Raw genomic sequence first — 57,671 nt, 5'->3', positions numbered from 1 at the left:
GGCCCCCGGTCCGGTGTCACCCCATCTGGTCGACGCGCTGTCGGCGCAGCGGCTCGGTGCCCTGCTCGCGGCCGGACGTCGCACAGAGGCACGCGCCCTGGCGGATGTGGTGGCGAGACGCGGCACTGTGAAGGCGACGCGACAGGCTGCGCAGCTCCGGCTCGTCGTCGCGCAGGCGACGGCCGACGACGGCGCCGCTGCCGAGCGGGCGTTGTCCGAAGCCGCCGAGTACGCGGCCACGGTCGACACCCCCGGGCTCGAGGGTGCGTGCCGGATCGCGCTCGGCGACCTCGCCGAGAAGCAGGGCCGGCTGGACGTCGCCCTGGCTGCGACGCGGGCCGGGCTCGAGGCGGAGCATCGCGACGCGGAGCGCGGGCGACGGTTCCGCGAGCTGGTCGCCGCCGTCGCGGATCGGTTGGTCGGCGACGACGCTCCAGTTCGAGGCGGCCACCGGGGCTCCACGCCTGGTGGTAGCGGCCCACGTGTTGACGGTCGGAGCGACGCCCGTGGCACCGGTGTACCCGGACGTTCCCGTGGCACGGAGACGGGTGCCGGCGGGTTCTCCGACTTTCCCGGGGCTGCAGGCGGAACGCGGAACGGCACGTCTCCTGCGCACCCGGCTGTGGGGGGCAGGGGACCGACGAGCGCGATCGACGCCCTGCTGGGCGGACTCGACGCGGGGATCCTGCCGGCGTCGTGGAGCAGCTCGATCGCCGATCCGTTGGCCGAAGCGCGACCCGCGGGGCGACGTCGCGAGACCTCGGCCGGCGAGGGCGGCGGCCGTAGGCACCGCGCAGCGAACGGTTCCGCCGACGGGTTCGAGGTGACGGCCGGGCGGCGGCGGAAGACCGACGACGCCGAACCGACCGTGGGCGCCGGGCGGGTCGACGGTGCGGACCGCGGCGCGATCAGCGACCTCGGAGCGCGGGGCGTTGTGCGGAATGGCGATCGTGGCGCCAGGCGGCGCGACGACGCCGGCCCGGCCGCGGATCTCGAGGCCCGTCGCGGCGGACAGCGTGCGGAGACCGCTGGCGGTGCAGCTCCGGCCTCCGATCGCACCCGAGGTGCAGAGGGCGGGCACGCAGGCTCGGGTCGGGATGATCTCGACGAGGGCGTGGCCGCGACCGTCGGCCGCAGGCGCGGCCACCGGAACGACTCCGCTGACCCGGTCCGGGGCGCCCGGCACGAGGAAGCACTCCCGGAGCCCGGTCGTCGGCGGAGCGGGGGCGATTCCGCCGCGGCCGGTCCTGGCGCCGATGGTTCTGGCCTCGCGGATGTGTTGGCGGGTTCTGGACGGCGCCGTAGCGACGACGTCGCCCGCGCGGGCCGGGGCGGTCCGGCGGAAGGCCTGTTCCCGGCCTCCGGTCGCGCGAGCCGCGGCGGCGAGGACCTCCTCCGGACTGCCGGCGCCGGGCGCAGGGGTGAGCAGGAGACCCTTTCCGGCCGTCGGGCCGGGCGGCGCGGTGAGGCCGACGCGCCCACGAGCCCGGACGAGCGCTCGCCCGATGGCGACACGGCGTCGACCGCACAGCGCAGCTCGAAGGACGACGGGCGGGAGTCGGTACCTCGCGACGATGCGGCGTCGGTCACCAACGGCCGGGGCGTGGAATCGGCGCCGGGACGCGGCCCTGGCGACAGCGGTGGGAACGGGCTGCTCGGAGGCGGCTCGGTCGACTCGCCGAGCACCATGACCGACGCCGAGGGTGAGTCCGAGCGCGCGTACGAACCACGCACGAAGCTTCGGCAGCGGACGATGGCGACCGCGGTCCCGATCGACGACGCGGACCAGCGGCGGACCGCCTCCTACGGGGCGCTGCTGGGGGACGCGTTGATCTCCGAGCTGCGGGCCTCGGGTCAGTGGAGCGATGACGGGCGATCCCGTTCCTGGCCCCGGCTGCGGCCCGGTGACGATTTGCCCGGCGTTGTCGGCGGTCGCAGTGGCGGCAGTGGCGGGTCGGTCGAGGGGACCGGGCGCAGCGTGCTGGACGAGGGCCTTGACCGGACGACCACGGGCGCCCGCCAGGAAGGCGACGAATCAGATCCGCCGGGCGAGGCGGGTGACGAGTCGGGCGGCTCGGTCGGGCCCGGCGGCCGGCTCGGCGAGGAGTTCTCGATCAGGGGCACGGAGGAGTTGAGTGACCCCGTCTCCGCGGGTCGCAGCGGGGCCCGGCGTCGCGTCCACGAGGGGGCTCGGGAGGCGAGCGCGGAGACCGGGCCGCAGGGTGCAGAGCTCTCGGCCGGTTCTCGTGCGCGCATCGAGGACGGGGTGCGGGGTGAGGTCCGGGGGGCGCGGGCGGCGGAAGGCGAGCGGCCCCGGTCGCGTCGCTCGGCCGACCGGCTCTCCGCCGACGGGCAGCGTGCCGCACGTCTGGTGGCGGACCTGCTGGCTACTGCCGAGGGTGGAGGCCGCGCCGCGCGGCGCCGGGCGCGAGAGGCTGCCGAGGCACAGTCCGACCGCACGGCGTCGACGGCGCCGGCACGGACCGGCGAGCCGGCTGATGAGCAGCCGAGCGCAGCCGAGGCGGGGCTCGGTGCGCTGAGCGGTGCAAGCGAGCTGGGCCGGGGTGGTGGACGCCGGGCTCGCGCTGGGAAGCGCGCCGGCGAGTTGGGCTCCGTCGGCGAGTTGGGTCGCGTCGGCGAGCGGGGTCGCGTCGATGAGTTGGGTCGCGTCGATGAGTTGGGTCGCGTCGATGAGTTGGGCCGTGCCGACGACCGCGTCCGCACGTCCGAGCCGGGCCGTGGAGCTGAGCCGGGCCGCGGAGCTGAGCCGGGCCGGGTCGATGAGCCGGGCCGCGCAACCGAGCCGAGCCATGGAGCCGAGCCGGCCCGGCGAGCTGGGTCGAGCGACGGTGCCGAGTCGGGTCGTGGACGCGATCAGGGTCGCGCTGGTGAATCGAGCCTCGCGAGCGACGAGAACGGAGCCGGGCGGACCCGCGGCGGTGAGCTGAGGCGCACTCGAGCGTCCGGACCTCAGGACGCTGAGGACACGGGCACGCCGGGATACGGCGGGCAGCCGGCACTCGACGGGACGGCGGCGCGGGCGGGTGAGCCGCCCTCGGCGGGGGTCGAGCCGTCGGCCGCGGCGCAGGCGGCGGACGACTGGCTGCGCTCGGCGATCGCGGAGCTGGACCGCGTGTGGGGCAAGCCGGACGCGCTGTCCGGGGCCCTGCCGGCCGACCGGAGCGGGTCCACCGGGAGCGGGAGCGGGCCCACCGAGAGTGATGCGGTCGGCACGTCCGTGGTGCTCGACCTCGTGGACGGGGACCGGCGGATCGGGTCCCCGGAGGCCGAGCGTGTGCTGCGGGGGCTCACCGACCGTATGCGCGTGCACCTGCCGAGCCGGAGCCGTGTTCGGAGCGGGGACCCCAGCACCCTGCGCGTCGATCTGCCGGGGCGCGACCGGAGCGAGACCGCGGCATGGCTGCACCCGGTGATGCGGGACCTGGCCGCCAGCGTCGACGGCGGCGCGGAGCTCCGGGGCGCGCGGTTGCGGGGCACCGTGCACGGGACGGACGGCGTCACCGGGGTCCAGCTCATCCAGGACCTCGAACCGTCGCCGCCGGCCGGCCGGTCGAACGGGCGCACGAGTGCCGCCGCGTTCCGGATGGAGGACCTGGCGGTCCGCCCCGGGAGCGGTGGTCGTCGGCACCGGCGAGCGGCCGGATCCGCCGGCGTCGAGGGCGCACGCACGGCGGACGACGAGGGCGACCCGGCCCGCTCGACGACCGCGGCACCTGCCGCCGCCTCGACGACACCGGCACCTGCCGACGGCGCCGGATCGGCCGGAGCTCCGGCACGGGACGGTCGTCGGGCCGGCCCGGAGGGTGCCCCGACCGACCGCACCGCTGACAGCGATTCCACGGCGACCGGCCCGGCGAGGAACGCCGACGCTCCGACCGGGTCCGGCGACGGCACCGAGCCGGACGGTGCGGCGGCGAAGGGGACGTCCAATGAGTCCCTGGGGCTCGGGGACCTCCTCGCCGGCGCGATGGCGGCGTACCGCGGCCTCTGACGACCTCCACACCGAGCCGGCCCCGCCGGCGACCGGCCGGACTGCCGGCAACGGCGGCCGGCCGGGGTGGAGTGAACGAGCTCCATCCCCGCCACCCACCGCCACCAGCTGCTTCCCCTGGGTGACCGGATCGCGCTCGGGTCGCCGCCGCGATCAGCCGATCGGGGGCTAGTGTGGGCGCCGCCCCGAGCAACTTTCGCAAGACCCGGAGTCGCCGAGAATGAGCCGGACCCGTGAGCACACCACCGCCGCGGAGCCGGCCGATGCCGGGCTGGACGGCCTGACCGCCCTCTACGCCCGGCACGCGCCCGCGGACGGGGCGACCGCCCACGGCGACAGCCCGGAGCTGCCCCCGCTCGGCGAGGTCGCGGCCGAGCAGCTGTCCCTGGCCGCCCGCCGCCTGGTCGGCGAGCCGCTGGTCCGGGTGGACGGGACGGCCGTCCGGATCGTCACCGACGACATGCCCTACCTCGTGGGCTCGACCCTGGTCGCGGTGTCGCGCGCCGGGACGGAGATGCGGCGGCTGCTGCACCCGATCGTCGTCGTGCGGCGGGACGTGGCGGGGCAGCTGTTGGAGGTCCTGCCCGACGCCGACCCCGCCGACCCACCACGCGGCACGTTCGCCGAGTCCTGGATCCGGCTCGACCTCACCACCGCCGTCGATCCCGCCGCCCTCACCGAGGAGCTGCGCGCCGCGCTGCACGACGTCCGCGAGACCGTCGAGGACGGCGACCGGATGGAACGCCGGATCCGCACCCTCGCCGACGAGCTGCTCGCCGAGGAGCTGGTGCCCCGCGGTGTCCGCACCGACCGCGGCTCCGAGCGCCACGAGACCGCCCAGTTCCTCCGCTGGCTCGCCGACGGCCACTTCACCTTCCTCGGCTACCGCCACTACCGGATCGACGGCGGGCGGCTGCGCCCCGAGCTCGCGTCGGGCCTGGGTGTCCTGCGCCGGGACACGCTCGACAACGGTGCGTTCGTCCCGGACGGCGGCGGGCCGGACCGGGCCGAGGAGCTGCTGATCCTCACCCGCGCCGGCGTGCGCAGCCGGGTGCTGCGCCCCGCGCACCCGTACTACGTGGGCCTGCGCACCTTCGACCAGTACGGCGCGCCCACCGGCGAGCACCGCTTCCTCGGCATGCTCACGGTCCCGGGGATGTACGAGAGCGTGCTGGACATCCCGGTGATCGCGCGGCGGGTGCGCCGGGCGATCCGGCGGGCGGGCTTCCCGCAGGAGTCGTACTCGGGACAGCAGATGCTCGAGGTGATCTCCGGGCTGCCGCGCGAGGAGCTGTTCAGCGCGACCACGGAGTACCTGCACGACGTCGGGGTCGGCGTCCTCGGGCTGGCCGGCCGCCGCGCGGTGCGGGTGTTCCTGCGCCGGGACCCGCACCACCGGTTCGTCTCGTGCCTGGTCTACGTGCCGCGCGACCGGTACACCACGACGAGCCGGCTGGCGATGGCCGAGGTCCTGCGCGACCGGCTGCACGGCAGCGCCGTCGACTACACCGCGCGCGTCACCGAGGCGCCCTACGCGCTCGTGCACTTCATGGTGCAGACCGACCCCGCGCAGGCGCCGGTCGACCCGGACGCGCAGGAGCTCACCGACGCCCTCACCGAGGCCGTCCGGACCTGGGACGACCGGCTCGTCGACCGGCTCGGCGCCGCCGCGGTCACCGTGCCCGGCCTGCTCGCCGGCATCCCGGACTCCTACAAGGCCGGCACCAGGCCCGAGCGCGCGGTGGAGGACCTGAAGCGGATCCTCGCGCTGCCCGAGGGCGGGTTCGACGTCCGGCTGCACCACGAGAACGGCGAGCGCCGGCTGGCGATCTACCTCGACTCGCCGGTGTCGCTGACCCGGATCCTGCCGGTGCTGCAGCACCTGGGCGTGGAGGTCGTCGACGAGCACCCGTCGGAGTTCGTCCGGCCCGACGGTCGTCGCTGCTGGCTCTACGACTTCGGGCTGCGCCTCGACCCCGCCGACTTCGCCGACACCGACCTCGCCGGTCGGGACGAGGCGGCGCTGGACCGGGACTTCTGCGCCGCCTTCCGCGCGACCTGGGGCGGCGACGCCGAGGCGGACCGGTTCTCGGCGCTGGTGCTGCACGCCGGCCTGCACTGGCGCGAGGCGGCGCTGCTGCGCGCCTACGCGCGCTACTCCCGGCAGGTCGGCAGCACCTTCGGGGTGCAGTACATGGCGGACACGCTGTTGGCCCAGCCCGCCGTCGCACGCGGGCTGGTGAAGCTGTTCCGGGCCCGGTTCGACCCGGCCGAGGAGAACCGGTCGAAGGTCACCGAGGAGGCGCTGACCGAGGTCACCACGCTGATCGACCAGGTCACCGGGTTGGACGCGGACCGGATCCTGCGCGGCTTCCTGGCGACGATGGTCGCGACGCTGCGCACGAACTGGTTCCGCGACCGCGCGTTCACCTCCTTCAAGATCGACCCGGCGGCGGTGCCGGACATGCCGGCGCCGCGGCCGCGCTTCGAGATCTTCGTGTACTCGCCGCGGATGGAGGGCGTGCACCTGCGGTTCGGGCCGGTCGCCCGTGGCGGGCTGCGCTGGTCCGACCGGCCGCAGGACTTCCGCACCGAGATCCTCGGCCTGGTCAAGGCCCAGATGGTGAAGAACGCCGTGATCGTGCCGGTCGGGGCGAAGGGCGGGTTCGTGGTCCGCGCCCTGCGCCCGGACCCGGCCGAGGTCGAGGCCTGCTACCGGATCTTCATCTCCGGGCTGCTCGACGTCACCGACAACCTGGTGCGGGGCGAGACCGTCCCGCCGCCGGACGTGGTGCGCCACGACGGCGACGACTCCTACCTGGTCGTCGCTGCGGACAAGGGCACCGCCCGGTTCTCCGACGTGGCCAACGAGGTCGCCGCGAGCTACGACTTCTGGCTCGGCGACGCGTTCGCCTCCGGCGGCTCGGTCGGCTACGACCACAAGGCCATGGGCATCACCGCCCGCGGCGCCTGGGAGAGCGTCAAGCGGCACTTCTCCGAGCTCGGCGTCGACACCCAGACCCAGGACTTCACCGTGGTCGGCGTCGGGGACATGTCCGGCGACGTGTTCGGCAACGGGATGCTCCTGTCCGAGCACATCCGGCTGGTCGCGGCCTTCGACCACCGGCACGTGTTCGTCGACCCGACGCCCGACGTGGCCCGCGGGTTCGCCGAGCGGAGCCGGCTGTTCGCGCTGCCCCGCAGCTCGTGGGACGACTACGACCGCACCACCATCAGCCCCGGCGGCGGGGTCTGGCCGCGCACGGCCAAGGCGGTGCCGGTCGGCCCGGAGATGCGGGAGGCGCTGGGCCTGGCCGAGCACGTGGTGAAGCTGAGCCCGCCCGAGCTGATCCGGGCGATCCTGCTCGCCCCGGCGGACCTGCTCTGGAACGGCGGCATCGGCACCTACGTCAAGGCCTCCACCGAGGCGCACGCCGACGCCGGCGACAAGGCCAACGACACCATCCGCGTCGACGGCCGGGAGCTGCGGGTCAAGGTCGTCGGCGAGGGCGGCAACCTCGGGCTGACCCAGCGCGGCCGGATCGAGTACGCCCGCCACGGCGGGCGGGTGAACACCGACGCGATCGACAACTCGGCCGGCGTCGACTGCTCGGACCACGAGGTCAACATCAAGATCCTGCTCGACCGGCTGGTCACCGTCGGCGAGCTGGACCGTCCGGGGCGCAACGCCCTGCTCGCCGAGATGACCGACGAGGTCGCCTCCCTGGTCCTGGCCGACAACACCGACCAGAACGCGGTCCTGGGCGTCGCCCGGTCGCACTCCGGCGAGATGGCCAACGTGCACTCCCGGGTCATTGCGGACCTGGAGGAACGCACCGGGTTGGACCGGGCCCTGGAGGTGCTGCCCACGCCGGCGGGGTTCAAAGCCCTCGAACGGTCCGGCGACGGCCTGACCGGGCCGGAGCTGTCGACGCTGCTCGCGCACGTCAAGCTCGACCTCACCCGCCGGCTGCTCGACAGCGACCTGCTGGAGGGGTCCGCGTTCGCGCCGCGGCTGCCGGAGTACTTCCCGCACCCGCTGCGCGAGCGGTTCCCCGACGCGATCCGCCGCCACCCGCTGCACCGCGAGATCCTCTGCACGCTGCTGGTCAACGAGATGGTCGACGGCGCGGGGACCACCTTCGCCTTCCGGATCGGCGAGGAGACCGCTGCCAGCCCGTCCGACGCCGTCCGCGCCTACGCCGTGGTGACCGGCGTGTACGCGCTGCGGACGCACTGGCGGCAGATCCGCGCCGCCGAGCTGCCCGTCGAGGTCGCCGACCGACTGATCCTGGAGTCCCGCCGGCTGCTGGACAGGGCCTCGCGCTGGTTCCTCGCCAACCGCCCCCAGCCCCTGGCCGTCGGGGCCGAGGCCGCCCGCTTCGCCGGGCAGGTACGCACGTTGTGGCGCCGGCTCCCGGACTTCCTCGTGGGCCGGGAGAAGGAGGCCGTGGAGAACCGGACCGCCGAGCTGCTCGACGAGGGCGTGCCGGACAAGCTGGCCCGGCGCGCGGCGACGGCGGTGCACGGCTTCGGGCTGCTCGACGTCGTCGAGCTGATCGAGCTGTCCGAGCGCGACGGCGAGCCGCGGGACCCGGAGGAGGTCGCGCGCACGTACTTCGCGCTCAGCGACCATCTCGGCGTCGACGTGGCGCTGACCTCGGTCAGTGCGCTGCCACGCGGCGACCGCTGGCACCAGCTCGCCCGGCTCGCGCTGCGGGACGACCTCTACGGGTCGTTGCGCGCGATCACCCTCGACGCGTTGCGCGAGGCAGCGCCGGGCACGCCCGTGCCGGAGACCATCGCGCAGTGGGAGCGGGCCAATGCGTCGCGGCTGGTCCGCGCGCGGGCGGCGCTGCAGGAGATCGCGGGCGCCGGGCAGCTCGACCTGGCCACGCTCTCCGTCGTCTCCCGGCAGCTGCGGGGTCTCGCACGGGTAGCGTGACGGGGCGACACCCTCAGCCGAGTAAGGCCCTCGTGGACGACCGCGACGCGGAGGTGGTCGCCCTGCCGTCGTTGCGCGAGTACCCGCCCGGGACGCCGCTGGAGATGCGGGCCGACCTCCACGGTTCCGTCGCGTCGGCCTGCCGGGAGCGATGAGTTCCGGCCGGCCGGCCGGTCCACCCCCTGTGACGACGTTCCTGCTGCTGCCCGGCGCGGGCGGCGAGGCCTGGTACTGGCACCGGGTCGTCCCTGAGCTGACGGCGCGCGGCCACGAGCCGGTCGCCGTCGACCTGCCCGCCGACGACGAGTCCGTGGGCTGGGCGGACTACACCGCCCTCGCCCTGGACGCCCTCGACGGCCGGCCCGACCCGGTCGTCGTCGCCCAGTCGATGGGTGCGTACACCGGCGCCCTCGTCTGCGCGGCGACGAAGGCCCGGCGGCTCGTGCTGGTGAACCCGATGATCCCGGTGCCGGGGGAGAGCGCCGGGCGCTGGTGGGAGGCCACGCGGCAGGCCGAGGCCCGGGCCGAGGCGGGGTTCGACGGATTCGACCTCGAGCGGGACTTCCTGCACGACATGCCCGACGACCTGCGCGCCGAGCTGAGGCGCGTCGGCCGGAACCAGTCGGAGCGCTCGTTCGCCGAGCCGTACCCGCTCGAGGCGTGGCCGGCGGTCCCGACGACGGTGCTGGCCGGCGCCGACGACCGCCTGTTCCCCCTGGCCTTCCAACGGCGGGTGGCCCGCGAGCGGCTCGGGCTCGACGTCGTCGCGGTGCCGGGCGGGCACCTCAACGCCCTCTCCCGCCCGGTCGAGGTGGCGGAGGCGCTGGTCGCGGCCGTCTGAGCGGGTGAGAGGGTGGGCGCGTGGCCCGCTACGTCGCCCAGGTCCCGCTGCGCTGGACCGACCAGGACTCCTACCGGCACCTGAACCACGCCCGGGCGGTCACGCTCCTCGAGGAGGCGCGCATCGACCTGATGTTCACCGCGGCCGCCGCGGAGGGCGTCGACACCTTCGCGGCCGGGCTGCTGGTGGCCGGGCTGGGCGTGGAGTACCGCCGGCAGATCCCGTACCGGGCGCACGACCTGCGGGTCGAGATGACCGTGCGGGACGTGCGGGCCGCGTCGTTCACGATCGACTACGTCATGCGCGCGGGCCCCGCCGAGTCCGATCCCGTCGCGATCGAGGCCGAGACCCGGATGGCGCTGTTCGACCTGGACGGGCAGCGGCCGCGCCGGCTCACCGTCGAGGAGAAGGCCTTCCTGCTGCGCTGGGCCCCCGAGGCGAGCGAGGCGGTGTCGTGAGCCTCCGGTTCGCCGATCCGTCCGAGCGCGCGGACCTCGGCGCGTTCACCGCCCGGCTGGTCCGCCTCGACGAGTCCGCGCCGGTGCGGCTGCGCTCCGCGCGCGGCCGGGTGACGGCCTGGGCCCCGACCCCGTTCGAGGCGCTCGCCACCCGCTCGGTCGCCGCGGAGATGGAGCCGGAGGACGTCACCCTCCAGGGGTCCGCCCTGCTCACGGCGCTGGCCGTGGACCGGTCGGAGGAGGTCGACCTCGGCGGGGCCGCCGGGTTCTGGACGGGCACGCTGCCGCCGGACGAGGGCTGGACGCGGCTCGAGGACGTCCCCGCGCGGGAGCTGGAGGCGCTGACCGAGCGCGGGCTGGCCCTGGCACGGGAGCACGGCGGTCCGATGGGGCCGCCGGCCTCGCTGCTCGACCAGACCGTGCTGACGGTCTCCGGCGACGTCCCGGGCACGGTCTCGGTGCCGATGCGGGCGCTGTTCGCCCTGTCCGGAATGGGGTTCCTCGGCGGCGCCGACACCGGTGCCGGCGAGGGGCCGGAGCCGATCGTGCGCGTCTCCGCGACGGGCTCGTGGATGCGGCTCGACGCCCGGTTCGGCGCCGTCGTGCGGCGGCGGATCACCACGCTGCCCCTGCTGACCTGACGGGCGTCTGCGCAGTTCAGAGGGGGTCGTGAGCGGGAACCGACGCCCTAGGGGCAGTGGGCGCTCCCGGGTCAGGCGAGCCAGGCGGCCGTGTCCGGGGGGAGCTCGCCGCAGTCCGTGAGCGGGGCGCTGGTGAGCAGGACGTCGCCGGGCGGGAGCGGGACGGCCCGGTCGCCGGCGTTGAGCGCGCAGACCAGGGTGGAGCCGGTGCGGCGGAAGGCGAGACAGCCCGCCGGGGCCCCGAACCACTCGACCTGGTCGCCGTGGAAGGCGGGGTGGCTGCGGCGCAGCTCGAGGGCGTGCCGGTACAGCGACAGCGTGGAGTCCGGGTCCTCGAGCTGGTCGGCGGCGGTGAGCGCCCCGTACTCCTCCGGCATCGGGAGCCACGGCGTGCCGGTGGTGAAGCCGTAGCCGGGGCCCTCGCCCTCCCACGGGAGCGGCACGCGGGCGCCGTCGCGGCCGGGGACGGTGTGCCCGGACAGCTCCCAGGTCGGGTCCTGCCGCGCATCGGCGGGGAGCTCGACGTCCGGGAGGCCGAGCTCGTCGCCGTGGTAGAGGTACGCCGTCCCGGGCAGGGCCAGCGCGACCAGCGCCATCGCCCGAGCCCGGGCGCGGCCGGCGGCGCCCTCGCCGTAGCGGGTGGCGGGGCGGACGAGATCGTGGTTCGACAGGGTCCACACCGCGGGCGCACCGGCCGAACCCGCGGCCGCGAGCGTGCGGTCGATCGCCTCGCGCACCGCGACGGCGTCGAAGGCCGCGTCCCGCAGTGCGGAGTGGAAGGCGAGGTGCAGCTCGTCCCGGCGGACGTAGCAGGCCCACCGGGCGTCGTCGCGCACCGCGCCGACCTCGCCGACGGCCACGCGGTCCGGGTAGTGGTCGAGCACGGCGCGGATCACCCGGTGCACGTCGTGCACCGGGTCCTGGTCGAAGCGCGGGTCGACGAGCTCGTCGGACACCGGGGTCCAGCCCGGCTGCCGCCGGTCGTCCGGCAGCCCGGCGGCCTTCGCCATGCCGTGCGCGACGTCGATCCGCAGCCCGTCGACGCCGCGGTCGCACCAGAACCGCAGCGTCTTCTCCAGGTCCGCCCAGACCTCGGGGTTCTCCCAGTCGAGGTCCGGCTGGCCGGGGGCGAACAGGTGCAGGTACCACTCGTCCGGCCGGCTCGTGCCGTCCTCGTCCGTCACGGTGAGCCGGGTCCACGCCGGCCCGCCGAACACGCTCTGCCAGTTGTTCGGCGGCTGCTCGCCGCGCTCGCCCCGGCCGGGGCGGAAGTGGTAGCGGGCCCGCTCGGGGCTCCCGGGCGCCGACGACACCGCGGCCCGGAACCACTCGTGCTGGTCCGAGGTGTGGTTGGGCACCACGTCGACGATCACGCGCAGGCCGTGCGCGTGCGCGTCGGTGATCAGCCCGTCGAGGTCGTCGAGGGTGCCGAGCAGCGGGTCGACCTCGCGCGGGTCGGTCACGTCGTAGCCGTGGTCGACGCCGGGCGAGGGGTTGACGGGGCTCAGCCAGAGGGCGTCGACCCCAAGGAGCTCGAGGTACCCGAGCCGGCTGCGGACGCCCGCGAGGTCGCCGACCCCGTCGCCGTCCGAGTCGGCGAAGCTGCGGACGTAGACCTGGTAGACGACGGCCTCCGCCCACCACTGCCCGTCGCGCCGCACGGGACACCATCATGCCAAACGGACGCGCCGGCCCCTAGCTAGAAGCCGGAGTTGACCATGCTCGCCGCGGCGTACTCCAGGTACTGCCAGAGCTGGGCGCGATGGGCCTCGCCGAGGTCGGACTCGTCGACGGCCACGCGCATGCAGCGCAGCCACGCGTCGCGCTCGATCGGCCCGATCGTGAACGGGAAGTGCCGCATCCGCAGGCGCGGGTGTCCGCGCTGCTCGGAGTAGGTGCGGGGGCCGCCCCAGTACTGCTCGAGGAACATCCGCAGGCGGTCCTCGGCCGGGCCGAGGTCCTCCTCCGGGTACAGCGGACGGAGGATCTCGTCCTCGGCGACCTGTTCGTAGAAGCGGTGGACGATCTGGTGGAAGACCTTGTCGCCCCCCACCTCCGCGTAGAAGTTCTGTGGTGCGGTCACGTGCCCAGTCTCCCCCCGAGGCCGAGCGGCACGGGCCGGGGGACGCCCTCGTCGTCGAACGCGTCCGTGATGGCGGCGTTGAGCGCGCGCTGCACGGCCCACTGCTTGCCCGGGTTGACCTTGACGGTGAGCCGCAGGGTGGCGCCCTCCGCGGTCACCTTCTCGACGCCGAGGACCTCCGGGTCCTCCAGCACGTCCTCGGCGATGTCCTCCTGCGCGACGCGCTCGGCGGCGACCCGCCCGGCCAGCTCGGAGACCTCCGCCATGTCCGCGGAGTGCGCGAGCGGCAGGTCGACCACGGCCACGGCGTAGCCCTGGCTCTTGTTGCCCACGCGCAGGATCTCGCCGTTGCGCACGTACCAGACGGTGCCCTGCACGTCCCGGATCGTGGTGATGCGCAGCCCGACCGCCTCGACCGTGCCGCTGGCCTCGCCGAGGTCGACGATGTCGCCCACGCCGTACTGGTCCTCGAGCAGCATGAACATGCCCGACAGGAAGTCCCGCACCAGGTTCTGTGCGCCGAAACCCACGGCGACGCCGACGATCCCGGCCGACGCCAGGATGGGCCCGAGCGCCACGCCGAACTCGGCGAGGATCATCACCGCGCCGATCAGCAGGATCACCGCGGAGGTGATCGAGCGCAGCACCGAGCCGATGGTCCGGGTGCGCTGGATGCGCCGCTGCGAGATCAGCGGGGTGGTGCGGATCCGCCTGGGCGCGCGGCCGAGCACCTTGGAGAGGCCGCCGTTCGACGCGCCCTCCACAACGCGCGTGATCGCGCGGTGCAGCAGGTGCCGCGCCACGAACGCGACCACGACGATCAGGACGATCTTGATCGTGCCGTTGACCACGACGTCGGCCGAGCTGGCCAGGAAGTCGTTGTTGGTCCACTCGTAGAACCGCGCGCACCAGGTCCCGGCCTGCGCGGCGCAGGCGGGCGGCTCGGCGAGGGGCAGGGCGTCGACGGCGTCCTGCAGAGGGGTCACGTCAGCTCCAGACCGGTGTGGAAGGCCAGGAAGGCCAGGGTGTCCACGGACAGCGCGACGGTGCGCGAGATCGAGCGCGCCCCGTGCCCGACGTCGGTCTCACGTCGGAGCAGGACGGGGCGCCCGAGCAGGTCACCGGTGGTGGCGTGCTGCAGCGCCGCGCACATCTTGCGGGCGTGCAGCGGGTCCACGCGGGTGTCCGACTCGAAGACGGTGAAGAGGGTGGCCGGGTACGCCACGCCCTCGCGGACGTGGTGGTACGGCGAGTACGAGAGCAGCCAGCCGAGCTGCTCGGGGTCGTCGGCGGTGCCGTACTCGTCGTTCCAGGTGCGGCCCAGGGAGAACAGCTCGTAGCGGACCATGTCCAGCAGCGGCGCCGAGCAGACGACGGCGGCGTACAGGTCCGGGCGCTGGGTCAGCGCGGCCCCGACGAGCAGCCCGCCGTTCGAGCCGCCCTGGATGCCGAGCTGCGCCGGCGTGGTCGTGCCCGCGGCGACCAGGGCCTCACCGGCCGCGTGGAAGTCGTCGAACACGTTCTGCTTGTTCGCGCGGTTGCCGGCGAGGTGCCAGGCCTCGCCCTCCTCGCTGCCGCCGCGCAGCCCGACCAGCGCGTACGCCCCGCCCGAGGCGACCCACGCCAGCGCCGAGGACGTGTACGCCGGTTCGCGGGCGATCGAGAAGCCGCCGTAGCCGGTCATGAGGACCGGCCACGGGCCGTCCCCCTCGCCCGGGGTGACCACGAACATCCGGACGGTGGTGCCGTCCTTCGAGGTGAACTCGCGCAGCTCGGAGCGCACGACGGGCAGCTCGACCTGGCCGGGCGCGGTGGCCTCGAGGACCGTGGTGCCCCGCTCGTACCGGTGCACCTGCGGCGGCGTGACCAGGTCGGTCCAGCCGATCCAGACCTGCCCGTAGCGGTCCGGGGTGTCCCGGTCGGCGACCGTGAGGCCGGTGAGCGAGCCGGTGCCGGGCAGCGGGATCTCCCCGGCCGGGGTGCCGTCGACGGCGTGCAGGGCCAGCTCGGCCACCGCGTGCCGGGCGCGGGCGACGACGAGCCGCGGCGCGTCGTCGCTGCCCGGGGCGGGCTCGAGCCAGCGGACCGCCTGCAGCACCGAGCCGGGGTCCTCGGGGACGAGGTCGTGCCAGTGCTCGCGCTGCGGTGTGGCGGGGTCGGTGACGGCGAGCCGCCACCGCGGCGCCCCGTCCGTGGTGTGGATGTAGAGGCGGCCGTCGCGCTCGACCCAGCAGGTGGCCTGGACGTCGTCCGCCTGCGTGAGGATCGGGACGAGCTCCGGGGTCTTGCCGTCGCCCAGCTCGGTGATCCACACGCTGTCGCGGCGGGCGGTCCCGACGTTGGCGGTCACGACCAGCCAGCGGCCGTCGCGGGAGACCCGGACGCCGTAGTAGGTGTGGTCCTCGTACAGGCCCGGGCCGGTGACCAGCTCGTCCTCGGTGTCCGGGGTGCCGACGCGGTGCCGCCAGATGCGCCGGTGGAAGTCCTCCTCGCCGTCCGCGACCTCGCCGGGGGCGACCTTGCGCACGTAGACGAACTCGGCGCCGCCGGGCAGCCACGCCACGGACGAGTAGCGGCACCGGTCGATCGGGCCCTCGACGACCTCGCCGGTCGCGACGTCGAGCAGGGAGAGGACGGACTGCTCGTCGCCGCCGTGCGAGACCTGGTAGGCGATCCGGTTGCCCTCCAGGTCCGGCACCCACGTGTCGAGCGTGGTCAGGCCGGTCGGGTCGAGGGCGATCGGGTCGAGCAGCGCGCGCTCGGCCCCGTCGGGCTCGCGGACATACACCACCGCGTGCTCCTGACCCGGCTCGCGGCGGGAGAAGAACGCCCGCCCCGCCCGCCACAGCGGCACCGAGACGGAGCCGGCGGAGAGCAGCTCGCGGAGCCGCGACTCGAGGACCTCGCGGCCGGGCAGGGCGTCGAGCCGGCCGCGGGCGAGCTCGTCCTGCGCCGCCGACCACTCGCGGGTCCGGGAGTCCTCCGGATCCTCGAGCCAGCGGTACGGATCGGCGACCGGGCGCCCGTGGAGCTCCTCGACGAGAGCGAGGCGGGGAGCCACGGGATAGGGCGGCGTGCTCACACGATCGGAGGTTACGTGACCACCCGGGTGTGACCGCCGGGCCCCAGGGACAGCACATAGTCCTGCCCGATCAGGTCCCTGCCGAAGCTGTGGTGCGGTTCCTCGCCGACGAGCCGGAAGCCGGCGTCGAGGTAGAGGCGGCGGGCCGCGTCGAGGACGTCGTTGGTCCAGAGCCGCAGCGTGGCGTAGCCCTGCTCCCGCGCGAAGTCGACGCACGTGGCAACGAGCCGGCGGCCGAGCCCGTGCCCGCGGGCGTCGGGGTGGACGAGCAGGATCCGCAGCACGGCGGTGTCCGGGTCCGGCCCGGCGACGCACAGCACGCAGCCGGCGCGGCGGCCGTCGAGCTCGGCGATCCAGCCGCGCTCCCGGGGACCGGGGGTGAAGTCCGCCACGATCCGCGCGACGAGGGCCTCGAAGCTCGCGTCCCAGCCGTACTCCGCCGCGTACAGCTCGCCGTGCGCGCCCACGACCCACCCGAGGTCGCCGGGCCTGCCGATCTCGCGGATCTCGACCGCGGCCATCACCCCTCCTCGACTGAAACGAGTGTTTCAGTGCAGGATGACGCGATGACCGGAGAAGGGCAAGGGGCGGGCTCGCCGCGGCGGGAGGAGCTGCTGGAGGCGGCGTACGCGTACGTGCTGCGGCACGGGCTCGCCGACCTGTCGCTGCGCCCGCTCGCCCGGGAGGTCGGCAGCAGCCCGCGGGTGCTGCTCTACCTCTTCGGGTCGAAGGACGGGCTGGTCCGGGCCCTGCTCGGGCGCGCCCGCGCCGCCGAGCTCGCCCTGCTCGCCGACCTGCCCGAGGGCGACGCACCCGGCCTGCTGCGGTCGTTGTGGGAGTGGCTCGCCGCGCCCGCGCACCGCGACCTGCTGCGGCTGTGGGTCGAGGGCTACGGGCGCGCGCTCGTCGAGCCGGAGGGGCCGTGGGCGGGGTTCGCGGAGGCCACGGTGCGGGACTGGCTGGTGGTGCTCGGCCGGGTGCTGCCCGAGCCCGCCGCCACCGCGGCGCTCGCCGTCCTGCGCGGCGCCCTGCTCGACCTGCTGGCCACGGGCGACGCGCAACGGACGGGCGCGGCAGTGGCGGCGCACGCCGCACGACTGGGCTGAACCGAGGCGGGTTCCGGCAGGTCGTCCGGGGTCGTGAGTGCGGACTGCCCCTCTAGGGGCAGTCGCCGCTCACGGGGTGCGGGTCGTGACGTGCGCGGGGACGGGGGCGTCGGCGGGCACGTGCGGGTCGGGCCGGGGAGTGCCGAACGTGCTGGTCAGCGGGACGACGCCGGCCCAGACCTCGGGCGAGAGGTCCTCCGGGTCGTCGGCGGGCGGTCCGGTGCGGATCTTCACGCTGGCCTCGTCGAGGTCCAGCGCGAGCACGGCGGTGGCGGCCAGCTCGCGGCGGGTGGGCGGGCGCGTGTAGTCCCAGGAGCCGGGCGCGAGGTGCTCGACGATCGCCCGCAGCGCGGCCGTGCGTTCGGGCTCCTCGGTGACCAGCCGCGCGGTGCCGTGCGCGACGGCGCTGCGGTAGTTCATCGAGAAGTGGAAGGCCGAGCGGGCGTAGACGATCCCGTCGAGGTGCGTGACGGTCGCGCACACCGGGATCCCGCCCTCGCGCAGCCAGCGCGCGCCGGAGGACCCGTGCACGTAGAGGGTGTCGCCGATGCGGCCGTAGCCGGTGGGCAGCACGACCGGGGCGCCGTCGCGGACCAGCGCGAGGTGGCAGACGAGGCCGTGGTCGAGGACGTCGTACAGCGCGGCCCGGTCCGTGGCCCCGCGCTCGCGGTGGCGGCCGACGGTGCTGCGCGGGGTGGGGGACAGGGTGGTGCTCACGGCGTCGCTCACGACCTCGAGTCTGGGTCCGGAGGTGGCATCCTGGAACGGCCACTCCACCTCGTTTCCGGAAGGCCACTGCCGTGTCGATCGTGACCGAGCTGCCGCCGCTGCACCTCGACCGCGCCGGCCCCGAGCCGCTCGCCGCCCAGCTGGCCGACGCGCTGCGCGCCGCGGCCGCGGGCGGGGCGCTCCGGGCGGGGGACCGGCTGCCGTCGACCCGGGAGCTGGCCGCCGTCCTGCGGGTCAGCCGCACCGTGACGGCCGCCGCGTACGACCAGCTCCTGGCCGAGGGCTGGGTCGAGGGCCGGGTCGGCGCCGGCACCTTCGTGACCGCGGTCCCGGCGGCCGGTCCGGCCCCGGGTCCCGAGCCGCGCACCGAGCCCGCGGACGAGCGGCCGCGCATCGAGCTGCGCCCCGGTACCCCGTGCACCGAGGTCCTGGACCGGGCCGCCTGGCGGCGGGCCTGGCGCGCGGCGGCGGAGCCCGAGCCCGACCTGCTGCCCCGGTACGCCGGCCTGCCCGGCTTCCGCGCCGCCGTCGGCGAGCACCTGCTGCGCCACCGCGGGCTCGTCGCGCGTCCCGGCGAGGTCCTGGCCACCGGCGGGAGCACGGGCGCGACCGCGGAGCTGGCCAGGGTGCTGCCGGAGGGGGCGCGGGTCGCGGTGGAGGAGCCGGGGTACCGGCGGGCCGCCGACGCGCTGGCGGCGGCCGGGCTCGAGGTCGTCGGCGTGCCGGTCGACGACGAGGGGCTGCGGGTCGAGGACCTGCCCGCCGGCCTCGCCGCGGTCTACTGCACCCCGGCGCACCAGTTCCCGGTCGGCGGGCGCATGCCGGCCGCGCGACGGATCGCGCTGGTCGAGCGGGCGCGGGCCGAGGGCCTCCTGGTGATCGAGGACGACTACGACGGCGAGCTGCGCTACGACGTCGCCCCGCTGCCGTTGCTCGCCGCGCTCGGCCCGGACGTCGTCGCGCACGTCGGCACGGCCAGCAAGATCCTCACGCCGACGCTCGGGGTCGGCTGGCTGGTCGCGCCGCCCGCGGTGCGTGCGGCCGTGGCGGAGCGCCGGGAGCGGACCGGGTCGCGGCCCGCGCCGGCGGGGCAGCGGGTGTTCGCGGCCTTCGCCACCTCCGGCGACCTGGCCCGGCACCTGCGCCGGCTGCGCCGCGAGCTGGGGGAGCGCCGCCGGCTGCTGGTCGAGGCGCTGGCCGGCGTGTCGCTGCGGGGCGACCGGGCCGGCGCGCACGTCCTCGTCCCGTTGCCCGACGCGGCCACCGCCCGGGCCGTGCAGGCCGCGGCGGCCGACCGGGGGGTGGGCCTCGAGGTGCTGGAGCGGTACGCGGGCGCGGGGGCGCCGGGCGGGATCGTGATCGGGTACGCCGGGTCGACGCGCGCCGAGTTCGCCGCCGCGTTGCCGGTCCTGGCCGCGGTGCTCGACGGACGGGGCTCGGAGGGCTGACAGGGCTGTCGAACGGTCGTTAGTCTCGCGCGCGGAGTTCCCGCACCGGAGCGAGAGGCGACCGCGATGACGCGCACCCCCGTCGAAGTCCTCACCGACCACCTCAAGGCGCTCAACGCGCACGACGTGGACGCGATCCTCACCGACTACGCCCCCGACGCCGTGCTGATCACCCCGGGCGCCGCGCTGCAGGGGCACGAGGCGCTGCGCCAGGCCTTCGGCGGGCTGATCGAGCAGATGCCGAACTGCGTGTTCACCGAGAAGTCGGTCACCGAGGCCGACGGGGTGATCCTCCTGGAATGGGGGCTGGAGTCCGACGTCGCGACCGTGTCCGACGGCATCGACACCGTGGTGGTGCGCGACGGGCTGATCGTCGCGCAGACCGCCCGGTTCACGCCCCAGCCCCGCTGACGTCCGGTCCCCGCACACCACCGGCCCGCCTCCCCTCGGGACGCGGGCCGGTGGCGTGTGGTGGGTGTCAGTCCCCGGCGACGGGGGTGTTGCGCTGGGCCTGCCGGGCGGGTTCGGCCGGCTCGGCGGCCGCGCCGACGGCGCCGAGCCGCAGCTCGACGTCCGTGGTGCCGGCACCGGACAGCTCCACCCGCATGACCGCGGGCAGGTGCACGCTGGTGGTCACGGTGTAGGTGCCCGGCACGACCCGCGGGACCGTGAACCGGCCGTCCGCGCCGCTCGTGGCGGTGCCGACGACCTCGCCCGCCCCGTCGACCACGGTCACGAGCGCGTCGGGCAGGAGGCGCCCGTCCGGCCCGGTGACCGTGCCGCCCAGCCCGCCCCCGGCGTCGAGCACCAGCTCGACGGGGGTGGCGCCCTCGGCGGTCACGTGCACCGTGGTGGCCTTGGGCTCGTGCCCGGCCAGGGTCGCGGTGACGGTGGTGGTGCCGACCGGGATGCCGTCGAGGCGGAAGCGCCCGTCCTCCGCGGTGACGGCGCGGCCGACGAGCCGGCCAGTGCCGTCGAGCGCGAGCACCGAGACCTGCGGCGCCGGCCGGTCGCCCGCGCGGACCAGGCCGTGCACCGCGCCGTCCCCGCTGAGGTCGAAGTCCTGGGCCGCGCCCTTGCCGTTGAGCGCCACGGTGGCGACCTCGGGCCGGAAGCCCGGCGCGGTCGCGACCACCATGTACGTGCCGCTGGGCAGGCCGTGCAGGGCGTAGGTGCCGCCCTGGTCGACCTCGGCGCGGCCGACCTGCCGCCCGTCGGGCGCCGTGACCGTCACGACGCCGCCCGGGATGGCGGTGCCGTGCGGGGTGCGCAGCGAGCCGACGACGGTGCCCGCCTCCGGGACCGCCTCGGCGGCTCCGGCGAAGCCGGCGAGCGCGGCGCTCCCGACGGCCGGACCCACGGTGGGCAGCGGCGAGGTCGCGGTGTCGGTCCGCTCCTCGGTGTCGACCAGCTCGCCGCCCTCGGCCGCCAGCTCCGCGCCGACGGTCTCGGGGACCGGGGACGCCTGCCGGCGCCCGGTGAAGATCGACGCGACCGCGGCGACCACGCAGGCCGCGACGGCGAACCAGAACGCCGCGGTGAGGCCCTCGGAGAAGGGCTGCGAGATCAGGTTCGGGAAGAAGCTGCGCCCGGTGAGGAAGTTCGCCTGGTCGACCGGGATCCGGTCGAGGACGCCGCCGAGCAGCTCCTGGATCGGGTTGTAGCCGAGGAACGCGGCGAACAGCACGCCGACCGGCGGGAGGTCCGCGATGCGCGAGGCGTCCGCCGTCGGCACGCCGTTCTGCACCAGGCCGGTCTCCATGACCGTCGGCAGGTGCGTGGACAGGCCGGCGATCATCAGGCTGAAGAAGAAGCCGATCGACAGCACCATCGCGGCGTTCTGGAAGGTGGCCGTCATGCCCGCGCCGGCACCGCGGGCGTCGGCCGGCAGGCTGTTCATGATCTCGGCCCGGTTCGGCGAGGCGAACAGGCCCATGCCGATGCCGTTGACCAGCAGGATGACCGCGAAGGCCCAGTAGTCGAAATTGACCGGCAGGATCTCCAGCAGGACGAAGCTGACCGCGGTGATCACCATGCCGCCGGTGGTGAACCACTTGGCGCCCCACTTGTCCGACAGGATCCCGGACAGTGGCGCGGAGGCGAGGAAGCCGACGGTCAGCGGCAGCATGTAGATGCCGGCCCACAGCGGCGTCTGCTCGAAGCTGTAGCCGTGCTGCGGCAGCCAGATGCCCTGCAGCCAGATGATCAGCACGAACTGCAGCCCGCCGCGGCCGAGCGAGGCGAGCAGGTTCGCGAGGTTGCCGAGGGTGAAGGCGCGGTTGCGGAACAGCGAGAGCTCGAACAGCGGCGAGGCCACCTTCGTCTCGATGATCCCGAAGATCACCAGCACGACGATCCCGCCGATGATGCAGCTCAGCACCATCGGGCTGCCCCAGCCCATGACGCTGTCGCCGTAGGGCTGGATGCCGTAGGTGATGCCGATCAGCAGCACGATGAGGCCCACCGCGAAGGTGATGTTGCCCCACCAGTCCATCTTCGCCCGCACGCGGCGGCCGTTGTCGTGCAGCTTGTAGTAGGCCCAGAAGGTGCCGAACAGGCCGAAGGGCACCGACACGACGAACACCAGGTGCCAGTTCACCGGGCCCAGCAGGCCGCCGATCACCAGGCCCAGGAAGGAGCCGGCGATCGCGGCGACGCCGTTGATGCCCAGGGCGAGCCCGCGCTGGTTGACCGGGAACGCGTCGGTGAGGATCGCGCTCGAGTTCGCCATGAGGAACGCGCCGCCGATGCCCTGCACGATGCGCCAGGCGATCAGCCAGATCGCGGCGGCGTCGCCCTGCTGCCAGGTGACGGCCAGCAGGATCGACGAGATCGTGAAGACGGCGAAGCCGAGGTTGTACATCCGGACGCGGCCGAACATGTCGCCGAGCCGGCCGAAGCCGACCACGAGCACCGCGGTGACGACCAGGAAGCCCATGATCATCCACAGCAGGTAGCTGGTGTTCGACGACTCCAGCGGGTTGATCCCGATCCCGCGGAAGATGTCGGGCAGCGCGATCAGCACGATCGACGAGTTGATCGTGGCCATGAGCATGCCCAGCGTGGTGTTGGACAGCGCGATCCACTTGTAGCCGGGGCCGGGGTCGCGGACCTCCCCCGGTCGGTCGATGACGGCAGCCTGCTCGGCCGGCACGGTCTCTCCCCACGGACGACGATTAGTTGTCTCAGGCTAACCGTTTCGGCGTGCCACGGTCGAGCGCGAAGTTCCGCGACCGGGGGTGTGATGTCCCACAGTGGAGTCGAGCGACCACACTGCGTGAGACTCAGGCGTTGCCGTAGACCTTCGTCGGGGTGACGAGAACCGCGACGCGGCCTTCCTCGCGCATCACGCGGTCGTAGGTCTCCCAGTCGTCGTGCGTGCCGCCGGCCGCGGTGAACACCGCCCGGAGCAGCAGCCGCAGCTCCTCGGGATCGCTGTTGTCCGGGCCGATCAGCTCGCTCGTGCCGTCGACCGCGGCCCAGCGCCATCCCGCCCGCCACAGCACCGACGTGGCCGGCCGCGCCTGCAGGTTGCGCAGCTTCACGCGTCCGTACGTGACGTATCCGACCACCGGTGCGCCCGTCCGCGGGTGCTCGAGCACCCCGGCGTTGACGAGCGACGAGTGCGGGGTGCCGTCCTCCCGCACCACGCTGACCGACGCGAGCCCGTGCTCCTGCCCGACGATCCGCCGGGCCGCTTCCACATCCACGCTCATGCACCTCAGTGTGGACCCGGTCACCGACGAACCTGTGTCACGCTCGTGGCATGTCCGACCTGCTGTCCACAGCTCCCCGCGCACGGCTGCGCGACCTGCTCTCCGGGCCCGCCCCGCTCGTCGCCCCCGGCGCCTACGACGCCCTCTCCGCCCGGCTCGTCGAGCAGGCGGGCTTCGACGCCGTCTACATGACCGGCTTCGGGACGACGGCGAGCCTGCTCGGACGCCCGGACGTCGGCCTGCTGACCGGCACCGAGATGGCCGACAACGCCCGCCGGATCGTCGCGGCCGTCGACGTGCCGGTGATCGCCGACGGCGACACGGGCTACGGCAACGCGATCAACGTCCTGCGCACGGTGCAGACCTACGAGCAGGCCGGCGTCGCCGCGATCCAGCTCGAGGACCAGGTCACGCCCAAGAAGTGCGGCCACATGAGCGGCAAGGAGATCGTGCCGCTGCCGGAGATGCTCGGGAAGATCCGCGCGGCCACCGAGGCCCGCCGCGACCCGGGGTTCCTGATCATCGCGCGGACGGACGCCGTCGCCGTCGAAGGTGTGGACGCGGCGATCGCGCGGGCGAAGGCCTTCCGCGAGGCCGGAGCGGACCTGCTGTTCGTCGAGGCGCCCACCGCCGAGGCGGACATCGAGCGGATCGCCGGCGAGCTCGCCGGCATCGCCCCCCTCGTCTTCAACTGGGCGGAGGGCGGGAAGACCCCGCCGCTGAGCCTGGAGCGGATGACCGAGCTCGGGTTCCGGCTGGTCATCTACCCGATCGGCACGCTGCTCGCGGCCACCGCCGGCATCCGGTCGCTGCTGGAGACCCTGCGCAAGGACGGGACGCCGCAGGCCGCGCTGCCCGGCCTGCCCGCCTTCGACGAGTTCACCTCCCTCGTCGGCCTGCCCGAGGTGCGGGAGCTGGAGCAGCGTTTCCGCTGAGCCCTGTGCGAGCGAGCGGCGCTCTCGTTCAACAGGTGTGAACGAGAGCGCCGCTCGCCGGTACGGGGCCGGGGGTTCGGCGGGGCATGCGGCGGGCCGGTGGCCCGCCCGCCTACGCTCCCCGGTCATGAGCGTGCCCGCGAGCGAGTCCGCGTCCCGCCTCGACCGGATCCGGGTGGCCGTCGTCTTCGGCGGACGCAGCTCCGAGCACGCGATCTCGTGCGTCTCGGCGGGCAGCGTGCTGACCCATCTCGACCGCGAGCGGTTCGACGTCGTGCCGGTCGGGATCGCGCCCGACGGCGCGTGGGTCCTCGGCACGGACGACCCGGCGGCCCTGCGCATCCGGGACCGTGCGCTCCCGCAGGTCGACGCCACCGCCACGGCGCTCGCGCTGCCCGGCGACCCGACCCGGGGCGGCCTGCTGCGACTCGACCCGGGCCGCGCGGGCGAGGTGCTCGCGGGCGTCGACGTCGTCTTCCCGGTGCTGCACGGCCCGTTCGGTGAGGACGGCACCATCCAGGGCCTGCTCGAGATGGCCGGGCTGCCCTACGTGGGCGCCGGGGTGTTCGCCAGCGCCGCCGGGATGGACAAGGAGTTCACCAAGAAGCTCCTGGCCGCCGAGGGGCTCCCGGCGGGGAACCTCGTGGTGCTCCGGCCGCAGGCGCGGACCTTGTCGCCCGACGAGCGCGAGCGGCTCGGGCTGCCCGTGTTCGTCAAGCCGGCGCGGGCCGGGTCGTCCGTCGGCATCACCAAGGTGAGCGACTGGGCCGACCTCGACGCCGCGATCGCCACCGCCCGGGTGCACGACCCGAAGGTGCTGGTCGAGGCCGCGATCGTGGGGCGCGAGGTGGAGTGCGGGGTGCTGGAGCTGCCCGACGGCACGCTGCGCGCCTCGGTGCCCGCCGAGATCCGGCTCGTCGGCGGGGCCAGCGAGTTCTACGACTTCGAGGCCAAGTACCTCGACGACGTCTGCGAGTTCGACATCCCCGCCAAGCTCGACGACGCCGTCGCCGAGCGGCTTCGGGAGACGGCGATCGGCGCCTTCCGCGCCCTGGACTGCCAAGGCCTGGCCCGCGTGGACTTCTTCGTCGGCGAGGGCGGGGAGCTGACCGTCAACGAGGTCAACACCATGCCCGGCTTCACGCCCATCTCGATGTACCCGCGGATGTGGGCGCACACCGGCGTCGACTACCCCACGCTGCTCGCCACGCTGGTGGACACCGCCCTCGCCCGGGGCACCGGCCTGCGCTGAGCTCCCGACTCGCGGGTCCACATCTCCCGACTCGCGGGGGTTGGTCCGCGAGTCGGGAGTTCCTGCAGCGCGAGTCGGGACCTGCGGTCAGCGGACGGCGATGTCGGTGCGGGGGAGCGTGCGGGCGATCGCGTCGGAGACCGCCTGGACCGGACCGGTGCCGACGGCGGTGGGCGTCGTGAGCGCGACGTAGACCCCGCGGTCGACGGCCACGTACGTGACGAGCGTCGGCTGCGGGGTGCCGTCGGAGAGCGTGAGCCAGCTGACGCCGTTGACGTCCGTGAGACCGGACGTCGGCGTGAGCTCCTGCGGGCGGGGGAGACCGCAGCGCAGCACCACCGGTCGCGGCGCGGCCGCCCACGCGCGCGCCCCGGGCTGCACGGGCTCGGCGAGCGGCCGGGTGGGGAACGCCGGGTCGCCGGGGAGGTCGGCGGGCAGCGCCGCGAGCAGGCTCGTGCAGGCGGGGGAGGACGCGTCGGGGGCGTCGACCGGCGCGAGGGCGAGCGGGCCCGTCTCCGGGGCGGGGTCTGGCGCGTCGAACGCCCCGGCCCGCGCCGCGATCCCGAGCCCGGCCACGACCAGCGCGAGCAGGACCGGGAGCGCGATCGCGAGGACCACCGCCGGTCGTCGCAGGTCGGGGCCGTGCCTCGGACTGGTCGGGGAGGACATGGACGTGCTCGGTTCCGGGCGGTTCCGCTCAGCCCAGCTTGACCACCGGGCAGGTCAGGGTCCGGGTGATCCCCGAGACCCCCTGCACCCGCGCGACGACGAGCTGGCCCAGCTCGTCGACGTCGGCGGCCTCGGCGCGCACGATGACGTCGTAGGGTCCGGTGACGTCCTCGGCGGTGACGACGCCCGAGATGGCGCCGATCTCGGCGGCGACCGCCGCCGCCTTGCCGACCTCGGTCTGGATGAGGATGTAGGCCTGCACCACGGCGTGCCCCTTCCGGTTCTGCTTGGCTTGGAGACCCGCCGGACGGCGTCCGACGGGAAAGTCGGAAGGCAACGTACCTGAGGAGAGCCCGTGTCCCCATCGTCGCGCACCCCGTCGGGGGCCACCGAGGCGAGCGACACACCGAGCGAAGCAGACGAAACGCCCGCACTGGCCACGATCGGGGAGTTCGGGCTCATCGCGCGCGTGACCCGGGACCGGGTCCAGCCGCCCGCGACGCTGCTCGGCCCCGGCGACGACGCCGCGGTCGTGGCCCAGCCGGACGGTCGGGCCGTGGCGTGTGTCGACGTCCTCGTCGAGGGTGTGCACTTCCGGCTCGACTGGTCCGCGCCGGAGGACGTCGGGCGCAAGGCGGTCGCGGCCAACCTGGCCGACGTCGCGGCGATGGGGGCGGTGCCGACCGGCCTGCTCGTCGGGCTCGCCGCGCCGCGCGACACCCCCGTCGAGACGCTCGAGGGGCTGGCGGCCGGGATGTGGGCCGAGGCCGAGGTCGTCGGCGTCGGACTGGTGGGCGGCGACGTCGCCTCCTCGCCCACGCTCGTGGTCTCGGTGACCGCGCTCGGCTCGCTGGAGGGGCGGGCCCCGGTGACTCGTGACGGCGCCCGGCCCGGCGACGTCGTCGCCGTGTGCGGGCGGATCGGCTGGGCTGCCGCCGGGCTCGCCGTGCTGACCCGCGGCTTCCGGTCGCCGGGCGCGGTCGTCGACGCCCACCGCGCCCCCACCCCGCCCTACGGCGCCGGGCCCGCCGCCGCGCTCGCCGGCGCCACCGCGATGATCGACGTGTCCGACGGCCTGCTCGCCGACCTCGGGCACGTCGCCGCGGACTCGGGGGTGCGGATCGGGTTGCGCCGCAGCGCCTTCGAGGTGCCGGGCCGGCTGGCTGAGGTGGCGTCGGCGCTCGGCGTGGACCCGGTCGACTGGATGCTGACCGGTGGGGAGGACCACGCGCTGGCCGCGACCTTCCCGGCCGGCACCACGCTGCCCACGGGCTTCGTCGAGATCGGCGAGGTCCTCGAGGGGGAGGGCGTGGTCGTCGACGGCGAGCCCCACGCCGGTGCGCCCGGGTGGGAGCACTTCACCTGAGGGCGAGACGCGCGGCGGCGCGGTGAGGGGTGACGTCGCTGTGCGAGCCGGGGTCGCGTCGGCGAACGGGATCGGTCGCGCCGTGTGGTGCAGGAGCCGCTGTGGTGCGGCTGCTGCACCGCGGCGCGCTCAGCTCCGGCGGCGGAAGAGCCTCCGCAACAGGGTGTCCGGCTTGCCCGGCACGGAGCGTTGCGGGTTCGCGAACGGGCGGTCCGCGGGGTCGGCGGGCGCGATCGGCAGGGCGGGGATGGTCGCGGGCGCGGGAGGCGAGGAGATCGGCTGCAGCACCTTGGTCGACGGGCCGGAGGAGACAGGGACCGTCCGGAAAGGCCTCGGGCGCGGGGCGGGCGTCGGCCTCGATCCGGTGTCGGCGTCCGTGTGGGCCAGCTCGACGGTCGTTTCCAGGTCCGACGGCTCGTCGGGCCCGGCGGGAGCCGCGACCTGCGCCGCCTCCGGCTGCACTCCCGCCTCGTCAGCCGGCTCCTCGACGTCCGGCTGCTCGTCGCCCTGCGCCGCGGGCTCGATCCGCGACGCTCCCGCCTCCGCATCGGGCTCCGCCGCGCCGGCCGGGTCCGAAGGCTCCGCGACGAGATCTCCGGTCCCCGGCTCGTCGGCCTGCGCCTCGTCTGCCTGCACCTCGGCAGCCTGGTCGTCCGCGACGGCGCGGCCCTCGGTCGGCTCCTCCTCCGCGCCGGCCTTTTCGACCTCCGGCGCCGTCGGCTCCTCGGCGTCGTCCGCGACGGCGGCCGGCACACCCGCCGGCTCCTCGGAGGGCTCGACGGCCGCCGTGGCGGCCTCGCCCGCGTCCACCGGCTGCACCGGAGCCCCCGCCGCGGGCGTGTCGCGCGCGTCCGCGGCGGGGGTGGTGCGGGGGCGCGGGCTGGGACGGACCCGCAGGTAGGTGGTGCGCTCGGCGGGCCGGACCCCGGGCTCGTCCGTGGCGCTCGCCGGCGTGCCCGATGCTGCCGACTCCTCGGCGGTGCTGCGTCCCGACTTGCTCACGGCCCGGCTATCGGGCCCGCGCGCGACCCCGTTACGCGGTGGCGGCACTTCACCCGGCGACCGGTCGACCACGCACGGGCACCGGCCCGGGTTGTGAGTGCCGATAGTCGCCATAGCGACTATCGCCACTCACAGGGGCGGCGGGCGGGCGGGCGGTCGGGTACGCAGGAGCGGTGAACGCACGGTCCGCGTCGCTCGTCCTGGTCGGCCTGCTCGCGCTGTCGCTGAACCTGCGGGCGGCGCTGTCCGCCTACCCGCCGCTGCTGGGCGAGGTGCGCGAGGCCCTCGGGATCGCCGCCGGCACGGCGGGGGCGGCGCAGACCGGCGCGATCCTCGCGATGGCCGTCGGCTCGTTGATCGGTCCGCGGGTCGGGGCCCGGTTCGGGGCCGTGCGGGCGCTCGGCGGGTCGGTCGGGCTGGTCGCACTCGGCAGCCTGGTCCGCGGGGTCCCGGCGCTGGCCGCCCTCTTCGCCGGGACGCTGGTGATCGGCCTGGGGATCGGCGTCGCGGGCGTGCTGCTCACCGCGGTGGTGAAGGAGCGGCTCGCCGCCCGGGCGGGCGCGGTGAGCGGCGCGTACGTCGTCGCGATGATGCTGGGGTCGACGATCGTCAGTGCCCTGGCCGTGCCGGTGGCCGTCGCGCTGGGCGGCTGGTCGTACTCCCTGGCGCTGTGGGCGGTGCCCGCCCTGCTGGCCGTCGCCGTCTGGGCCGCGATCATGCGCGGCGACGCCGGCGCGCGCAACGGATCGGCGACGACCCCGCGCCGGCTGCCCTGGCGCGACCCCTTCGCCCGCCTCACCGCGATGTACCAGTCCGGGGTGTCGCTCACCGTCTACGGCTCGCTGACCTGGGTCGCGCCGGCCTACGTCGACCGCGGCTGGAGCCCCGCCACCGCCGGCCTGCTCATCGCGGTGTGGAGCGTGGCGCAGATGCCGTCGGCGCTGATCGTGCCGACCCTCGCCGACCGGTCCGGGCACTTCCGGCGGTGGGCGCTGCTCATGGCGTCGTGCGTGGTCGTGGCGGTGCTGGGGATGGTGCTGCTGCCCGAGCCGCCGCTGGTGGGCCCGTGGCTGTGGGTCGCGCTGATCGGGATCGGCTGCGGCGCAGGTTTCCCGCTCGGACTGTCGGTGATCGCACACCGGACCCCCGATCCGGCGGCGAGCGCGGCGACGAGCGGGCTCGCCCTCGGCGTCGGGTACACCGTCGCAGGGCTGGGGCCGCTGCTGATGGGCGTGCTCGTCGACCTGACGCACGGTTACGCCGCGGCGCTCCTGGTGCTGCTCGGGGCCGCGCTGCTGCAGATCGTCGCGACGATCGGGATCGGCGACCACCGGCGCGAGGCCGCCCCCAGGAGCCCCTGAGAAATCCGGGCACGACGCACGGACGGCGCCGCTACGCTGCCGCCGTGCCCTTCCTTTGACGCACGTCCCGCCCCCTGCCGCCGGCCGCCCGCGGTCCGGCGCGCCTCGTCGTCGGCTGGGCCCTGCTCGCCGACGCCGTGCCGCTCTACCCCCTCTACGCGCTCTTCTTCGCCGAGCACGGCATGTCCGGGGCGGAGATCTCCGCGCTCTTCGCGGTCTGGTCGGTCACGGGCCTGGTCGCGGAGGTGCCGTCGGGTGCCCTGTCCGACCGGTTCTCCCGGCGGCAGGTGCTCGCCGCGGGCGGGGTCCTGCAGGCCGTGGCCTACGCGCTGTGGCTGCTCGCGCCCGGCTTCCCCGGGTTCGCTGCGGGGTTCGTCGTGTGGGGAGTGGGGACCTCACTGTACAGCGGCACGGTCGAGGCACTGGTCTACGAGGTCCTGAGCGCCGCGGACGCGGCCGACCGGTACGCGGGGGTCCGCGGCCTCGTCACGGCGGCCGGGCACGCCGTACAGGTGCCCTCGGCGGCCGCCGCGACCGTCCTCGTCGCGACCGGCGGGTACGCGCTGGTCGGTTGGGTGAGCGTCGGGACCTGCCTGGCCGCCGCCGTCCTGACCTTCGCGTTCCCCGACCCGCCGCGCGCGGGTCCGCCCGAGGACGACGCGGACGAGGACGAGCCGGACGAGCCCGCCGAGGACCTCACCTACTGGCAGACCCTGCGCGCGGGGCTCGCCGAGGCCGTCGGCAGCCGTGCGGTCCGGGGCGCCCTGCTCGCGGCCGCGCTGGTCGGCGGGGTCGACGCGCTGGAGGAGTACTTCCCGCTGATCGTCGGACAGCAGGAGGCGGTGGCGCTCGTCGCCGTGCCCGGTCTCCTGGTGCTGGTCGCCCTCGCCGGCGCGGCCGGTGCCGCCCTGGGCGGGCGGGCCGGCGTCCTGCGCGGGCGCGGGCTCGCGACGCTGCTGTTCCTGGCCGCCGCCGCGCTGCTGGCGGCCGGGCACGGGGGAGCGGTCGGCCTGGCCGCCCTCGGCGCGTACTACGCCCTGCAGCAGTGCGCCCAGGTCGTCACGGACACCCGGGTGCAGGAGCGGCTCTCGGGCCGGGCCCGCGCCACGTCGACCTCGGTCTCGGCGCTCGGCACCGAGGTCGTCGCGCTCGCGGTGTTCGCGACCTGGGGCCTCGGCGGGACGCCGGCGGTCGCCGTCGGCCTGCTGGCCCTTGCCCCGGCGGTGTGGTGGCTGCTGCGGCGCGCGTGAGCTCAGCCGGCGAAGCCGGGCACCCACCGCTCCACGAGGCCGCGGGCTGCCACGGTGCAGTCGAGCCGGGCCAGGATGTTCATCCACCCCGAGAGCACCCGCATGACCAGCGCGTACTCGGGCGGGAAGGACAGCGCGCGGCCGGTGTCGCGGTAGGCCCGGTTGGTCGGGTTGGCCACCCGGGCGCCCTGCCGCGCGATCCACGCCTCGGTGAAGTGGAACGTCTCGACGCGCAGCGGGTCGGCCAGTGCGCCCACCCAGCGGAGGACGTCGGCCGTCTCGGCCCCGGGAGCGAGGAAGCCCTCGGCGCGCAGGAGCCGGTCGAGCCCGTCGGAGTCCTGCTCCGCGGTGAGCCTGAGGATCCGCACGAGCACCGGCGGGATCCCGTCCGGCAGGGTCGCGGCGGCCCCGAAGTCGATCATGCCGAGCCCGCTGCCGTCGGCCAGCACGAGGAAGTTGCCGGGGTGCGGGTCGGCGTGCAGCAGCCCGACCCGGGCGGGCGAGGCGAACATCGTCTCGACGACGGTGTGCCCGAACCGGTCCCGGTCCGCCTCGGTGCCGCGCCCGCCGAGCAGCTCCCGCAGCGGGAACCCGTCGAGCCATTCGGTGACCAGCACCTTCGGCGCCGACGCCACCACCCGCGGGATGCGCAGGCCCGGCCAGTCGGCGAAGCCTGCCGCGAAGGCGCGCTGGCGGTCCGCCTCGAGCCGGTAGTCGACCTCCTCCATCGTCCGCTCGCGCAGCTCGCGGACCAGGGCGCGGGCGTCGAGCGCAGGGAAGATCGCCCCGAACAGCCGGGAGAACCGCTCCAGGGTGCGCAGGTCGGAGTCGAGGGCGAGGTCGGCGCCCGGGTACTGCACCTTGACGGCGACGTCCCGGGGCCGGCCGTTCGACCCCCGCCAGACGGCCCGGTGCACCTGGCCGATGCTCGCGGCGGCGCGCGGCTCGTCGTCGAACTCCGCGAACCGCTCCCGCCAGCCGCGGCCCAGCTGCTCGGCGAGCATCCGGTGGACGTCCGCGACCGGCATCGGCGGGCTCGACGTCTGGAGCTTGGCCAGGGCCTCCTGGTACGGCCCGGCGATCTCGGCGGGGATCATGGCGTCGTAGACCGACAGCGCCTGCCCGAGCTTCATCGCCCCGCCCTTGAGCGAGCCGAGCACGGCGAAGAGCTGTTCGGCGTTGCGGGCGAGGGTGGTGGCGGTGACCTCGTCCGCGTCGGCCCCGGCGAGGGTGCGACCCCATCCGCTGACGGCCCGGCCGGCGAACGTGAGGGGCAGCGAGGCGAGCCGCGCGGAACGGCCGAACCCGTTGCGGGGGACGCCCCGGTCCGCCCTCTCGTCCGCCATCACACCCCTCCCCGCGACCCACGGTGACCCTACTGTCACGCGGCGGGAGCGCACGGCGGCACCCGGTCCCGTCCGAGCCCGCGTTCCCCGACCGTGGGGCGTCATGCCCGTGGGCGGGTGGCCGGGAGGTGGGTACCGTGCCCCGTTCGTGGTGGTGGACGGCGCCACGGGGCCGCTGGACGGGCGGGTCAGGGCGGCCCTCGCCGCCTCGCACCTGCGCGGGCTGCCTCCCGGACTCACCGGCGAGCTGCTGGCGGGCGCGCGCTGCGTCGGTGTGTCGGCGGGCGACACGATGCACCGCGTCGGCGAGGACGAGCGCCACGTCGAACTGGTCGTGCGGGGTCTGGTGCGGGTGCACGCGAGTGCGCCCGACGGCCGCACGCTCACCGTCAGGTACTGCCCGATGGGTGCGCTGATCGGGACCCTGTCCCTCTACGCCGAGCCGTTCGTCATGCCGGTCACGACCCAGGCGGTGGTCGACTCGGAGCTGCTGGCGATCCGGCCGGGGGTGGTCCGCGGGCTCGCCGACCGGGACGTCCGGGTGGCCCGGGCGCTCCTGCACGAGCTGAGCGAGCGCGCCACGGCCTTCGCCGCGGAGATCAGCGGGTCGGCCTTCTCCACCGTCCGGCAACGCGTCGGCCGGCACCTGCTCGACCTCGCCGCGCAGTGCCAGCGGGGTCCCGACCTCGTCGCCCCGATCAGCCAGCAGGAGCTGGCCGACGCCGTGGGCACCGTCCGGGAGGTGGTGGTCCGCACGCTGCGCGAGCTGCGCCGGGAGGGGGTGCTCGAGACCGGCCGTCACGGCGTCCGGATCCTGGCGCCGGAGCGCCTGTCGGCGGAGGCCCTCCGGCCGCCGGACGGGTGGAACTCAGGTCCCTGACCGGCGACGACCACCCGCCTACGGTCTCGGGATGGATGACTGTGTGGTCATCGGAGCGGGCCCGGCCGGACTCGCGGCCAGCATCGCGCTCGGCCACCGCGGGATCGACCACGTGGTGCTGGAGCGAGGCGTCGCCGGCCGGACCTGGTGCACGCAGCGATGGGACTCGCTGCGGCTCAACAACCCGGGCTGGATGAACCCGATGCTCGGCGCGCAGCCGGCGGGCTCGTACCTGACCGCCGCTCAGGTGTGCCGGCGCTTGGAGCACCTGGCCGCGCGGTGTCCCGTGCGCGAGCAGGTCCCGGTGACCTCCCTGGCGCCGAACGGCGGCGGGTGGCTGCTCCGCACCGGCGACGGGCACGTGCACGCGCGCACCGTCGTCGTGGCCACGGGCGGGGAGAACGTCCCCCGCACACCCCGCGCCGCCGGGCTGCTGCCGTCCGGGATCCTCCAGCTCCACGCGGCGGCCTACCGCCGCCCGGAGCTGCTGCCTCCCGGCGCGGTGCTCGTCGTGGGCAGCGCACAGTCGGGCTACCAGATCGCGGAGGAGCTGCTCGACGCCGGACGGCGGGTCGTCCTCGCGACCTCTCGCGCCGGTCGCGCCCCCGCCCGGCACGCCGGGCGGGAGACCGTCGAGTGGCTCGCCGAGAGCGGGTTCTTCGACCAGCGCCCCGACGACCTGTCCGACCCGTCGGTCCTGCACGCACCGCAGCCGCTGCTCGCCCCCGGCGGTCGCAGCGCCAGCCTGCAGACCCTGGCCAGGCGGGGCGCCGTCCTGACGGGCCGGCTCATCGGCATCGACGGCCGGCGGCTCCGCTTCGACGACAGCACCGCGGCCACCATCGGCGCCGCCGACGCGTTCGCCGCACGGATCAGGACACTGCTCGACGAGCACCTCCGGCGCACCGGTCGCGCCGTGCCCGCCCCGGAGCCCGACCCCGCCGACGAGCCGGTGGCCATCACCCCGCCGACGAGCCTCGACCTGGGCGCCACCGGGGTCGGGGCGGTGATCTGGTGCACCGGGTACACGGGGGACTTCTCGTGGCTGCACCCCGTGCTGCGCGGCGCCGGCCGGCCGGTGCGCCGCGGTGCCGCGGGAGCGCTCCCGGGCCTCTGGTACCTCGGGCTGCGGTGGCTGCTCCGCCGTTGCTCGGGCAACTTCCTCGGCTTCCCGGCGACGCGGCCACGGTCGCCGACGAGGTCGCGCGGACGCTGCACGGGAACGGCACGGGAACCCGGCGCCCGCGCCGACCCCGCCCGGCCGCGCACGACGTCCTCCGCACCACGTGAACGGGCCTCAGGGCGCCGCTGCCAAGAGGGCGGCGCGGCGGTCGAGGAGGGCGTCGGCGACCGGCCCCCGACCGGCGGCGGCCACGGCCGGCGCGTAGGCGTCGAAGAACTCGACGTACACGCCGACCAGGTGCGCACGGAGGTCGCGGATCGCAGCAGCGGCGTCGTCGATGCCCGACTCGCGCCACCGCATGGCGGCGTGTGCGAGCGGCGCATGGGCTCCCTGCTGCCGATACCAGGTCGCGGCGGCGCCGTTGTGGCCCATGCGGCCGGACGCCAGCGTGTAGAGGAAGCGGATCGGGAACAGCGCCGCCTTGCTCGCCGCCCGCGGTCCGGCGGCCACCTGCTCCTCCGGCCGGTGCAGGGCGGCGAGGTAGGCCGGGTCGAACCTCTCGACGGCGAACTGCGCCGCCTCCACGACGAGCGTCGTCCGGCCGGGCCGGGCCGCGCCGCCCCGCTCGTCCACCCCGAAGAGCAGGCGTCCGTCGTCGAGGAGGTCGAGCCGGTCCACCGCCGGGAGCCGCGAGCGCGGGCCGGCCCCGCGCCGGACGCCGTGCCAGTCCGACCAGAAGACCGACAGGCGTTCCGCGAGCGGGTTCCCCGCCCGTTCGACGGTCGCCCGCCGGATGTCGGCGACGCGGTCGCCGATGTCGTCCGGGAGCGCGTCGAGCACCAGCGCCAGGTCGATGTCGCTCGCGAGCGGGGCGAAGCCGCCGTGGGCCAGGCTGCCCAGCGCGAACGCGGCGCTCAGGTGGTCGCCCAGGACCTCGCGCGCCACGGCGGTCGCCGTCCGCAGCACCTGCTCACCGCCCTCGCGGTCCGCGCGGTCCTCGCGGTCCTCGCCGGCCATCCCGGCACCCTCGCACGATCCGCCGTCGCCGGATACGGCTCAGGGCCCACCGCGGCCGTCAGTCGGGGATCGCCCCGATCAGCTTCTCCAGGGTGTTCCAGTTGCGTCCGGTGGTCGGCACCTTCCAGGCTTTGCGCACGAACGCGGCAACGTCCGGGGAGTTCGAGATCCCGTCCGGGCACCACTGGTAGATCAGCCCGCCGCGCACGACGATCCGGTCCGGGTCGAGCTCGGCGGGGCTCGGCGCGCCGGGCGGGGGCTCGCCGAAGCGCCAGAGCACCAGCATCCGGGACCCGTTGTCGGCAACGTCACGTAAGGGGTGTCCGTCCGCCGCGGCCTGCAGGTCGGCGCGGGTCAGCGCCAGCACCCTGATCTCGGTGCCGTACCGCTCGGCGAGGGCCTGCTCGACCCGCTCGGCGACGACCGCGGCGGGCTCGTCGGCGGCGAGGACGGCGTTGCCGCTCTGCAGCAGCGTCCTGACCTGCGTGTACCCGAGGCCCGTGAGCATCTCGCGCAGCTCCGCCATCGCGACCTTCTTGTTGCCGCCGACGTTGACGCCCCGCAGGAGCACCGCGTAGCCCGACACGGGCGGGAACCTACACCCGCCCCGGCGACCCGACCGCTCACCGCACACGGAGCGCATCCGGCTGACCTCAGGGACGGGACGGGGGTGTTCCCCCGTGACCCTGCTGTGACGTTCTGGGAGTGTGGACCGAGTACTCGGCGAGACCCCGTGGGAAGGACCCCCCTCGTGCAGCTTCTCGACGCCGGCGCCCTCGTGGCGCTCTTCGACGCCGTGCTGCACAGCGTGTGGCTGCTACCGGTGCTCGCGGTGCTCATCGCGTTCGACGGCCCGTTCCCCGTGCTGCCCAGCGAGACGCTGCTGACGGTGGGCGCGGCGGCGGCGTTCGGCACCGGCGACGTCGTCGGCGTGCTCGGGCTGTTCCTCGCGTCGATGGTCGGCTCGATGCTCGGCGACGTGGCCGTGTACACCCTCGGCCGGAGCTCGAACCGGCTCCTGCGCGGCGCGGGCCAGAAGGACGACGGGCTGGGCGCGTGGGTCCGGCGCAACCTCTGGAGCAGGCCGATCGTCGCCTGCGTCGGCGCGCGGCTCGTCCCCGGCGGTCGGCTGGTGAGCACCGCCGCCTGCGGCCGCGTACGGCTGCCGGTGCGGATGTTCCTGCCCGCCACCGCGGCCAGCTCGGCCATCTGGGGCGTCTACATGCTGCTGGTCGGCGCGGTGCTCGGCCCGATCACGAAGGGCAACCCGCTGCTCTGCCTCGCCGCCGGCATGATCATGGCCGTGGTCACGGCGGGCGGCTTCGAGGCCGCCCGGCGCATCCGCCGCCGGGTGCTGGCCCGTCGTGCGGCCGCCACCGTCGCCCCGGTCGCCACTCCGGAGCCCGCGCTGGCGCGCTGACCCCGTTCCACGCCTGCGGCCCGTCTCACGCTGAGACGGGCCGCGCGTGTGTATGGGCCGACAATGATCGGGTGCGCGACGAGGCGTGGGTGGTCGAGGTGGGCGAGAAGAACGCGGCCTGGTTGGCCACGGAGAGCCGGACGGCGCGGCTGGCCCGCGAGTACCGGCCCGTCGACCTGGGGGACGGCAGGGTGCGCTACAGCGCCCGGGCGCTGGGTGCGGCGCGCGAGCTCGGCGAGGAGGAGGACGGCTTCCTCACCGACGACGCCGACGGCCTCCGGGTCTGGATCGGCGACGACGCCTTCGAGCTCGACCGCGAGTAGCGCACAGATTCGAGAGCACCGCTCTTGACGGGACGGCGGTCCTGCGGTTCACTCGTTGTTATCGAGAGAGCACCGCTCTCGAATCAGACGAGGAGTCACGATGATCGAACCGCAGCAGCGCTACCTGGCCCCGAAGAGCGGCACCGCCGTGTTCAACCGGGTCGTCGCCGCGCTGACCCGGGCCGGGATCAGTGTCATGGGCAGTCGCGTGCTGGCCGTGCGCGGCCGCACGAGCGGACAGTGGCGCACCACGCCGGTGAACCTGCTGGAGGTCGAGGGGGAGCGGTACCTGGTCGCGCCCCGCGGCCACACGCAGTGGGTGCGGAACCTCCGGGCCGCGGGCACCGGCGAGCTGCGCCTCGGCCGGCGGGTCGAGACGTTCACCGCCGTCGAGCTCGACGACGACGAGAAGCTTCCGGTCCTGCGCGAGTACCTGCGGAAGTGGGCCTGGGAGGTCGGTGCCTTCTTCGAGGACCTCGACAAGGACTCGCCCGACGACGCGCTCCGCGCGGCCGCCCCGGGATTCCCCGCCTTCCGCATCCGGTGACGATGCTGTCCGGTGCCGGTGGGGGCTCCCCAGTCCACCGGCACCGGTGTCGGGTTCAACGCGGCGGGCCGCCCGGGGTTTCGGTCGGAATCCCACGAACCCCACCAGTCCCGCCGAACGTGGCACGAGATGCGCCGATCGGTCGTTCCGGCGCCGGACTGCGTGCCGCGGCAACGACCTCCCGATGATCGCGCAGCGGCGACCGTGCGGCGCCGGACCGGATCTTCCGGACAACCCTCCCGACGCCCGGCGGGCCGCGGGGGCAGGCGCTAGGTTCGTTTTGTGGTGGAACGCACCGGGGCCGACGGCCCCGCTTCCGCCGGCGACCCGGAGCGCGAACGCGCGAACGAGGGTGGTTCCGGCGGCGAGAGCACCCGCACCGTCCTGATCGCCGGCGCCGCGAACGCCGCGATCGGCGTACTGAAGCTGGTGGCGGGCCTGCTGACGGGCTCGTCGGCGATGCTGGCCGAGGCCGCCCACTCCGTCGCCGACACCACCACCGAGGGCCTGCTGCTGGCCGCGCTGCGCCGCTCGGTCCGCCGGCCCGACCGTCGCCACCCCTTCGGCTACGGCAAGGAACGCTTCTTCTGGGCGCTGATCGCCGCCGTCTCGATCTTCGTGTCCGGCGGGGTGTTCGCGATCTACGAGGGCGTGACGACGATCCTCGGCGAGAGCGCCGAGCAGACCCTCGCCTGGGTCGCGTACGGCGTGCTGGGGGTGTCCTTCCTGCTGGAGGGCACCTCGTGGCTGCAGGCGGTGCGCCAGGTGCGGGGCGAGGCGGCAGCCGAGGAGACGACCTTCTTCCGCTGGCTGCGCGGGACCGACGACCCCACCGTCAAGACCGTGTTCTTCGAGGACAGCGCGGCGCTGATCGGCCTGCTGCTCGCGTTCGCTGGCGTCGGGCTGCACCAGCTGACGGGGTCGGGCGTGTGGGACGGGGTCGCGTCGCTGCTGATCGGGCTCCTGCTGGCCTGCGTCGCCTACATCCTGGGGCGCACCAACAAGGGCCTGCTGATCGGCCGACAGGCGAACCTGCGGCTCGTCACCGCGATCCGTCGGGCCCTGCAGGACCGGCCCGAGATCGAGGCGGTGGTGGACCTGCTGACCATGCAGCTCGGCACGGACAGCGTGCTGCTCTGCGCCCGCCTGGACTTCGACGACGCGCTCGGTGCCGCGGACGTCGAGCGCGCCTGCGTGGAGATCGACGGCGAGCTGCGCGAGCGCTTCACCGACCTCGCCGAGATCTTCCTCGAACCCGTCCCGCGGACCGACCCGGTCATGCGCGGGCGGGTGCTGGATCGCTACGGCCGCACCCTCGCCCCCGACGCCTGACACGAACGGCACTCTCGCTCGCACCTACTGCGCGAGGGGCCCGTTCACCGTCTCCGGCCCCGAACGCACGAACGGCGCTCTCGCTCATCAGGTGTGAGCGAGAGCGCCGTTCGTCACGACGAAGCCGGGATCAGGCGATCTGACGGTCCGTGGGGTTGATCGGGCGCGGGAGGACCTCGCGGCCGGTCAGGAAGGCGTCGACCCCCGCGGCCGCGGAGCGGCCCTCGGAGATCGCCCACACGATCAGCGACTGGCCGCGGCCCATGTCGCCGGCGACGAACACGCCGTCGACGCTGGACATGTAGTTCTGGTCCCGCGCGACGTTGCCGCGCTCGTCCAGCTCCACGCCCAGCTCGGAGAGCAGCTTGCCCTTCTCGGGGCCGACGAAGCCCATCGCCAGCAGGACCAGGTCCGCCGGGATCTCCTTCTCGGTGCCCTCGACGGGGTCGAAGCCCCGCTCGCCGCGGGTGACCTCGACGAGCCGCAGCGCCTTGACCTTGCCGTGGCCGTCGTCGACGAACTCGGTGGTGTTGACCGAGAACAGCCGCTCGCCGCCCTCCTCGTGCGCCGAGGAGACCCGGTAGACCATCGGGTAGGTCGGCCAGGGCATGCCCTCGGTGCGGTGCTCCGGGGGCGTCGGCATGATCTCGAGCTGGGTGACCGACGCGGCCTTCTGCCGGTGCGAGGTGCCCAGGCAGTCGGCGCCGGTGTCACCGCCGCCGATGATCACGACGTGCTTGCCCTCGGCGGTGATCGGCGGGGCGTCGAGGTCGCCCTGCTGCACGTGGTTGGCCCACGGCAGGAACTCCATCGCCTGGTAGATGCCCTCGAGCTCGCGGCCCTTGGCCGGGATGTCCCGCCACGCGGTGGCCCCGCCGGCGAGCACGACGGCGTCGTACTCCTCGCGGAGCTGCTCGGTGGTGACGTCGACCCCGACGTCGACCGAGGCGCGGAAGTGCGTGCCCTCGGCCTGCATCTGCTCGAGCCGCCGGTCGAGCCGGGCCTTCTCCATCTTGAACTCGGGGATGCCGTAGCGGAGCAGCCCGCCGATCCGGTCCGCCCGCTCGAACACGACGACCTCGTGCCCGGCGCGGGTGAGCTGCTGCGCGGCAGCCAACCCGGCCGGCCCGGAGCCGACGACGGCGACCCTCTTGCCGGTCTTGGCCTGCGCGACGACCGGGGTCACCCAGCCCTCGTCCCAGGCCCGGTCGATGATCTCGACCTCGACCTGCTTGATGGTGACGGCGTCGTCGTTGATCGCGAGCACGCACGCCGCCTCGCACGGGGCGGGGCACAGCGTCCCGGTGAACTCCGGGAAGTTGTTGGTGGCGTGCAGCCGCTCGATCGCCTCGCGCCAGTCCTTGCGGTAGACGAGGTCGTTCCACTCGGGGATGAGGTTCCCCAGCGGACAGCCCTGGTGACAGAACGGGATGCCGCAGTTCATGCAGCGGCCCGCCTGCTTCTCCAGCGTCGCGCGCGGGAAGTCCTCGTAGACCTCGCGCCAGTCCATCAGGCGCAGGTCGACGGGCCGGCGCTTCGGGGTCTCGCGCGGAGTGGTCAGAAAGCCCTTCGGGTCACCCATGTGCGGCCTCCATGATCGCCGCGTTGACGTCGCGGCCATCCTTCTCTGCCTGCTCGCGGGCCTGCAGGACGCGCTTGAAGTCCTTCGGCATGATCTTGCCGAAGCGCTCCACCGCGACGTCCCAGTCGGCGAGCAGGGCGCGGGCGACCGGGGAGTCGGTCTCCGCGTGGTGCTTCTCGACGTACGTCCGCAGGAACTCGCGGTCCGCGTCGTCGAGCGGGTCCATGTCGACCATCTCGGGGTTGACCCGCTTGGCCAGCGTCCGGTCGCCCGCCTCGAGGTCGAGCACGTAGGCGATGCCGCCGGACATGCCGGCCGCGAAGTTGCGGCCCACCTTGCCCAGCACGACCACCCTGCCACCGGTCATGTACTCGCAGCCGTGGTCGCCCACGCCCTCGACGACCGCCACGGCGCCGGAGTTCCGGACGCAGAAGCGCTCGCCGACGATGCCGCGGATGAACATCTCGCCGGACGTGGCCCCGTACAGGATCACGTTGCCCGCGATGATGTTCTCCTCGGCCGTGAACGGCGCCGACGGGTCGGGCCGCAGGATCAGCCGGCCGCCGGACAGGCCCTTGCCGAAGAAGTCGTTCGTGTCGCCGACCATCCGCAGCGTGATGCCCTTCGGCACGAAGGCGCCCAGCGACTGCCCGGCCGAGCCGGTCAGCGTGACGTCGATCGTGTCGTCCGGCAGACCCTCGCGGCCCCACTTCTTCGTCAGCTCGTAGCCGAGCATGGTGCCGACGGTCCGGTTGACGTTGCGCACCGGCAGGTCCAGGCGGACCGTGTCGCCGCTCTTCAGCGCGCCCTCGGCCAGCTGGATCATCGTGTTGTCCAGCGCCTTCTCCAGGCCGTGGTCCTGCGCCTGGGTGCGGTGCCGGGAGGCGCCCTCGGGCAGCTCCGGAGCGTGGAAGATCGGCCGGAGGTCCAGGCCCCGGGTCTTCCAGTGGTGCAGCGCCGCGTCGGTGTCGAGCACCTCGGCGTGGCCCACGGCCTCCTCGATGCTGCGGAAGCCCAGCGCCGCCAGGTGCTCGCGCACCTCCTCGGCCACGAACCGCATGAAGTTGACGACGTACTCGGGACGTCCGTCGAACTTCTCGCGCAGCGTCGGGTTCTGCGTCGCGACGCCGACCGGGCAGGTGTCCAGGTGGCAGACGCGCATCATGATGCAGCCGCTGACCACCAGCGGGGCCGTGGCGAAGCCGAACTCCTCGGCGCCCAGCAGGGCGGCGATGACGACGTCCCGGCCGGTCTTCAGCTGGCCGTCCGTCTGCACGACGATCCGGTCCCGCAGGTTGTTGGCCAGCAGCGTCTGCTGGGTCTCGGCCAGGCCGAGCTCCCACGGGCCGCCCGCGTGCTTGATCGAGGACAGCGGCGAGGCGCCGGTGCCGCCGTCGTGGCCCGAGATGAGCACGACGTCGGAGAAGGCCTTCGCCACGCCCGCCGCGACCGTCCCGACGCCGACCTGGCTGACCAGCTTCACGTGGATGCGGGCCCGCGGGTTGGCGTTCTTCAGGTCGTGGATGAGCTGCTTGATGTCCTCGATCGAGTAGATGTCGTGGTGCGGCGGCGGGGAGATCAGGCCCACGCCGGGCGTGGAGTACCGGGTCTCGGCGATCCACGGGTAGACCTTGCTGCCGGGCAGCTGGCCACCCTCGCCGGGCTTGGCGCCCTGCGCGATCTTGATCTGGATGTCGTCCGCGTTCACGAGGTACTCGCTCGTGACACCGAAGCGGCCGGACGCGACCTGCTTGACCGCGCTGCGCCGGGAGTCGCCGTTGGCGTCCGGGGTGAAGCGGTCCGGGTCCTCGCCGCCCTCACCGGTGTTGGAGCGTCCGCCGAGCCGGTTCATCGCGATGGCGAGGGTCTCGTGCATCTCCTGGCTGATCGAGCCGTAGGAGATGGCGCCCGTGCCGAACCGCTTGACGATCGACTCGACCGGCTCGACCTCGTCGATCGGCACCGGCGAGCGCACGCCCTCCTTGAAGGAGAACAGCCCGCGCAGCGTCATCAGCCGCTTGGCCTGGTCGTCGACCGCCTTCGTGTACTCCTTGAAGATCTCGTACCGGCCGGAGCGGGTCGAGTGCTGGAGCTTGAACACGGTCTGCGGGTTGAACAGGTGCAGCTCGCCCTCGCGCCGCCACTGGTACTCGCCGCCGACGGCGAGCGCGCGGTGACTGGCCCGGGTGCCGTCCGCCGGGAAGGCGCGCCGGTGGTGCTTGAGCGCCTCCTCGGCGAGCACGTCGAAGCCGACGCCGCCCAGCCGCGAGGTGGTGCCGGTGAAGCAGGTGTCGACGACCTCCTGCCCCAGCCCGACCGCCTCGAAGATCTGCGCGCCGGTGTAGGAGGCGACGGTCGAGATGCCCATCTTGGACATCGTCTTGCGCACGCCCTTGCCCAGCGCCTTGACCAGGTTCTTCGCCGCCGTCTTGGCGTCGACGCCCGGGATGTCGCCCCGCTCGGCGAGGTCCTCGACGGTCGCCATCGCCAGGTACGGGTTGACCGCGGACGCGCCGTAGCCGATCAGCAGCGCGATGTGGTGCACCTCGCGGGCGTCGCCGGACTCGACGACCAGCCCGACCTGCGTGCGGGTGCGCTCGCGCACCAGGTGGTGGTGCACCGCGCCGGTGAGCAGCAGCGACGGGATCGGTGCGTGCTCCGGGTCGACGCCGCGGCTGGACAGCACGATCAGCCGGGCGCCGTTCTGGATCGCCTCGGAGACCTCGCCGCGGATCTCCTGGAGCCGCCGCAGCAGGCCCTCGCCGCCCTCGGCCGCCTTGAAGACGCCCTTGACGGTGTAGGTCGCGAAGCCCGGGAGGTCGCCGTCGTCGTTGACGTGGACGATCTTGGCGAGATCGTCGTTGCCCAGCACGGGGAACGGCAGCACGATCCGCCGGCAGTTCGCCGGGCCGGCCTCGAGCAGGTTCTGCTCCGGGCCGAGCAGCGAGCGCAGCGAGGTCACGAGCTCCTCGCGGATCGCGTCCAGCGGCGGGTTCGTGATCTGCGCGAACAGCTGGATGAAGTAGTCGTAGATCTGCCGCGGCTTCTCGGACAGCAGCGCCAGCGGCGCGTCGTTGCCCATCGAGCCGATCGGCTCCGCGCCGGTCGACGCCATCGGCTTGAGGAGGACGGTGAGCTCCTCCTCCGTGTAGCCGAAGGACTGCTGGCGGTGGGTCAGCTCGGAGTGCGCGGGCACCTCGCGCTGCCGCTCGGGCAGGTCCTCGAGGGCGATGCGGCCGGCGTGCAGCCACTCCCCGTACGGCAGCGACGCGGCCAGCTCGCCCTTGATCTCCTCGTCGGCGACGATCTTGCCCGCCTCGGTGTCGACCAGGAACATGCGGCCCGGCTCCAGCCGGCCCTTGCGCACGACCTGCGCCGGGTCGACGTCGAGCACGCCGACCTCGGAGGCCAGCACGACCAGCCCGTCCTCGGTGACCCAGTAGCGGGCCGGGCGCAGGCCGTTGCGGTCGAGCACCGCGCCGATCTGCGTGCCGTCGGTGAAGGCGACGAGCGCGGGCCCGTCCCACGGCTCCATCAGGTTCGAGTGGAACTCGTAGAAGGCGCGGCGCAGCGGGTCCATCTCGGCGTGGTTCTCCCACGCCTCGGGGATCATCATCAGCACGGCGTGCGGCAACGAGCGGCCGGACAGGTGCAGCAGCTCCAGCACCTCGTCGAAGGTCGCCGAGTCCGACGCGTCGGGGGTGACGATCGGGACCAGCCGGTCCAGGTTGCCCGGCAGCACCGAGGACTCCAGCAGCGCCTCGCGCGCCTTCATCCAGTTGCGGTTGCCGCGCAGGGTGTTGATCTCGCCGTTGTGCGCGACGTACCGGTAGGGGTGCGCCAGCGGCCACGCCGGGAAGGTGTTGGTGGAGAAGCGCGAGTGCACCACGGCCAGGGCGGTGGTGACGCGCGGGTCCGACAGGTCGGGGTAGAAGGCCTCGACCTGCGGCTCGGCGAGCATGCCCTTGTAGACCACGGTCCGCGGGGACAGGCTCGGGAAGTAGACGCCGGTCTCGTGCTCCACCCGCTTGCGCAGGCAGAAGGTGCGCCGCTCCAGCTCGATGCCGGTGGGCGGCGGCTTCACGATGCCGGTCTCGATGCCGGCCAGGAACAGCTGGCGGAAGCCGGGCATGGCGGCCAGCGAGGTGGGGCCGAGGTCGGCCTTCTCCGGGTCGGTCGGCAGCTCGCGCCAGCCGAGCACGCGGAGGTTCTCCTCGGCGGCCAGCTCGTTGATCCGGGCGACGGCCTCGTCGGCCTTCGCCTCGTCACGCGGGAGGAACGCGATGCCGGTGGCGTACGCGCCCGCCTCGGGCAGGTCGAAGTCGACGACCTCGCGGTAGAAGGCGTCCGGGACCTGGATCAGGATGCCCGCGCCGTCGCCGGTGTTCTCCTCGGCGCCCCGGGCGCCGCGGTGTTCGAGCCGGAGCAGCGCGGTGAGCGCCTTCTCCACGATCGAGTGGTCGCGCCGGCCCTGCAGGTCGGCGACCATCGCGACGCCGCAGGCGTCGTGCTCGTGCTCGGGGGAGTAGAGCCCGCCGGGCACCGGCGCGCTCGTCACCGGAGTGGTCTCCGTGGCGCCGGGGCGGTTGCTGATCGCAGCCAACAGCTCCTCCTGTCGTCTCGGTGCACCCCGACTTCGCATCGGGACGACGTGGACCGTGGGTGGTTCCACAAGGGGGTCCAGAATACAGCGATGCTCCGACCGAACGCTGACGCTGGTCCGTTCGGGTGCACCGTCCGGACTGCGCCTCAGTCGTCTCCTGCTGGTGTTCGGACGCACGTGTCTCGGCCGGTGCCCGACTTCGGGCCCGGCCGGCGGCTTGCACTTGGGGACCGCACGCGGCGTCGGATGCGGTCTCTCCGGGGAAAGAGTGACACGCCGACGCGTTGATACGCCAGATGTAGCGGACCGAACCGCTGTGACCTGCGTCGGAGCCCCCTCCGGTCGGCGCGGCGGATGGGCGGGCGGGGATCGGGCCCTGCCCGTCCGGGCAGGTCACGGCCCTCCGCCCCGCCCGGATCGGCGGGCGGGGGACGACACTGGGGTGATGCAGTGCACGCCTCACCCGGTTCGCCTTCCCGGCGTGACCGGGGTGACACCTGAACGGGCGCACGTGTCGGTGGTGGGCGGACGGTGACGGCGCCGGTGCGCACCGTGCTCGCCGACGTCGCGCGGGCCGGTCCCTTCTTCTCCGTGGCCACCGACCCCGCCGAGTCGGCCGACCCGACGTGGCGGCCCCTGCGGGAGCTGGTCACACAACCGGACGCGCTGGGGCAGCGGATCGCGCACGTCCGCCGCGTGCTGTCCGAGCAGGCCGGACGCACCGTGGAGGAGCGGGTGGCCGCGTCGATCGCGCTGCAGGGCCTGGCCGCCCGGCTGGTGTCCGCGCCGCTCGCGGCCGTCACGCTGCACGGCGTCCTGCCGGACCTGGGCCGCGACGCCCTGCACTGGCGCGTCTCCCGCACCGGCCCCTGGCCGCTGTGGACGGACGCGGACCGCCCCGCGCTTGACCCCGGCGAGCTGCCGGCCCTCGTGGCGGAGGAGATCGCGGGACCGCTGGTCGGGGCCGTGCGGGCGCTCGTGCCGGTGTCGCCGAGGGTGCTGTGGGGCAACGTCGCGTCCTCCGTCGCGGGCGCGAAGCGCGTGCTCGGCACGGAGCGGCCGGAGTCGGCGATCCGTGCCGCCGAGCTCGCGGCCGCGGTCCTCGACCACCCGCTGCTCGCGGGGACGGGGGAACGGCGCCCGCCCGGGCCGCCAGACCGCGGCTGGACCTTCCGCCGTCGCTCCTGCTGCCTCTACTACCGGCTGCCCGGCGGCGGGACCTGCGGGGACTGCGTGCTCTCCCGCTCCGCCTGAGGCGCGTCGAGGAGGACGTCGGCGACCGTCACCGTGACGACGGCGTCGAGGCCGGTCTCGGCGTGCACCCGCGCCGCGACCGCGCGCTGCACCGCGGCGGCGAGGTCGCGGGCGTTGTGCCCGAGGGTGGTGACCAGGGTCAGCGCGACCTCGGCGCGGCCGCCGTGCACCGCGGCCGACGCCCCGGCCGCCGACAGCGCCTCGCCGGCCGACCGGTCGCCCAGCAGCGAGCCGGCCAGCCCGAGCAGCGTCTGGGCCAGGTCCGGCCGGAGCGCTGCCACCCCCGGCACCTCCCGGGCGGTGGCCGCCGCGATCCGGGCGACGACGGCGTCGCCCACCGTCAGCCGCACCGGCGGGGTCACGGCTCGTCCCAGAGGTCGACCACCGCGATGTCCACGCTGCGCACCGGCACCCCCAGGGCCTGTTCGCCCGCCGCCACGACCATCTGACGCACCCGCGCCGTGACGGAAGCGAGATCGACGCCGAAGCGGGCCGTCACGGTGATCGCGACGGTCACGCCGAACGGGTCCGCCCCGCGCGTCCCGCCCCCGCCCGCCCCGACCCCGTCCGCCCCGGCCCCGTCCGCCCCGGCCCCGTCCGCCCCGGTCCCGTTCGTTCCGGCCCCGTTCGTTCCGGCCCCGTTCGCCGCCGTTCCGTTCGCCGCCGTTCCCTTCACAGCGGTGCGGTCGGGACCGACGGGCTCGATCCGGCAGCTGCGGGCCCGCATCCCGTCCATCCCGTCGACGACGTGCCGCAGCACCCGCGCGGCGGCGGGCCGGCTCAGCCGCGCGGGGCCGGCGGGGGAGTCGAGCGCCAGCAGGTCCTGGGGGCGGAGCTCGGCGGTGACGGTGTCGAGCACCGCCTGCATCACGCCGTCGAGCACCGAGGGCGGCGGCACCGGGCGCTCCGCCGCCATCCGGTGGACCACGCCGTCGAGCCCCAGGGCGTCGGCGGCCGCGGCCCGGCAGTGCGGGCAGTCCCGCTCGTGCGCGTCGAGGGTCCCCTCGACCGCGTGGTCCCAGACGTCGGCGGCGTCCCGGCCGCAGGCCAGCGGCTCGATCCGCTCGTCCGCCGGGCCGGCGGCGCCACCGGCCCCGAGCGCCGCGCCGGCCGGGCCGCCGGGGACGGTCCTGCCTACCTCCACGACCGCATCACCTCCGCCAGCCCGCGGCGGGCGCGGTGGATCCGCCCGCGCACCGCGGTCTCCGACGCTCCGGTGATCTCCGCGATCTCGGCGTAGCCCAGGCCCTCCAGCTCGCGCAGCACGAAGCAGGCCCGCTGGTCGTCCGGCAACGTGCGCAGCGCCGCTCGCAGCGCCGTGAGCCCGGCGTCGACCTCGGCGGCGTGCTCGGGGGCGCCGGCCTCCGGGGCGGCCAGCCGCTCCGGGGCCACCTCCGCCACCTGCTCCACCGAGACCGTCGCCCGCCGGCGGCGCAGCAGGTCGAGGCACCGGTTCGTGACGATCCGGTACGCCCAGGTGGTGAAGGCCGAGTCGCCGCGGAAGCGGTCGAGCCGGCGCCAGGCGTCGAGCAGGGACTCCTGCAGGGCGTCCTCGGCGTCGGCCGCGTTCCCGACCAGGCGCAGTGCCAGCCGGTACAGCGCGGTCTGGTGCCGCTGCGCGAGCGCGGAGAAGGCGCGGACGTCGCCCTCCCGGGCGCGGACGACGAGCGTGGTGTCGTCGAGCTCCCGCTCGGCGGGGGTGGGCTCGGAGGTGTGCCGGGGCTCGCGCGGCGCGGCCGGGACCCGGGGCGGCGGGCACACGTCCTCCCGCGCCCCCCTCGTCCGCATCGCCTGCACCACGGTCCCGTCCGACAGCCGTTCCCCCGAAGACTCCGACAGTATGACCGACAGTGACGCCGGTCACGAGGGCCGTGTGTCGGGCGGGGGCCGGGGGTAACCGCTCCGCGAGCCCGACGCTAGCGGCCGGACAAGCCGGCCGCGCGGCGGGCGCACGAGTCCGGGAGGTTCACCAGATGAGCATGAAGGACAAGCTGGACAACAAGACCCAGGAGCTGTCGGGCAAGGCCAAGGAGGCCACCGGCCGCGCCACGGACGACGAGCGCCTCGAGGCCGAGGGCCGCACGGACCAGATGGGTGCCGACGTCAAGCAGGCCGGCGAGAAGGTCAAGGACGTCTTCAAGCGCTGACCCACCCACCGACGGCGGCGTCCCGGGCTTCCGGGGCGCCGCCGTCGTGTGTGCGGCGCTAGCGTGGCCGGCGTGTCCGCGCAGCTTCCGGGGCAGTCCGCCGGGTCGTCCCCGTCCCCGCCGGCACCGCTGCCCGAGCGGGTCGCCGCCGCCGTGCTGGGCCATCCCGCCGTCGCCCGGCTGGACGGCGGGCCGTTCGGCAGCATCGCCTCCTACCTCCCCGGGCGCCGCGTGGTCGGCGTGCGTGCGGGGGAGGGGGCCGCGGCGAGTGAGCCCGTCGAGGTCGCGGTGGTCGTGCGCTGGCCGGCAGGGGCCTCGCTGCCGGTGCTGGCCGAGGAGATCGCCGCGCGGGTGCGGGGCGTCGCGGGGGAGCGGCCGGTCGACGTGACCGTCGCGGACCTCGTCCCGGCACCGATCTCCGCAGCGGTTCCCGAGCCGGCCGGCGGCGGTCCGGCCACAGGGCCCGGACCGGCCGGAACGCCCGGGACGCGTCTCGCCTAGACTCGCCCGGACACGTGCCCGGCGCGCGTGACCGCCCCTCCCGTCACCGGCCGATGCGGCGTCGTGCCGCCGGTCGCACGAGGCACGAACGAGGCACGAACGAGGCACGAACCGAGCAGGGCCCCAGCCACACAGCAGTCCGAACAGCAGTCCGAGGAGTTCCACCGTGAAGAGCACCGTCGAGCACATCGGCCCGACACGCGTCAAGCTCACAGTCGAGGTGCCGTTCGACGAGCTCAAGCCCGACTTCGACCGCGCGTACAAGAAGATCGCGCAGCAGGTCCGCATCCCCGGCTTCCGCCCGGGCAAGGCGCCGGCCCGCATCCTCGACGCCCGGCTCGGCCGCGGCGTCGTGCTGGACGAGGTGATCAACGCCGCGGTCCCGGCCAAGTACTCCGAGGCCGTCGCGGCCGCGGACGACGTGAAGCCGATCGGCCAGCCGAACATCGAGGTCACCGAGCTCGCCGACGGGGACAAGGTCGCGTTCACCGCGGAGGTCGACGTCCGCCCGGAGATCACGCTCCCGGAGCTGGACGGCATCACCGTGCAGGTCGACGACGTCGAGGTGACCGACGAGCAGGTCACCGAGCAGCTCGACCAGCTGCGCGCCCGGTTCGGCACGCTGACCGGCGTCGAGCGAGCGGCCCAGGAGGACGACTTCGTCCAGATCGACCTCTCCGCCGCCGTCGACGGCAAGGAGATCGAGGAGGCCACGACGACCGGGTACTCGTACCAGGTCGGCCAGGGCGGCCTCATCGACGGCATCGACGAGGCCATCACCGGCCTGTCCGCCGGCGAGGAGAAGACCTTCACCTCGAAGCTGGTCGCGGGCGAGTACGCGGACCAGGACGCCGAGGTCACCGTCAAGGTCACCGCGGTCAAGGAGCGCCAGCTCCCCGACGCCGACGACGAGTTCGCCCAGCTGGCCAGCGAGTTCGACACCCTCGACGAGCTCACCGCGGACCTGCGCGAGCGGCTCGGCCGGGTGCGCCGGATGGAGCAGGTCACCCAGGCCCGCGACAAGGTGCTCGACGAGATCGTCGACGCCACCGAGGTCCCGCTGCCGGAGAGCATCGTCGAGGCCGAGGTCGAGTCCCGGCACCACGACGCGGTGCACGCGTTCGACCACAGCGACGAGCAGTTCAACGAGTTCCTCGAGAAGCAGGGCAAGACCCGCGAGGAGTTCGACACCGAGACCCGGACCGAGGCCGAGAAGTCGGTCAAGACCCGCCTCGTGCTCGACGCGCTGGCCGACGCCGAGGAGGTCCAGGTCGGCGACCAGGAGCTCACCGAGCGGATCATCTACCAGGCCCAGCAGTACGGCATGGCGCCCGAGGAGTTCGTCCAGCGCATCCAGCAGGCGGGCCAGCTCGGCGCGATCTACTCGGACGTCCGGCGGAGCAAGGCGCTGATCGTCGCCGTGCGCGCCGCCACGGTCACCGACGCCGCGGGCGAGCCGGTCGACCTGTCCGACCTCCTCGGCCCGGAGGAGGGCGCCGCCGTCGCCGTCGACGCGGAGGAGGCCCCGGAGGCCGCCGCCGAGGCCGCCGACACCGCGACCGACACCGCGACCGACACCGCGACCGACACCGCGACCGACACCGCGACCGACACCGCGACCGACGCCGCGACCGACGCCGCGACCGACGCCTCCGCGGACGAGGCCGCCCCCGAGGTCGTCGAGGCCCCGGCCGCGGACGACTCGTCCGACGCCGCGGTGGGCACCGAGGCGGCGGGCCCGGCGGCCGGCAAGGCCTGATCGCGCGCCTGACCTGCACGGACGGGTGGTCGCTGCGCTGTCGGCGAACACGCGCCCCGTCCGCGGACGCGGGGTGCCGCGGCCGCGTAGGGTCGGGCTCGAAGCAACGGAACGGGCCGCCGGCGGGACACGATCCCCCGGCGGCCCCCCGGAGAAGACGACCCCCGAGTGACGCCAGCAGAAGGCAGGGTGAAGTGAGTCAGCAGGACACCGGCCCGCGGTCGACCGCGGACCGCCTCGTGGAGGACCGCCGCGCGCTGCAGATGCGCTCGGCCCCCTCGAGCATGACGCTGTCCGACTCGGTGTTCGAGCGGCTGCTGCAGCAGCGCATCGTGGTGCTCGGGCAGCAGGTCGACGACGAGATCGCCAACCGGATCGCCGCGCAGATGCTGCTGCTCTCGGCGGAGGACCCCGAGGCGGACATCGCGCTCTACATCAACTCGCCGGGTGGCTCGGTCACCGCGGGGATGGCCATCTTCGACACGATGGAGTTCATCCCCTGCGACGTCGCCACCTACGCGATGGGCCTGGCCGCGTCGATGGGGCAGTTCCTGCTCTCCGCGGGCACGCCGGGCAAGCGCTTCGCGCTGCCGCACTGCCAGATCCTGATGCACCAGCCGTCGGCCGGCGTCGGCGGCTCCGAGTCGGACATCCGGATCCAGGCGGAGCTGTTCCGCCGGCACAAGCAGGAGATGGCGGAGCTGATCGCCGGGCACACCGGCCAGACCGTCGAGAAGATCACCCAGGACTTCGACCGGGACCGCTGGTTCTCGGCGCAGGAGGCCCTGGAGTACGGCTTCGTCGACCGGGTCATCTCGCGGGCTGCCCAGCTGCCGGACTCGACCTCGAACGGGAGCTCATCGTGAGTGGTTTCCAGATGCCGCAGTCGCGGTACGTGCTGCCGTCCTTCGTGGAGCGCACGAGCTACGGGGTCAAGGAGTCGAACCCGTACAACAAGCTCTTCGAGGAGCGCATCATCTTCCTCGGGGTGCAGATCGACGACGCGTCGGCGAACGACGTCATGGCGCAGCTGCTCTGCCTCGAGTCCGCGGACCCGGACCGCGAGATCTCGATGTACATCAACTCGCCCGGCGGCTCGTTCACGTCGCTGATGGCGATCTACGACACCATGCAGTTCATCCGCCCCGACATCCAGACCGTCTGCCTCGGGCAGGCGGCGTCGGCCGCGGCCGTGCTGCTGGCGGCGGGCACCCCGGGGCGGCGCCTCGCGGTGCAGAACGCGCGCATCCTGATCCACCAGCCGGCCACCGAGGGCTTCTACGGTCAGGTGTCCGACCTGGAGATCCAGGCCGCCGAGATCACCCGCATGCGCAAGCTGCTGGAGAGCACCCTCGCGCGGCACAGCGGGCGCACGCCCGAGCAGGTGCACGACGACATCGAGCGGGACCGGATCCTCACGGCCGAGGAGGCCAAGGAGTACGGGATCGTCGACGAGATCATCCAGAGCCGGAAGCTGTCCGCGGTCGGCTGAGCGGTGCTCGCCGCGCGAGCGTCCGCACCGCCGTCGGGGCACCGGGGCCGTCGCAAGTGGCCCCGGTGCACCCCGCACCTCCCGCACAAGTTGCGGGGTGAACGCATAACGACCGCCTGCCGACCCGATTCCGACAGGTCGCCGCGATCCTTCGCAGCGAGGGCTTCCGGCAGGTACCGTCATGACGACGTGGGCACGCCCGGACGTGGGCGGGCCGGATGGGACTGGGGCTGCACTCATGGCACGCATCGGTGACGGCGGTGACCTGCTGAAGTGCTCTTTCTGCGGGAAGAGTCAGAAGCAGGTCAAGAAGCTCATCGCCGGGCCCGGCGTCTACATCTGCGACGAGTGCATCGATCTCTGCAACGAGATCATCGAGGAGGAGCTCGCCGAGACCGGCGACGTGAAGCTCGACGAGCTGCCCAAGCCCGCCGAGATCCACGAGTTCCTCGACCAGTACGTCGTCGGGCAGTCGGCCACCAAGCGCACGCTCTCGGTGGCGGTCTACAACCACTACAAGCGCATCCAGGCGGGTGACCGGGCCCGGGGCGACGGCGACGGGGTCGAGCTGGCCAAGTCGAACATCCTCATGCTCGGGCCCACCGGCTGCGGCAAGACCTACCTCGCGCAGACCCTCGCCAAGCTGCTGAACGTGCCGTTCGCCATCGCGGACGCCACGGCGCTGACCGAGGCCGGGTACGTCGGCGAGGACGTCGAGAACATCCTGCTCAAGCTCATCCAGGCGGCGGACTACGACGTCAAGCGGGCCGAGACCGGGATCATCTACATCGACGAGGTCGACAAGATCGCCCGCAAGTCGGAGAACCCGTCGATCACCCGGGACGTCTCCGGCGAGGGCGTGCAGCAGGCGCTGCTGAAGATCCTCGAGGGCACCACCGCCTCGGTGCCGCCGCAGGGCGGGCGCAAGCACCCGCACCAGGAGTTCATCCAGATCGACACGACGAACGTGCTGTTCATCGTGGCGGGTGCGTTCGCGGGCCTGGAGAAGATCATCTCGGACCGGGTCGGCCGGCGCGGGCTGGGCTTCGGCGCGGAGATCCGCTCGAAGTCGGACCTGGACAACTCCGAGAGCTTCGGGGACACCATGCCCGAGGACCTCATCAAGTTCGGGCTGATCCCCGAGTTCATCGGCCGGCTCCCGGTCGTGGCCTCGGTGACCTCGCTCGACAAGGACGCCCTGGTCAAGATCCTGACCGAGCCGCGCAACGCGCTGGTCAAGCAGTACCGCAAGCTCTTCGAGATGGACGGCGTCGAGCTGGAGTTCACCGACGACGCGCTCGAGGCGGTCGCCGACCAGGCGATCCTCCGTGGTACCGGCGCCCGCGGGCTCCGCGCGATCATGGAGGAGGTCCTCCTCCCCGTCATGTACGACATCCCGAGCCGCACGGACGTGGCAAAGGTGGTCGTGACCGAGGAGACGGTGAAGGAGAACGTCAACCCGACGATCGTGCCCCGGCGCCCGCAGCGCCGGGAGCGGGGCGAGCGCTCCGCCTGACCGACCTTGCGCCGAACGCCCGCCCTCCCGAGGGCGGGCGTTCCGCGTTCTCGGGGCTCACATGATCGGTGTCCGGGTGCGGTGAGGGCAGTCGATGAGGCCGTCTCTGCACCCTTGCCACGATCATGGTTGGTGACCCCCGAGCATGATCGCCGTCACCGTGCGTTGAGGGCTGTCGACGCGACCGTCATCGCACACTTTCGGCGATCATGGAGCCCGCTCAGGTGCCCAGCTTCTCGATCTCCTCGGGGGTGTAGCCGAGTTCCCCGAGCACCTCGGCGGTGTGGGCGCCCAGGGCAGGGACCTCGGCGTCGAGGGGCGGGGGCCAGGCGCTGGAGTCGACGGGCGGGACGGCCATGGGCACCGCCTCGCCACCGGGCACCGGCACACCGACGAACCGGGCGCGGGCGACGAGCTGCGGGTGCCGGGGGAGCTCGGCGACGTGCCCGACCGCGGACCAGGCGATGTCGGCCTCGTCGAGCAGCGCGCCGAGCCGTTCCTGGGTGAGCCCGGCGAAGCGGGCGTGGAGCAGGTCGTGCAGCGCGTCGCGGTGCTCCACCCGCGCCCGCACGGAGGCGAAGCGCTCGTCGACCGCGACCGCCGGGTCGCCGAGCACGGTCGTGCAGAGCCGCAGCCACTCCCGCTCGTTCTGCACGGCGAGGTGCACGGCGCCGTCGGCACACGGGAACGGGCCGTACGGCGCGATCGAGGGATGGTGGCCGCCGGAGCGCGCCGGCGCCCGCCCGGTGCCGAGCGCGTACAGCATCGGCTGGTGCATCCACTCGGTGAGCGCCTCGAGCAGCGAGATCCGCAGCGTGGCGCCCTCGCCGGTGCGCTCGCGGTGGAACAGCGCCGCCAGCACCGCGGACTGGACCTGCACCCCGGCCGCGATGTCGGCGACGGAGATGCCCGCCCGGGCCGTCACGTCGCCGTCGCCGGTCAGCTCGAGCAGGCCGGCCTCGGACTGGATGAGCGCGTCGTAGGCCTTGCGGCCGGCGGCGGGCCCGCCCTCGCCGTACCCGGACAGCTCGCAGGTGATCAGCGAGGGCCGGCGGCCACGGAGGGTGTCGCCGTCGAGCCCGAGCCGGGCCGTGGCGCCGGGGCCGAGGTTGGCCAGCACGACGTCGGCGGTGTCGACGAGCCGGTGCGCCGCGGCGAGCCCGTCGGCGGACTTGAGGTCGAGCACCACGGAGCGCTTGCCGCGGTTGATCCACGCGAAGTACGAGGAGACGTCGCCGCACGCCGCGTCGTAGCCGCGGGCGAAGTCGCCCCCGCCCGGCCGCTCGACCTTGACGACGTCGGCGCCGAGGTCGGCGAGCAGCCGCCCGGCGTAGGGGACGGAGACGGCGTGGTCGAACGACACGACCCGGATCCCGGTCAGCGGTGCACTCACCCGCCCACTCCACCACACACCGGGCGCGCGCCCGACGATTGGAGGCCGTGACGAGGGGGAATGCCACGAATTGCCGGGTCAACGACCGGGACATACGGTTCGCCCGCACAGGCACGGAGGTGGTCGCATGTCGGGAACGTCGGCGTTCCTCTCGCGTGAACGGATCGTCGCTCCACCGGGCTGGAGCCGCTGGCTGGTCCCGCCCGCTGCGCTGTCGATCCACCTCGCGATCGGCCAGGTCTACGCGTGGAGCGCGTTCAAGGGCTCCCTGGAGAAGGGCCTGGACATCAGCGGCGTGCTCAGCGCGCTGCCGTTCACCCTGGGCATCGTGATGCTCGGCATCTCCGCCGCGGTGTTCGGCACGAAGGTCGACACGAACGGCCCACGCTGGGCGATGGCCGTGGCGTCGGCCTGCTTCGTCACCGGCTTCCTGGTCTCGGCCCTCGGTATCTGGCTGGGTCAGTACTGGCTGGTCGTCGTCGGGTACGGCGGCATCGGCGGGATCGGGCTGGGAATCGGCTACATCTCGCCCGTGTCCACGTTGATCAAGTGGTTCCCGGACCGGCCCGGCCTGGCGACCGGCATCGCGATCATGGGCTTCGGCGGCGGCGCTCTGATCGCGAACCCGTGGACCGCGTCGATGCTCTCGGCCTTCGGCGCCACCGGCAACGACCCGAACCCCAACGGCATCGCGCTGGCGTTCCTCATCCACGGCGTGGTCTATGCGGTCTTCATGACGATGGGCTGGCTGCTGATCCGCGTGCCGGCCGACGACTGGAAGCCCGCGGGATGGGACCCGGCGAAGCAGAAGGCGCGGGCGATGGTCAGCACCGCGAGCGTCTCCGCCGCGAACGCCGTCAAGACGCCCCAGTTCTGGCTGCTGTGGATCGTGCTGTGCTTCAACGTGACCGCGGGTATCGGCATCCTGGAGAAGGCGAACCCGATCTACCAGGACTTCTTCCGCGACGCCTCGCCGGCGCAGACGCTCACCGCCGCGGCCACGGCGTTCGTGTCGATCCTGTCGCTGGCCAACATGCTCGGCCGGTTCGTGTGGTCCACGGTCTCGGACCTCATCGGCCGCAAGAACATCTACCGGCTCTACCTGGGCGTGGGAGCGCTGCTCTACCTGGCGCTGACGTTCATCGGCGAGGGCAACAAGGCCGTCTTCCTGATCTGCACGATGCTGATCCTGTCGTTCTACGGTGCCGGCTTCGCCACGATCCCGGCGTACCTGCGCGACCTGTTCGGCACCTACCAGGTCGGCGCCATCCACGGCCGGCTGCTCACGGCCTGGTCCACGGCCGGCGTCCTCGGGCCGATCATCGTCAACGCGATCGCCGACGCCCGGGCGGACGTCGCCGGCCCGTCGAAGTACACACCCGCGTTCCTGGTGATGATCGTGCTGCTGGTCCTCGGCTTCGTCGCGAACGAGCTGGTGCGGCCGGTGGCCGACAAGTGGCACGAGCCCGAACGCGCGGCGCGGAGCGAGGAGGCACGGACATGAGCGCGAGCACACCGGACCGCACGGGCCGCCCGCCCGCCGCCCTCGTCGCCCTGGCGTGGGTGTGGGTGGCGGCACCCTTCCTGTACGGCCTGATCGCGCTGCTCACGAAGATCCCCGCGTTGTTCTCCGGGTGACCCGCACGGGGGTTCGGCCGCGGTGCGCCGGGGTACCTTCCCGCCGTGAGTGACGACGCGAAGGCCATGTCGGAGTGGATCACCGCCGTGACCCGCGAGCTGGGGCTCGAGGGTCAGGTGGACAGCGAGAAGAGCGTGGACGCGGTGCTCGACCTGACGTCGGACGTGGCACACAACGTGAGCCGGCCGGCCGCGCCGGTGACCGCGTTCCTGATCGGGGTCGCCGCGGGCCGGGCGCAGGAGCCGCAGGTCGCCGCCGCGGACTACGGGCAGAAGATCTCCGCCCTCGCCGAGGGCTGGAACGCCGACACCGAGCGCGGCGTCCCGTCGAACGACCCCGTCAACCGGGGCTAGCCCGACACGTCCAGGTGCGCCAGGACCTTGGTCGGGCGCACCCGGACCAGGAGTTCCCCGGGGGCCCCGTTGCGCCTCCCGTACTCCTCCGCACGGTCGGCGCCCATGTAGCGCCCTCCCAGCGCGGTGGCGGTCCGGAGCAGCTCGGCGGGGTCCTCGCTCGTCTCCGCCACGCCCTGGACCTGCACGAAGGCGTACGGCGGGGCCGGCAGGTCGACCGCCAGCGCGACCCGCGGGTCGCGGGCGAGCGCCCGCCCCTTCGCCGTGTCCCGCCCGGTGTTGAAGATCAGCGTGCCGTCCTCGACCAGGAACCAGACCGGGGCGGCCAGCGGGCGCCCGTCCGCCGCCGTCCAGGCGAGCACACCGGTGCGGGTGCCGTGGTTGAGGAACTCGACGATCTCCGGGGTCAGCTCCGCGCTCCTGTGGTCAACCTAGATCGGAGACCCGACGACCGCCCACCCTGCTCGCGGCGGCCCCGAGGGCGGTGCCGGTGGTGCTCGCGCGGCGGCCCGTGCGGCCGGCCGGCGCACCGCGTGCGCCGCCGCCCG

At 74.3% G+C, this 57,671-nt stretch carries 50 protein-coding genes and 2 pseudogenes; 30 read left to right on the top strand and 22 right to left on the bottom strand.

Annotated features, from left to right (window positions below; genetic code table 11):
- Positions 1-16: 16 nt before the first annotated feature.
- Positions 17-451, bottom strand: a complete 435-nt coding sequence (locus AB0B41_RS19360; protein ID WP_358205008.1) for a hypothetical protein — start codon at positions 449-451, stop codon at positions 17-19.
- 2,682 nt (positions 452-3,133) lie between these two features.
- Between AB0B41_RS19360 and AB0B41_RS19355 the strand changes: the two genes are divergently transcribed.
- From AB0B41_RS19355 to AB0B41_RS19330, 6 genes are all read left to right on the top strand, one after another.
- Complete coding sequence (locus AB0B41_RS19355; protein ID WP_358205005.1) at positions 3,134-4,012, top strand: hypothetical protein; 879 nt, start codon at positions 3,134-3,136, stop codon at positions 4,010-4,012.
- 220 nt (positions 4,013-4,232) lie between these two features.
- Complete coding sequence (locus AB0B41_RS19350) at positions 4,233-8,957, top strand: NAD-glutamate dehydrogenase (protein ID WP_358205003.1); 4,725 nt, start codon at positions 4,233-4,235, stop codon at positions 8,955-8,957.
- Between the two features lie 32 nt (positions 8,958-8,989).
- A complete protein-coding gene (locus AB0B41_RS19345) occupies positions 8,990-9,112 on the top strand; it encodes a hypothetical protein (protein ID WP_358205001.1) in 123 nt (40 codons plus the stop codon).
- Between the two features lie 29 nt (positions 9,113-9,141).
- Positions 9,142-9,798 carry an alpha/beta hydrolase gene (locus AB0B41_RS19340; RefSeq protein ID WP_358204998.1) on the top strand — a complete coding sequence of 219 codons (657 nt, stop codon included), beginning with the start codon at positions 9,142-9,144 and terminating at the stop codon, positions 9,796-9,798.
- 20 nt (positions 9,799-9,818) lie between these two features.
- On the top strand, positions 9,819-10,256 hold the full coding sequence (locus AB0B41_RS19335) for an acyl-CoA thioesterase (protein WP_358204996.1): 438 nt from the start codon (positions 9,819-9,821) through the stop codon (positions 10,254-10,256).
- A complete protein-coding gene (locus AB0B41_RS19330) occupies positions 10,253-10,897 on the top strand; it encodes a hypothetical protein (RefSeq protein WP_358204994.1) in 645 nt (214 codons plus the stop codon). Before AB0B41_RS19335 ends, AB0B41_RS19330 begins: the two co-directional genes overlap by 4 nt.
- 71 nt (positions 10,898-10,968) lie before the next feature.
- Here the strand turns inward: AB0B41_RS19330 and AB0B41_RS19325 are convergent, their stop codons facing one another.
- From AB0B41_RS19325 to AB0B41_RS19305, 5 genes are read right to left on the bottom strand one after another with little or no spacing between them, the layout of a single operon-like run.
- Positions 10,969-12,558: a glycoside hydrolase family 13 protein gene (locus AB0B41_RS19325; protein WP_358204992.1), complete on the bottom strand. Its 1,590-nt coding sequence runs from the start codon at positions 12,556-12,558 to the stop codon at positions 10,969-10,971.
- Between the two features lie 38 nt (positions 12,559-12,596).
- Entirely contained in the window at positions 12,597-12,980 is a 384-nt protein-coding gene (locus tag AB0B41_RS19320) for a globin (protein WP_358204989.1), read from the bottom strand.
- The gene (locus AB0B41_RS19315) at positions 12,977-13,966 is read right to left on the bottom strand and encodes a mechanosensitive ion channel family protein (RefSeq protein ID WP_358204987.1); all 990 of its coding nucleotides are present in this window, start codon (positions 13,964-13,966) and stop codon (positions 12,977-12,979) included. The genes AB0B41_RS19320 and AB0B41_RS19315 overlap by 4 nt, the downstream gene beginning before the upstream one ends.
- Positions 13,963-16,062: a prolyl oligopeptidase family serine peptidase gene (locus tag AB0B41_RS19310; protein WP_358204985.1), complete on the bottom strand. Its 2,100-nt coding sequence runs from the start codon at positions 16,060-16,062 to the stop codon at positions 13,963-13,965. The genes AB0B41_RS19315 and AB0B41_RS19310 overlap by 4 nt, the downstream gene beginning before the upstream one ends.
- A gap of 11 nt (positions 16,063-16,073) precedes the next feature.
- Complete coding sequence (locus tag AB0B41_RS19305) at positions 16,074-16,583, bottom strand: GNAT family N-acetyltransferase (protein WP_358204982.1); 510 nt, start codon at positions 16,581-16,583, stop codon at positions 16,074-16,076.
- Between the two features lie 45 nt (positions 16,584-16,628).
- On the opposite strand from AB0B41_RS19305, the gene AB0B41_RS19300 reads away from it, so the two are divergent.
- Complete coding sequence (locus AB0B41_RS19300) at positions 16,629-17,168, top strand: TetR family transcriptional regulator (RefSeq protein WP_358204980.1); 540 nt, start codon at positions 16,629-16,631, stop codon at positions 17,166-17,168.
- 69 nt (positions 17,169-17,237) lie between these two features.
- On the opposite strand, the gene AB0B41_RS19295 is transcribed toward AB0B41_RS19300, so the two are convergent.
- A complete protein-coding gene (locus AB0B41_RS19295; RefSeq protein WP_358204978.1) occupies positions 17,238-17,897 on the bottom strand; it encodes a pyridoxamine 5'-phosphate oxidase family protein in 660 nt (219 codons plus the stop codon).
- Positions 17,898-17,977: 80 nt separating this feature from the next.
- Between AB0B41_RS19295 and AB0B41_RS19290 the strand changes: the two genes are divergently transcribed.
- Positions 17,978-19,345: a PLP-dependent aminotransferase family protein gene (locus AB0B41_RS19290; RefSeq protein WP_358204976.1), complete on the top strand. Its 1,368-nt coding sequence runs from the start codon at positions 17,978-17,980 to the stop codon at positions 19,343-19,345.
- A gap of 66 nt (positions 19,346-19,411) precedes the next feature.
- Positions 19,412-19,756 carry a nuclear transport factor 2 family protein gene (locus tag AB0B41_RS19285; protein WP_358204973.1) on the top strand — a complete coding sequence of 115 codons (345 nt, stop codon included), beginning with the start codon at positions 19,412-19,414 and terminating at the stop codon, positions 19,754-19,756.
- Between the two features lie 67 nt (positions 19,757-19,823).
- Here AB0B41_RS19285 and AB0B41_RS19280 read toward each other — a convergent pair whose 3' ends face one another.
- Together AB0B41_RS19280 and AB0B41_RS19275 are read right to left on the bottom strand one after the other, a co-directional pair.
- The gene (locus AB0B41_RS19280) at positions 19,824-22,400 is read right to left on the bottom strand and encodes an MFS transporter (RefSeq protein ID WP_358205027.1); all 2,577 of its coding nucleotides are present in this window, start codon (positions 22,398-22,400) and stop codon (positions 19,824-19,826) included.
- A 229-nt stretch (positions 22,401-22,629) separates the two neighbouring features.
- Positions 22,630-23,061, bottom strand: coding sequence for a TIGR03618 family F420-dependent PPOX class oxidoreductase (locus AB0B41_RS19275; protein WP_358204971.1), 432 nt, complete (start codon positions 23,059-23,061; stop codon positions 22,630-22,632).
- A gap of 50 nt (positions 23,062-23,111) precedes the next feature.
- On the opposite strand from AB0B41_RS19275, the gene AB0B41_RS19270 reads away from it, so the two are divergent.
- Complete coding sequence (locus AB0B41_RS19270; RefSeq protein WP_358204968.1) at positions 23,112-23,996, top strand: oxaloacetate decarboxylase; 885 nt, start codon at positions 23,112-23,114, stop codon at positions 23,994-23,996.
- A gap of 127 nt (positions 23,997-24,123) precedes the next feature.
- Positions 24,124-25,248, top strand: coding sequence for a D-alanine--D-alanine ligase family protein (locus tag AB0B41_RS19265; protein WP_358204966.1), 1,125 nt, complete (start codon positions 24,124-24,126; stop codon positions 25,246-25,248).
- Between the two features lie 87 nt (positions 25,249-25,335).
- Here the strand turns inward: AB0B41_RS19265 and AB0B41_RS19260 are convergent, their stop codons facing one another.
- Positions 25,336-25,866, bottom strand: a complete 531-nt coding sequence (locus AB0B41_RS19260) for a DUF3515 domain-containing protein (protein WP_358204963.1) — start codon at positions 25,864-25,866, stop codon at positions 25,336-25,338.
- A 79-nt stretch (positions 25,867-25,945) separates the two neighbouring features.
- Positions 25,946-26,182 (bottom strand): Lrp/AsnC ligand binding domain-containing protein, encoded by a 237-nt coding sequence (locus tag AB0B41_RS19255; protein ID WP_358204961.1) that lies wholly within the window; start codon positions 26,180-26,182, stop codon positions 25,946-25,948.
- A gap of 90 nt (positions 26,183-26,272) precedes the next feature.
- On the opposite strand from AB0B41_RS19255, the gene AB0B41_RS19250 reads away from it, so the two are divergent.
- Positions 26,273-27,283, top strand: coding sequence for a thiamine-phosphate kinase (locus tag AB0B41_RS19250; protein WP_358204958.1), 1,011 nt, complete (start codon positions 26,273-26,275; stop codon positions 27,281-27,283).
- Between the two features lie 129 nt (positions 27,284-27,412).
- Here AB0B41_RS19250 and AB0B41_RS19245 read toward each other — a convergent pair whose 3' ends face one another.
- A complete protein-coding gene (locus AB0B41_RS19245) occupies positions 27,413-28,285 on the bottom strand; it encodes a hypothetical protein (RefSeq protein WP_358204956.1) in 873 nt (290 codons plus the stop codon).
- A 173-nt stretch (positions 28,286-28,458) separates the two neighbouring features.
- On the opposite strand from AB0B41_RS19245, the gene AB0B41_RS19240 reads away from it, so the two are divergent.
- Positions 28,459-29,646 (top strand): MFS transporter, encoded by a 1,188-nt coding sequence (locus tag AB0B41_RS19240; RefSeq protein ID WP_358204954.1) that lies wholly within the window; start codon positions 28,459-28,461, stop codon positions 29,644-29,646.
- 137 nt (positions 29,647-29,783) lie between these two features.
- A complete protein-coding gene (locus tag AB0B41_RS19235) occupies positions 29,784-30,896 on the top strand; it encodes an MFS transporter (protein ID WP_358204952.1) in 1,113 nt (370 codons plus the stop codon).
- Between the two features lie 2 nt (positions 30,897-30,898).
- Here AB0B41_RS19235 and AB0B41_RS19230 read toward each other — a convergent pair whose 3' ends face one another.
- Positions 30,899-32,242, bottom strand: a complete 1,344-nt coding sequence (locus AB0B41_RS19230; RefSeq protein WP_358204950.1) for an AarF/ABC1/UbiB kinase family protein — start codon at positions 32,240-32,242, stop codon at positions 30,899-30,901.
- 103 nt (positions 32,243-32,345) lie between these two features.
- Here AB0B41_RS19230 and AB0B41_RS19225 point away from each other — a divergent pair, with 103 nt between their 5' ends.
- Both AB0B41_RS19225 and AB0B41_RS19220 read left to right on the top strand, forming a co-directional pair.
- Positions 32,346-33,122 carry a Crp/Fnr family transcriptional regulator gene (locus AB0B41_RS19225; protein ID WP_358204948.1) on the top strand — a complete coding sequence of 259 codons (777 nt, stop codon included), beginning with the start codon at positions 32,346-32,348 and terminating at the stop codon, positions 33,120-33,122.
- Positions 33,123-33,153: 31 nt separating this feature from the next.
- Positions 33,154-33,711 (top strand): annotated as a pseudogene (locus AB0B41_RS19220) (NAD(P)-binding domain-containing protein); the annotation flags it as partial.
- Between the two features lie 708 nt (positions 33,712-34,419).
- Here the strand turns inward: AB0B41_RS19220 and AB0B41_RS19215 are convergent.
- Positions 34,420-35,262: a hypothetical protein gene (locus AB0B41_RS19215; RefSeq protein ID WP_358204946.1), complete on the bottom strand. Its 843-nt coding sequence runs from the start codon at positions 35,260-35,262 to the stop codon at positions 34,420-34,422.
- Positions 35,263-35,320: 58 nt separating this feature from the next.
- Positions 35,321-35,848, bottom strand: coding sequence for a DUF1697 domain-containing protein (locus AB0B41_RS19210; protein WP_358204943.1), 528 nt, complete (start codon positions 35,846-35,848; stop codon positions 35,321-35,323).
- A gap of 165 nt (positions 35,849-36,013) precedes the next feature.
- Between AB0B41_RS19210 and AB0B41_RS19205 the strand changes: the two genes are divergently transcribed.
- From AB0B41_RS19205 to AB0B41_RS19190, 4 genes are all read left to right on the top strand, one after another.
- Positions 36,014-36,682, top strand: coding sequence for a VTT domain-containing protein (locus AB0B41_RS19205; RefSeq protein WP_358204941.1), 669 nt, complete (start codon positions 36,014-36,016; stop codon positions 36,680-36,682).
- A 71-nt stretch (positions 36,683-36,753) separates the two neighbouring features.
- Positions 36,754-37,005, top strand: a complete 252-nt coding sequence (locus AB0B41_RS19200) for a hypothetical protein (RefSeq protein WP_358204939.1) — start codon at positions 36,754-36,756, stop codon at positions 37,003-37,005.
- A 100-nt stretch (positions 37,006-37,105) separates the two neighbouring features.
- Complete coding sequence (locus AB0B41_RS19195; protein WP_358204937.1) at positions 37,106-37,552, top strand: nitroreductase family deazaflavin-dependent oxidoreductase; 447 nt, start codon at positions 37,106-37,108, stop codon at positions 37,550-37,552.
- Positions 37,553-37,936: 384 nt separating this feature from the next.
- Positions 37,937-38,884 carry a cation diffusion facilitator family transporter gene (locus tag AB0B41_RS19190; protein ID WP_358205025.1) on the top strand — a complete coding sequence of 316 codons (948 nt, stop codon included), beginning with the start codon at positions 37,937-37,939 and terminating at the stop codon, positions 38,882-38,884.
- Positions 38,885-39,014: 130 nt separating this feature from the next.
- On the opposite strand, the gene AB0B41_RS19185 is transcribed toward AB0B41_RS19190, so the two are convergent.
- Entirely contained in the window at positions 39,015-40,466 is a 1,452-nt protein-coding gene (locus AB0B41_RS19185) for a glutamate synthase subunit beta (protein ID WP_358204935.1), read from the bottom strand.
- Positions 40,459-45,060 carry a glutamate synthase large subunit gene (gene gltB, locus AB0B41_RS19180; protein WP_358205022.1) on the bottom strand — a complete coding sequence of 1,534 codons (4,602 nt, stop codon included), beginning with the start codon at positions 45,058-45,060 and terminating at the stop codon, positions 40,459-40,461. The genes AB0B41_RS19185 and gltB overlap by 8 nt, the downstream gene beginning before the upstream one ends.
- Positions 45,061-45,600: 540 nt before the next feature.
- On the opposite strand from gltB, the gene AB0B41_RS19175 reads away from it, so the two are divergent.
- Positions 45,601-46,323, top strand: a complete 723-nt coding sequence (locus tag AB0B41_RS19175) for a (2Fe-2S)-binding protein (RefSeq protein ID WP_358204932.1) — start codon at positions 45,601-45,603, stop codon at positions 46,321-46,323.
- Here the strand turns inward: AB0B41_RS19175 and AB0B41_RS19170 are convergent.
- The 3 genes from AB0B41_RS19170 to AB0B41_RS19160 are packed head-to-tail and all read right to left on the bottom strand — an operon-like array spanning position 46,266 to position 48,111.
- Positions 46,266-46,685, bottom strand: coding sequence for an Asp23/Gls24 family envelope stress response protein (locus AB0B41_RS19170; protein WP_358204930.1), 420 nt, complete (start codon positions 46,683-46,685; stop codon positions 46,266-46,268). The two genes, AB0B41_RS19175 and AB0B41_RS19170, sit on opposite strands and share 58 nt — an antisense overlap.
- Positions 46,682-47,467, bottom strand: coding sequence for an Asp23/Gls24 family envelope stress response protein (locus AB0B41_RS19165; RefSeq protein ID WP_358204928.1), 786 nt, complete (start codon positions 47,465-47,467; stop codon positions 46,682-46,684). The genes AB0B41_RS19170 and AB0B41_RS19165 overlap by 4 nt, the downstream gene beginning before the upstream one ends.
- Positions 47,458-48,111: a sigma-70 family RNA polymerase sigma factor gene (locus AB0B41_RS19160; protein WP_358204925.1), complete on the bottom strand. Its 654-nt coding sequence runs from the start codon at positions 48,109-48,111 to the stop codon at positions 47,458-47,460. The genes AB0B41_RS19165 and AB0B41_RS19160 overlap by 10 nt, the downstream gene beginning before the upstream one ends.
- Before the next feature lie 191 nt (positions 48,112-48,302).
- Here AB0B41_RS19160 and AB0B41_RS19155 point away from each other — a divergent pair, with 191 nt between their 5' ends.
- From AB0B41_RS19155 to clpX, 6 genes and pseudogenes are all read left to right on the top strand, one after another.
- Positions 48,303-48,470 (top strand): CsbD family protein, encoded by a 168-nt coding sequence (locus tag AB0B41_RS19155; protein WP_358205020.1) that lies wholly within the window; start codon positions 48,303-48,305, stop codon positions 48,468-48,470.
- A 72-nt stretch (positions 48,471-48,542) separates the two neighbouring features.
- On the top strand, positions 48,543-48,971 hold the full coding sequence (locus AB0B41_RS19150; RefSeq protein ID WP_358204923.1) for a hypothetical protein: 429 nt from the start codon (positions 48,543-48,545) through the stop codon (positions 48,969-48,971).
- 166 nt (positions 48,972-49,137) lie between these two features.
- Positions 49,138-50,466, top strand: a pseudogene (tig, locus tag AB0B41_RS19145) (trigger factor); the annotation flags it as partial.
- Positions 50,467-50,993: 527 nt separating this feature from the next.
- Positions 50,994-51,596 (top strand): ATP-dependent Clp protease proteolytic subunit, encoded by a 603-nt coding sequence (locus tag AB0B41_RS19140; RefSeq protein WP_358205018.1) that lies wholly within the window; start codon positions 50,994-50,996, stop codon positions 51,594-51,596.
- A complete protein-coding gene (locus AB0B41_RS19135) occupies positions 51,593-52,222 on the top strand; it encodes an ATP-dependent Clp protease proteolytic subunit (protein ID WP_358204920.1) in 630 nt (209 codons plus the stop codon). Before AB0B41_RS19140 ends, AB0B41_RS19135 begins: the two co-directional genes overlap by 4 nt.
- 238 nt (positions 52,223-52,460) lie before the next feature.
- Positions 52,461-53,738, top strand: coding sequence for an ATP-dependent Clp protease ATP-binding subunit ClpX (gene clpX / locus AB0B41_RS19130; RefSeq protein WP_358204918.1), 1,278 nt, complete (start codon positions 52,461-52,463; stop codon positions 53,736-53,738).
- A 220-nt stretch (positions 53,739-53,958) separates the two neighbouring features.
- Here clpX and AB0B41_RS19125 read toward each other — a convergent pair whose 3' ends face one another.
- Complete coding sequence (locus AB0B41_RS19125; protein WP_358204915.1) at positions 53,959-55,131, bottom strand: CaiB/BaiF CoA-transferase family protein; 1,173 nt, start codon at positions 55,129-55,131, stop codon at positions 53,959-53,961.
- A gap of 127 nt (positions 55,132-55,258) precedes the next feature.
- On the opposite strand from AB0B41_RS19125, the gene AB0B41_RS19120 reads away from it, so the two are divergent.
- Genes AB0B41_RS19120 through AB0B41_RS19110 form a run of 3 tightly spaced genes read left to right on the top strand, consistent with a single transcriptional unit; the run spans position 55,259 to position 57,123 of the window.
- The gene (locus AB0B41_RS19120; RefSeq protein ID WP_358204913.1) at positions 55,259-56,635 is read left to right on the top strand and encodes an OFA family MFS transporter; all 1,377 of its coding nucleotides are present in this window, start codon (positions 55,259-55,261) and stop codon (positions 56,633-56,635) included.
- Positions 56,632-56,769, top strand: coding sequence for a hypothetical protein (locus AB0B41_RS19115; protein WP_358204911.1), 138 nt, complete (start codon positions 56,632-56,634; stop codon positions 56,767-56,769). The genes AB0B41_RS19120 and AB0B41_RS19115 overlap by 4 nt, the downstream gene beginning before the upstream one ends.
- 45 nt (positions 56,770-56,814) lie before the next feature.
- Positions 56,815-57,123, top strand: a complete 309-nt coding sequence (locus tag AB0B41_RS19110) for a DUF6457 domain-containing protein (protein WP_358204909.1) — start codon at positions 56,815-56,817, stop codon at positions 57,121-57,123.
- Here the strand turns inward: AB0B41_RS19110 and AB0B41_RS19105 are convergent.
- Positions 57,120-57,533 carry a PPOX class F420-dependent oxidoreductase gene (locus AB0B41_RS19105; RefSeq protein ID WP_358205015.1) on the bottom strand — a complete coding sequence of 138 codons (414 nt, stop codon included), beginning with the start codon at positions 57,531-57,533 and terminating at the stop codon, positions 57,120-57,122. The two genes, AB0B41_RS19110 and AB0B41_RS19105, sit on opposite strands and share 4 nt — an antisense overlap.
- Positions 57,534-57,671 lie beyond the last annotated feature (138 nt).

The organism is Pseudonocardia sp. NPDC049154, assembly GCF_040648315.1.
Lineage (GTDB): Bacteria > Actinomycetota > Actinomycetes > Mycobacteriales > Pseudonocardiaceae > Pseudonocardia.
This window is presented reverse-complemented; position numbering and strand designations above follow the sequence as displayed.

Coding starts and splice junctions, on each gene's coding strand:
- AB0B41_RS19185 (WP_358204935.1), bottom strand. CDS start 40,466: ATGGGTGACCCGAAGGGCTTTCTGACCACTCCGCGCGAGACCCCGAAG.
- AB0B41_RS19115 (WP_358204911.1), top strand. CDS start 56,632: ATGAGCGCGAGCACACCGGACCGCACGGGCCGCCCGCCCGCCGCCCTC.
- AB0B41_RS19195 (WP_358204937.1), top strand. CDS start 37,106: ATGATCGAACCGCAGCAGCGCTACCTGGCCCCGAAGAGCGGCACCGCC.
- AB0B41_RS19265 (WP_358204966.1), top strand. CDS start 24,124: ATGAGCGTGCCCGCGAGCGAGTCCGCGTCCCGCCTCGACCGGATCCGG.
- AB0B41_RS19285 (WP_358204973.1), top strand. CDS start 19,412: ATGACGCGCACCCCCGTCGAAGTCCTCACCGACCACCTCAAGGCGCTC.
- AB0B41_RS19155 (WP_358205020.1), top strand. CDS start 48,303: ATGAAGGACAAGCTGGACAACAAGACCCAGGAGCTGTCGGGCAAGGCC.
- AB0B41_RS19275 (WP_358204971.1), bottom strand. CDS start 23,061: ATGAGCGTGGATGTGGAAGCGGCCCGGCGGATCGTCGGGCAGGAGCAC.
- AB0B41_RS19140 (WP_358205018.1), top strand. CDS start 50,994: ATGCGCTCGGCCCCCTCGAGCATGACGCTGTCCGACTCGGTGTTCGAG.
- clpX (WP_358204918.1), top strand. CDS start 52,461: ATGGCACGCATCGGTGACGGCGGTGACCTGCTGAAGTGCTCTTTCTGC.
- AB0B41_RS19300 (WP_358204980.1), top strand. CDS start 16,629: ATGACCGGAGAAGGGCAAGGGGCGGGCTCGCCGCGGCGGGAGGAGCTG.
- AB0B41_RS19270 (WP_358204968.1), top strand. CDS start 23,112: ATGTCCGACCTGCTGTCCACAGCTCCCCGCGCACGGCTGCGCGACCTG.
- AB0B41_RS19215 (WP_358204946.1), bottom strand. CDS start 35,262: ATGGCCGGCGAGGACCGCGAGGACCGCGCGGACCGCGAGGGCGGTGAG.
- AB0B41_RS19120 (WP_358204913.1), top strand. CDS start 55,259: ATGTCGGGAACGTCGGCGTTCCTCTCGCGTGAACGGATCGTCGCTCCA.
- AB0B41_RS19160 (WP_358204925.1), bottom strand. CDS start 48,111: ATGCGGACGAGGGGGGCGCGGGAGGACGTGTGCCCGCCGCCCCGGGTC.
- AB0B41_RS19230 (WP_358204950.1), bottom strand. CDS start 32,242: ATGGCGGACGAGAGGGCGGACCGGGGCGTCCCCCGCAACGGGTTCGGC.
- AB0B41_RS19225 (WP_358204948.1), top strand. CDS start 32,346: ATGCCCGTGGGCGGGTGGCCGGGAGGTGGGTACCGTGCCCCGTTCGTG.
- AB0B41_RS19280 (WP_358205027.1), bottom strand. CDS start 22,400: ATGCTCATGGCCACGATCAACTCGTCGATCGTGCTGATCGCGCTGCCC.
- AB0B41_RS19350 (WP_358205003.1), top strand. CDS start 4,233: ATGAGCCGGACCCGTGAGCACACCACCGCCGCGGAGCCGGCCGATGCC.
- AB0B41_RS19305 (WP_358204982.1), bottom strand. CDS start 16,583: ATGGCCGCGGTCGAGATCCGCGAGATCGGCAGGCCCGGCGACCTCGGG.